A 55,795-nucleotide genomic window follows, 5' to 3' on the forward strand; every position below is an offset into this window, starting at 1 on the left:
TGTCCACACCCGTGCCGTCCGACTTCACCCGGACCTTCACGTTGTAGTCCACCACGCGTTTGACGGGGACCAAGACTTTCATACCTGCGGCTCCTGAAAGGTTGTAAAAAAAACGTGCCAACGAATTTACGTTTACGTCAACGTCAACTTCGTCTTCGATTGTAGAACGAGATCAGCAGAAAAAACGAACGACCGTGCTTTTTTATGGATTATACGGGTGGAGCGCCTTTGGCAACGTGCATGACACGTTGCGGAAACGGTATTTCAATGCCATGGCTCCGGAAAGACTTGAGGATGGCGCGGTTGATCTCCGACTTGAGGTTGTTCTGGCCATTTTCGGGGTCGGCCAACCAGTAGCCAACCGTGAACTCCAGCCCATCGGCGCCAAACGCGGTCATGGCCACCGAGGGGCCTGGGTCTTGGAGCACACGGGGCGACGCCCCTGCCGCCTCCAGCAGCAGGCGAGTCACCAGCTCCACGTCGCTGTCGTAGGCCACCGACACCACGGTGGACTGCCACACCTTGGGATCGGCCAGCGACAGATTCTCCACCCGGCTGGTGATGAGGGTTTCATTGGGCACGATGGCTTCACGCCCGGCCAGCGAGCGGATCACGGTGTAACGGGCATTGATGTCCGTGATGCGGCCCTCGAACGTGTCCACCCGCACAATGTCGCCAATGCGCATGCTGCGCTCGGCCAGGATCACAAATCCGCTGACGTAGTTGGCCGCCAGCCGCTGCAGGCCCAGACCAATACCCACACCGACCGCGCCACCCAGCACCGACAGAGCAGTCAGGTCGATGCCAACAGCAGACAGCGCCACCAACAGGCCGACAAACATCAACAGCGCACGCGTGGCGTTGCTGATGGCCTTGCGCAGCGAGAGCTGGCCGCCCACTGCCGAACGCAGCAAACGCGCCTCGATGGCCGATGACACCCACAGGCTGAGAATCAGCACACCACCTGCGGTGATGGCACCTTCGATCACGTTGCGCAAACTGATCTGGCTGCTGCCCACCTTCCAGGAAATCTGGTCCATTTCGGCCAGCACCACGGGCAACAGGCCACTGACCCACAACACCATGGCCAGCCAGGCCACCCACGAAATGGTGCGCTCCACCGCGCGCACCCAGGCGGTTTCCTCAAAGGCAGCGCGCATCACCTTGACGCCCACGCGGATGACCACCAAGGACACCAGCACCGGGATCACCACCTTGAACGCCGCCAGCGGCGCCCACTTGAGCAGCAGCGCGCGCGCGATGTAGCTCAGGCCCAGCAACAGCGTGGGGAACAACACGCCGTCAAACAGGCTGCGACCAAACAGAATGGAGCGAGGGTCGATGCCGCCACCGAGGGAGCGTCGCAGCAGCGCCACCAGGCCCAAGGCCAACAACACACACAGCGCCAGCGCGGCGAGTTCGACCAGCACGCCGGGCTGGGAAAAGCCCTGCAGCCAGGCAGAAAAGTCGTCGATGGGGCGGGCGGACGTGGTACTGCTCATGCCTGACCCTCCTGGCCGGGCGCGACGGGACGCCATGCGGGGGCCCGCTTCTCGATGAAGGCGGCAACGCCCTCTTGCGCCACACCGTGCACCATGTTGCACGCCATGGTCTGACCGGCAAGCTGGTAGGCGGCTTCTATGCCGGTCTCGCGTTGCTGGTAGAACAGCGCCTTGCCCATGGCCACCGCCTCGCGGGGTTTGGACAGGATGGCGGCGACCAGGCGTTCGACCTCGGCATCCAGGCTGCCCATCGGCACCACCCGGTTCACCAGCCCGCGCGTTTTCGCTTCCGCCGCGCCGATGAAATCACCCGTCAGCAACATTTCCATGGCCTGTTTAGCGGGCATGTTGCGCACCAGCGGCACGCTGGGCGTGGCACAGAACAGGCCCACGTCGATGCCGTTCACACCGAAACTGGCCGTGTCGGCCGCGACCGCCAGGTCACACTGAGCCACCAGTTGGCAACCCGCCGCCGTGGCCAGGCCCTGCACCCGCGCAATCACAGGGACCGCGAGCTTCTGGATGGACAACATCACCCGGCTGCACTGGGCAAACAGGCGCTGGTAGTAGGCCAGTTCGGGCCGCGCACGCATTTCCTTGAGGTTGTGACCGGCGCAAAACGCTTTGCCGGCCGCCGCCAGCACCGCGACGCGGGCGCCCTCATCGCGAGCCACTTCGTCCAAGGCTTGTTGCAAAGCGCCCAGCATGGCCTCACTGAGCACGTTGTAGGCCTGCGGGGTGTGGAGCGTCAGGGTGTGCACGCCGCGTGGGTCACGGGCGTGCAGCAAGGGTGTGTCTGAAACAGGGACTTGGTTCATCCCCGAATTGTGAACCAAGGCCCATGACCTCCGGGTGACGCCGGGCGTCTCAGACGTCGGCCAGCACCCTCAGGTGCGCCTCCACGCTGCGCGCCAGGGCGCTGAGGTTGTAGCCCCCTTCGAGGCAGCTCACGATGCGGCCCTGGGCGTGCCGTTTGGCCACCTGCACCATGCGCTCGGTGATCCAGGTGTAGTCGTTCTCCACCAGTCCCATCTGCCCCATGTCGTCCTCCCGGTGGGCGTCAAAGCCGGCGCTGATGAAAATCATCTGCGGCCGGAAGGCCTCCAGCCGGGGCAGCCACATCATGTCGATCAGTTCGCGCACGTCCATACCACGCGTGTAGGCCGGCACAGGCAAATTGACCAGATTGGCCGCGTTCGAGTGTGTGCACTCCGGGTAGAACGGATGCTGGTAGAAGCTGCACATCAGGATGCGTTCATCGCCCGCCACGATGTCTTCGGTGCCGTTGCCGTGGTGCACGTCAAAATCGATGATAGCCACGCGCTTGAGCCCATGCCGCGCCAGTGCGTATTTGGCGGCAATCGCCACGTTGTTGAAAAAACAAAAGCCCATGGCCTTGTCATGGGTCGCGTGATGGCCGGGCGGGCGCACCGCACAGAACGCGTTCTCCAGCTCGCCAGCCATCACCGCGTCGGTGGCGTCAATGGCCGCACCCGCCGCCATCAACGCGGCCTCCCACGTGTGGCGGTTGATGGAGGTGTCCGGGTCGATGTTGGCGTGGGTGGGACCACCGGCCTGCATGTCCTCGATGAGGCGATCACTCAGCCCACGCAAGGCGGCCACGTGCATGCGGTCGTGCGCCAGTTCAACGTCCGACAGCGCCGCCGGGGTGGGCTCTCGGCGCTCCAGGGCGTGGTCCAAGCCCGTGATCAGCAGCCGATCTTCGATGGCGTCCAGGCGCTGGGGGCATTCGGGATGGCCCTCGCCCATCTCATGACGCCTGAACAGGGTGTGGGTGAAATATCCGGTCGGCTTCATGGCAACAAATTTCCGCTATGGTGCCGGCATGGACGACACACGCCGACAAATTCACGATCTGCTGGATCAGCTTAACACGGTCATCTTGGGCAAACCTGACCAGGTGCACGATGGCGTGGCCTGCCTGCTGGCGGGAGGCCACCTGCTGATCGAAGACGTGCCTGGGGTGGGCAAGACCACCCTGGCGCATGCCCTGGCCCGCTGCTTCGGCCTGCAGTTTTCGCGCGTGCAATTCACCGCCGACCTCATGCCCAGCGACCTCACCGGCGTGTCGATCTACGAACGCGAAAAACAGGGCTTTGTCTTCCACCCCGGCCCGGTGTTCGCCCAGGTGCTGCTGGCCGACGAAATCAACCGCGCCAGCCCCAAAACCCAAAGCGCCCTGCTCGAAGCCATGGAGGAAAAGCAGGTGACGGTGGAAGGCGAAACCCGGCCCTTGCCTGAACCTTTTTTTGTGATCGCCACCCAAAACCCACACGACCAACTGGGCACCTATGCCCTGCCTGAGTCCCAGCTCGACCGGTTTCACATGCGCCTGTCGCTGGGTTACCCAGACCGGGCCGCAGAACGCGCGCTGTTGCGGGGCGAAGACCGGCGCGACATGCTGAGCACCCTGAAACCGTTGATGGATCTGGCTGGCCTGCGTGCGGCACAAAAGTCGGTGCTGGCGGTGCACACCGCCGATGCGGTGCTGAATTACCTGCAAGACCTGGTGGCCGCCACGCGCTCGGGGCGGTGGTTTGTGCAGGGCTTGAGCCCACGAGCCGCGCTGGCCGTGCTGAAAGCGGCCAAGGCCCAGGCCTGGCTGGACCAACGCGACTATGTGGCACCGGACGACATCACGGCCGTGTTGCCACAAACCATCGCCCACAGGCTGGTGGTGACCGGCGATGCCGGGCGGGGCCCGCAGGAGCAGGTGCGCGCCATGATCGCCGCAGTGGCATTGCCGTGACCAAGACCCCGGAGCGCCCCAGGCTGCGTGGCCGCCTCACGCGCTGGTTCATCAACCGGCTGCCACGCGCCGACCAACTGCGGTTGACCCACCGCAACGTCTACATTTTGCCCACGCGCGCCGGCCTGATGCTGGGGCTGACCCTCATGCTGCTGCTCGTGGGCAGCATCAATTACCAGCTCAACCTGGGCTACCTGCTCACCTTCTTGCTGCTGGGCTGCAGCGTGGTCGGCATGCACGTGTGCCACGGCAACCTGCGCGGCCTGCAGCTGCGGCTGGAGCCACCCGAGCCGTGTTTTGCCCGCCAGAATGCGGTCATCAACATCACCCTGGACAACCCGGGCCGCGCCCGCCATGGCATTGCGATGGGGGAGGCCGGCACCGATCACTGGAGTTGGACCGACGTGCCCGCCGAGGGCAGCGCCCGTGTGCAGGTAGGCTGGTCGCCGCCGAGTCGGGGGCGCCACCCGCTGCCGCGGCTCACGGCCCAGACCGGTTTTCCCCTAGGCACCTTCCGGGTTTGGACCTACTGGCGGCCGGCGGCGGAGCTGCTGGTCTACCCCGCGCCCGAGTCGCCCGCGCCGCCGCTGCCCCGCGGTGAACCTCGACCAGGTGGCGTGAACGCACGCCATGCGCACCGCAGCGGCGAATTCGACGGTGTGCGCAGCTACCGCCGGGGCGATCCGATGAAGACCGTGGCCTGGAAAAAAGCCGCGCAGGTGTGGGCCGCTGGCCGCGATGAACTGGTCAGCCGCGACCAGTCCGCCCACTTGCAAACGCATGAGCTGTGGCTGGACCCCGCACAGTGTGGCGGCGCGGACATCGAACACCGGCTGTCCCGCGTTTGCGCCTGGGTGCTGGCAGCCGAGCGGCTCGGGTTGGACTACGGTTTGCGGCTGCCCAGCCAAGAGATCCCACCCGACCAGGGCCCGGCCCACCAACGGCGTTGCCTGGAGGCACTCGCGCTGTGCTGAAGCCCCTCAACACCACATTGGCAGGCCTGCCACGCGAGGTGCGCGATACCCTGTTCCTGCTCGCCGTGATCGGTTGGGTGGTGCTCATGCAGGCCGCGCACATCCCACCGTGGTGCCTGGGCCTCACCGCCGCCCTGCTGGGCTGGCGCGCCTACCTCACCGTCCGACTGCGCCCCCTGCCCGGCCTGTGGACACGGGTGGCGCTGCTGGCGCTTGCGGTAGGCGCCACGTACGCCACCCACCGCACCATCCTGGGCCGCGACGCCGGGGTCACGCTCATCGTGGTGCTGCTGGCCCTCAAGACACTGGAGCTGCGCGCCCGCCGCGACGCTTTTGTGGTGTTTTTCTTGTCCTTTTTCACCCTGCTGACGCATTTTTTCTACTCGCAGTCCCTGCTGACTGCGGTGGGCATCCTGCTGGCGCTGTGGGGCCTGCTGACCGCGCTGGTCAACGCCCACATGCCGGTGGGTCACCCGCCGTTATGGTCGGCCGCGCGGCTGGCCGGTGGCATGGCCTTGCTGGGCGCGCCCATCATGCTGGTGCTGTTCATGTTGTTCCCACGCATGGCGCCACTGTGGGGCATTCCCAGCGATGGCATGACCGGGCGCAGCGGCCTGTCGCCCACCATGAGCGTGGGCAGCATCGCCTCGCTGGCGCTGGACGACAGCATCGTCATGCGCCTGCGCTTCGATGGCCGCCCCCCCCCACAACGCACCTTGTACTTCCGGGGGCCGGTGCTGAGCCGCTTTGATGGCCGCACCTGGCAACCCGCGGTCGATGGTCTGCTGCCCGGCCGAGGCATGCGTGCGCCCGTGACCACCCAGGGTTCGCCGGTGCGCTACCAAGTCACCCTGGAACCCAGCAACCGGCCCTGGCTGCTGGTATTGGACACCGCCACCGAGACCCCCACAGGGCCGAACCTGGGCCCACAAGACCTTGTCCGCACGCCCGACCTGCAATGGCTGCTGCGCCGGCCCGTGACCGACCTGCTGCGCTACGAGGCCCAGAGTTTTGTGGACTTTCAATACGGGCCGCAGCAGGCTGTGCTGGGCCTGCAAGAGCACGTGGACCTGCCACCGGGCTTCAACCCCCGCACCTTGGCGCTGGCACAAAGCCTGCGCCAGAACACACCCAGCGCCACGCCCCAGCAGTTGGTGGAGCAGGCCCTCGAACGCCTGCGCACCGGTGGCTACACCTACACGCTGGAGCCAGGCCTTTATGGCGAACACACGGCCGACGAATTCTGGTTCGATCGCAAGGCCGGCTTCTGCGAACACATCGCCTCCAGCTTTGTCGTCCTGATGCGCGCACTGGACATCCCGGCACGCATCGTGACCGGCTACCAAGGCGGCGAGGTCAACTCGGTGGACGGGTTCTGGACCGTGCGCCAGAGCGACGCCCATGCCTGGGCCGAGGTCTGGCTGGCCGGGCGTGGCTGGGTGCGCGTGGATCCCACTTCGTCGGTGGCGCCAGGGCGCACCGGCACGCTGCAGCGGCTGCGGCCCGAGCCCGGCCTGCTGGGCGCCGCCATGCTGACCGTGAGTCCTGACATGGCCGCCCGCCTGCGCGCGCTGTGGGAAGCCGCCAACAACAGTTGGAACCAATGGGTGCTCAACTACACCCAAAGCCGCCAGTTCGATCTGCTGCGCCGGCTGGGTCTTCAGGCCACCGACTGGACCGACCTCCTCCACGCTATGGTGGCCGTGGTGGTGGGCGCCGCCGCCCTGGGCGCACTCTGGACCTTGTGGGAACGCCACCACACGGACCCATGGCTGCGACAGCTGGAGCGCGCCCGCGCGCGCCTGCGGCGCGAGGGTGTCACCGTGCCCTTCAACAGCACGCCACGCCAACTGGCACAACTGCTGCCCACCCACCTCACACCCGAAGACCGCGCAGAACGCCACCGCTGGCTGATGGAAATGGAAGCACAGCGTTACCGCGCGGCGTCCGCGTCAGGTCAAAGGAAATCCGATTCCAAATTGTGATGCCCCCGCAAGCGAGGGTTTTGTTCAGCGTGGGAGGAGGTCAGCGAGGTCGCCGCGCTCCTTCAGCTTGGTGTACGCCCGATTCAGGCGCTGCAAGGCCTCGGTCTTGTTCAGCGATTTCGGGATCGCGAGGTGAAGCGGATCGACGGCAACGACCTTGGGCAGGACCACGAACTCATCGGCCCGGTCCTTGAATTCGGGCGTGGATTCGATCATCGTCTTCACGCCCACGCGTCCAGCGCCGACAAAAATGGCATCGACACGGCCGGAGAGCAGCTTGCGCATGCGGCTGAGCTGGTTCGGGTCGCGATCGACCAGGATGTCGCCGCGAGCGATCGCCGCGTCGACCTCGTCGCGGTAGCTGGAACCGAGTCCGGCACCGATCAACTTGCCCTTCAGATCGCTCAGCGACTCGAAGCGGAACTCACGCCCCTTCTTCACCACCAGCACCACCTCGGTCGGGTAGATCGGCACGGAGTAGTCCATCTGCATCGACCGCTCTGTGGTCCATGAAATATTGGCCACCGCGCCCTGCCCCCGCTGCGCCATCCAAAGTGCCCTCGCCCACGGTACAAGCTGAATCTCATACCGGTCACCAGTTTCCTTTTCCAGGCGCGACAGGATGGCCGGAAAGGCCCCGGCCACCACGCCAGCGTTCATGTAGGACACGGGAGGAAATTCGTCGCTGCCGTAGACCGTGATGACCTCGGCGTGGAGCGGGAGCACGATCACGAAGAGCAGGCCTGCCAGGCGGCGAGTGATCGAAGCGGATGACAAAACCATAGCTTTCAAGTGTGCCACGGCTTCGCGTCAAAGCGCCTGCAGCCCAGCGCCCCATTGAGGGTTCGCCCCGTTGGGCTTGAGGATGCCGCGCCGCGAATGCACGTGCGCAGGCTCAATGCCAGGACTTTGTCCAGACCCGCCGGCTGTGGCTACACTCAAACGCGAACCCAGTTGATCGCCATGGCCTTCCCTTCCTTCACCGCTGTCCCCAACACTCTTGCCTATGTCAACCGCCCAGCCTGGGGCTTTGTAGGTGCCGCGCTCGCGAGCCTGCTGATGATGGGCACCGCCCCGGTTGAGGCCAACACCATTCAAACCACCCAAAAGACGGGCCCAAAAGAGCGCACCACGCCCTCGTTCCGGTATGCGGGCCACCAAGCCGCGATGGCTTTCGCCGATCAGGTCGCTGCCCGCCACGGGCTGGCCCCCCAGTGGGTGCGGCAGCACATCGGCCAGGCCGAACGTGTGCCAGCGGTGCTCAAACTCATTGCCCCGCCACCCAGCCCGGCGGCCAAGAACTGGGCCGCCTACCGCGAGCGCTTCATCGAGCCGGTGCGGGTACAGGCCGGTTTGCGCTTCTGGCAAACCCACAGCGATGCCTTGGCGCGCGCGCAGGCCGAATACGGCGTGCCGGCCGAGCTGGTGGTCGGCATCATCGGGGTGGAGACGTTGTACGGCCGGCACACGGGCAACTTCCGCGTGCTGGACGCCCTGGCCACGCTGGCCTTTGACTTCCCTACCAGCCACCCGCGTGCCGCCGCACGCGCCGAGTACTTTCAAGGTGAACTGGCGCAGCTGTTGCTGATGTCAAAACGCCACAATGTGCCCCCCAGCCAATGGCGGGGCAGCTATGCAGGCGCCATGGGGTTGCCCCAGTTCATGCCCACGAGCTGGGAGCGCTTCGCGGTTGATTTCGATGGCGATGGCAAGATCGACCTGCAAGGCAGTCCGGCGGACGCCATCGGCTCGGTGGCCCACTACCTCAAAGCCTACGGCTGGCAAAGCGGCATGCCCACCCACTACCCCGCGCGCTTTGATGAAGCCACGCTGGATCTCGACACGTTGTTGGCACCTGACATCCTGCCCAGCTTCAGCGTGGCCACCCTGCAGTCCAAAGGGGTGCGGCTGGACGAGGATGCCCAGCGCCATGTGGGTTTGCTCGCGCTGGTGCAGTTGCACAACGGCGACCCGGCAGCGGGGGGTGCCCCACCCAGCTACGTCATTGGCACCGACAATTTCTACACCGTCACCCGCTACAACTGGAGCAGCTACTACGCCTTGGCGGTGATCGAATTGGGCCAAACCGTGGCACGCGAGCGGGCGGCCCAAATGTCAAAGCCCAAGCCCATCGATTAACAAAAATTGCCGACCAACGGCACTTGACTCACACTCCCGCTGTTGAAAAACAGCAATATTTTGGGGAGTGGACATGGAGTTTTTTGCGACAGCGCCGGCGCCTTCGGCAGCGCCCCGGTCCGCGACTGTCCCGTGGTGTGTCCTGCTGGTGGATGACGACGCGGAAGTGCACGATGTGACCCGCTTGGCCCTGCGCAAGTTTGAGTTCCAGCAGCGTGGGCTGGAGTTGCTGTCAGCCTACTCTGCCCGGGAAGCCCAGCAGGTGTTCCAGCGTCGCAACGACATCGCTCTGGCGGTGGTCGATGTTGTCATGGAAACCGAACACGCGGGCCTGGAGCTGGTGCGCTGGCTGCGCGAGACCGACCAAAGCCCGCTCACCCGCCTGGTGTTGCGCACCGGGCAGGCCGGCCTGGCGCCCGAGGAGCAAGTGATCCGCCAGTTCGACATAGACGCCTACAAGGAAAAAACCGAACTGACCACCCTGAAGTTGCGCAGCGTGTTGTACACGTCTCTGCGCAACTACCGCGCGCTGGCCGACAAGGACCTCCACATGGACAGCCTGCTGATGCTGATGCGCGAACTGCCGGCGTTGCGCGCCGCTGGCCCTTATGAGGCGGAGCTTCGTGCCAAGGCCTTGTTGCGCTCGGGTTTCCAGATCGACGCAGCCGAACTCAGCTTGGCTGAAGCCCCCCTGTCAGGCGGCACAAGCCCACGCATGCGCGTGCATGAAGGTGCGCTCCTGCGCCTGAGTCAACGACAACAAGCCCATCTGAACGCCTGGCTGGACGCGCTGAGCGCCGCCTGGCCACAGCCCTCCACCGCCGCCTGAGTTTCACTGCCACTGGTCGCCAGCGCGATGCCACCGTTGACCCAAGGCCCCGCACGGCGGTCCTTGTCCGGGTTGCTGGTCAAGTCGATCCTCATCGTCGCCTGGACGGTGGGGCTGCTCATCAGCTTGGTGCAGGTGGCCTACGACCTACACCAGGTGCGGCAACTGCCTGCAGACAACCTGGCCACAGTCCGCGGCATGACACAAGAGCCGCTGGACGCCAGCGTCTACGGGATGGACCAGGCCCGGGTGGCAGATATGCTGGCCGGCCTACTGACGCTCCCCTACATACGCGAAGCACGGGTGGTGTTGGACGACGGATCGGTTCTGGCCGAGGCCACTGGCCCAAAAAGAACTCATGGGCAACCCTGGCTCAACGACCTGCTGTTTGGGCCGGCACGCCAGTACATGTGGTCCATACATTCGCCGCCTGGACGCGAATTCCAGTGGCTGGGCGAGATCCACATCACCTACGACACCCACGCGGAAGCGAATGCATTTCTCGCGCGTGCTGGTGCCATCTTGGTCGGCACCATGTTTTACGCGCTGGTGCTGGCCGCGCTGCTGCTGCTGACCTACGACCGGGTGTTGCGCCGCCCCCTGGTCAACATCATCCAGTCCATCCAGTCGGCCGACGTGGACCGACCCGAATCGGCCCGCCTGGCCGTGCCCGCCGGCCACGAAATGACCGAAATTGGGCAACTGGCCGCCATCGCCAACCAGCACCTGGGTTCCATCGACCGCCTGCTCACCCAGCTGCGCGAAGCAGAACAGCGTCTCAACGACTACTCGGACCAACTCGAAGTGACGGTGGCCGAGCGCACACGCGAACTCAGCCTCAGCCTGGAACAATTGCAGAACGCCCGCGACCAGTTGATCAACAACGAACGCCTGGCCTCGCTGGGCACGCTGGTGGCGGGGGTGGCGCACGAGGTGAACACGCCGCTGGGCATTGCCGTGACCGCAGCGTCTGTGGTGAGCGAGGCCCTCGATTCGATCCGCGACCACTTTCAGGCCGACAGCCTCACGCGGGAAACCTTCTCGGCGCTGATGCGGGAGGCCCACGAAGGCCAGCTCATTGTGGTGGGCAACCTGTCCAGAGCGGCCAAGCTGGTGCGCGACTTCAAACAGGCTGCGGCCAACCAAGCGGACGAAACGCTGTGCGAATACGACATCGCCCAGACCACGCGAGCGCTGATCGCCAGCCTGCACCCGGAGACCAAAAAAATCCCCGTTGCGCCCCACTTCGAAGGCCCTGTGTCGCTCAAAGGCATGGGCTACCCCGGTGTCCTCATGCAGGTGCTGACCAACCTCATCATGAACAGCGTGCGCCACGCTTTTGAGGGTGTTGCCAAACCGTTGATCGCCATCGAGTTGCGTGAGGCCCACGGTCAGGTGGAACTGATCTACCGAGACAACGGCATGGGCGTGCCGGCGGCACTGCACAACCGCATTTTTGAACCCCTGTTCACCACCCGGCGTGGCCGGGGTGGCACCGGCCTGGGGTTGAACATCGTCTACAACCTGGTGACACAAAAAATGGCCGGGCAACTTGACTTCTGGTCAGCGCCCCAGCGTGGCGTCACCTTCCGCCTGCGTTTTGCACTCAAGCAAGCCTGGGACCAACACGACGCACCTGAAGGTTTGAAGCCGGACGTTGTTGTGTCGGTTTGAAGCGAACGCCACAAGCGCAGCGAGACACAAGCACAGCGAGGCCATCACGGCAGCTCACTGCGACAGCAGCGGCAGGTGTTTTCGCTGCAGTTCCCGCAAACCGTCGGTGGCTTGCAGCTTGAGCAACTCCTGGTCAAAACCTTTGCGCAAAACCTCACCGTGTGGATGTTGTTTGGAAAAGGCAACGCCAAAACCATCGTTCGACACCTGACCCACCATGCGAACCTGCACGTTGCGAAGTTCCGGGTTGGTCTGCAGTCGCCAAGCGGCCACCGTTGCGCCCGTCACCGCAAGCTCGATGCGCCCCCGCTCCAGCATGAGCAACAAGGCCGAATCGCTGGCCGCCGAGACGCGGACGATGGCTTTGTTGTTCATGAACCAGTTGGGGTACTGGTATCCCTGGACAAAGCCCACAGTGCGCCCCTCCAGACCATTGGCATCGATGGTTTGGCGCGGCGCTGCCGTGCGGGCCAGCACCGCCAGCGGCTCGTTGAACAAGGGGGTGGAGTGCAACGCATAGTCTTTGCGTATGTCGTCGCTGAAAACCGAATTGAAGCAGCCGGCGATCTTGCCTATCCGCGTTTCGTGCATGCAACGGCCAAAGGGCATGACCACGAGCTCAACGGGCACGCCCATGTTGCGAAACACCAGGCGCACCACCTCGACCGCGTAGCCACGTGGTGGTTGCCCAGGCCCGTCAACCCAGGCAAACGGCGGCCAGTCGTCTTCGACACCGATGACGGACACGGTGGTGTTGGCGGGCGGCTCCGCCTCCGGGTCGGCCGCAACCGACCGCACCACCACCACACCGGCCACCACACCGGCCACTGCCGTGGCCAGCGACGCCCATACCCACGCCCCAAGTCTCATACCGCCCTCCCAAACCTTGCGCGCGCAGGCGCACGTTTTTCACCACGGAGTCCAACATCCGAACCCAAACAATCAAAAACCTCGCGCCTGCTCAAACTCGATGCCCGGTGGCGCCGCGACCAAGGCTGCCCTCAAGGCTCCAGAGCAGGCAGGTGTTTGCTCCGCAAAGCGGTGAAAACGCCCCGGGCCTGCAGCTTCACCAGCGCCTGATCAAAGCCGTGGCGCAGTGCCTCACCCTGGGGGTGGCGACGCGAAAACGCGACCCCAAACCCGTCGTTGGACACCTCCCCCACCAAGCGCAGTTTCACACCGCGCAGTTCCGGGGCCGTTTGCAGGTACCACGCGGCCATGGTCGGACCGTAGAGGGCAAAATCCACACGCCCCCGGGCCAGCATGAGCAACAAGGCCTTGTCATTGCGGGCCGGCACCCGGGTGATGGTGGTGCTTTTGATGAACCAATCCGGGTACTGATAAGACTGCACATAACCCACCGTGCGGCCTTGCATGGCCTGTTGGTCCATCACCTCACGCGGGGCAGACGCCAGGGCCAACACACCCAGCGGTTCATGGAACAGCGGTGCCTGGTGCAGGTGGAACTCCTTGGCAGTGTCTTCGTTGAACATGGAGTTGAAGCAGGCCGCCACTTTGCCCAAACGCGCTTCACGCATGCAGCGCTCAAAGGGAAGGACCACAAGCTTCAAGGGCACCTTCATTTCACTGAAGGCCAGGCGCACCACATCCACCGAGTACCCCTGGGGCTGACCGTCTTGCCCCACCCAGGCAAAAGGCGCGCAATCGTCTTCCACACCCACCACCACCGGCTTCGGCGCGGAGGGTGTCGGCGTGGCCTCGGCATGAGACAACACACCGCCCAACACCAACACCGCCGCCAGCAGCGGGCGGCAGACGCTCTTTTTCATCGACACACTCCCTGTCCACGTCCATCTGCGTGGTTGCCCGGTATTGTGCCGAACGCCAGGGCCGTGGCAAGCCCGGCGACGCCTGCGCGCCGGGTCAGTCGAGGCTGGGCACCAAAAAGTCCTGGCTGATGCGCCCACCCAGTTCGTTCACCCGGTCGAGGAACTGCGTGAGGAAGGCGTGCAACCCGGTGGCCAGGATTTCGTCGATGCGCCCGTACTGCAGATCGGCACGCAATTTGCCCGCACGCCGTTCGGTTTCAGACGAGTGGTCATTGGCCACCACCGCCAGGTTGCTGACCAGCTCGTTCATGCTGGCGTGCAGGCTGCGCGGCATGTCGGCACGCAGGATCAGCAATTCGGCCACACGCTCCGGTTTGATCACGTCGCGATAGACCTTGCGGTAGACCTCAAAGCCGCTGACCGAACGCAGGATGGCACTCCAGTGGTAGAAGTCGTACTCCTGATCGAGCTCGCTGGCGGTGCCAAAAAAATCGCTCTGCACCGCGTGAAACTTCACGTCCAGCAGGCGCGCCGTGTTGTCGGCACGCTCCAGAAAGGTGCCCATGCGGTAGAAGTGGAAGGCTTCGTCTTGCAACATGGTGCCAATGGCCACGCCGCGCGACAGGTGAGAACGGAATTTGACCCATTCGAAGAACTGACCCGGATCGCGCTCGAACTCCTTGCCCTTGAGCATGCGCGTGAGTTCCAGCCAAGTTTGGTTCTGGGTTTCCCACAGTTCGGTGGTGAGTGCGCCGCGCACGGCGCGGGCGTTTTCACGCGCCGCACGCAGGCAGGACACGATGCTCGAGGGGTTGTCCTCGTCGCGCACCATGAAGTCCAGCACATCGCGGGGTTTGACCTCGCCCTGTCCGTAACGGCTGCGGTAGCTGGGCATCAGCTCGCTGATGGTGAGCAGGCCTTCCCAGCCCACTTCGGCCACGGCGGCCGATTGGGGCAACAAGGAGGTCTGGTAGTTGACATCCAGCATGCGAGCGGTGTTTTCGGCGCGCTCGGTGTAGCGGGACATCCAGAACAGGTGATCGGCGGTTCGTGACAGCATCTTGTTTCGCCTTCTTTCAGTCTTCCAGAATCCAAGTGTCTTTTGTACCGCCACCCTGTGACGAATTCACGACCAGCGAGCCTTCCTTGAGTGCCACACGGGTCAGGCCACCAGGCACCATCTGCACCTCCTTGCCGGAGAGCACAAAAGGACGCAGGTCGATGTGGCGCGGGGCCACGCCACTTTGCACATAGGTGGGGCAGGTGGACAGGCTCAGCGTGGGCTGGGCGATGTAACCATCGGGTTTGGCCTTGACCGCCTGACGGAACGCCTCCACCTCGGCCTTGGTGGCCGCCGGCCCCACCAGCATGCCGTAGCCACCAGCGCCGTGCACCTCCTTGACCACCAGTTCCTGCATGTGGTCCAGCATGTACTTGAGGTCGTCGGGCTTGCGGCCCATGTAGGTGGGCACGTTGTTCAATATCGGCTTCTCGCCGAGGTAGAAGTCGATCATCTGCGGCACGTAAGGGTAGATGGACTTGTCATCGGCCACACCGGTGCCAACAGCGTTGCAGATGGTCACATTGCCCTTTCGGTAGGCATCCAGCAGGCCGGCACAACCCAGGGTGCTGGTGGGGCGGAACACCAGGGGATCGAGAAAATCGTCATCGACCCGGCGGTAGATCACATCCACCCGCACCGGCCCGCGTGTGGTGCGCATGTAGACGAAGTGGTCCTTGACGAAGAGGTCTTGTCCCTCGACCAGCTCCACACCCATCTGCTGCGCCAGGAAGGCGTGTTCGAAGTAGGCGCTGTTGTACATACCAGGTGTGAGCACCACCACCGTGGGTTCGGCGGTGTGGGCGGGGCTGGAGGCGCGCAGGGTCTCCAGCAGCAGGTCGGGGTAATGGGCCACCGGGGCCACCCGGTTCTGCGCGAACAGCTCGGGAAACAGCCGCATCATCATCTTGCGGTCTTCGAGCATGTAGCTCACGCCGCTGGGCACGCGCAGGTTGTCTTCGAGCACGTAGTACTCGCCCTCGCCCGCCGCGTTCGGTGCCCGCACGATGTCGATGCCAGCGATGTGGGAGTAGGTGTGGTTGGGCACATCCACGCCCACCATCTCAGGCCGGAACTGGGCGTTCTGGGTGATCTGATCGGCGGGAATGACACCCGCCTTGATGATCTCCTGGCCGTGGTAAACATCGTGGATGAAGGCGTTGAGCGCGGTCACACGCTGGACCAAACCCTTTTCCATCGAAGCCCACTCGTGGGCAGGAATGATCCGGGGAATGAGATCGAAGGGAATCAGACGCTCGGTGCCGGAGCCGTCTTCGTCCTTGGCGCCGTAAACGGCAAAGGTGATGCCGACACGGCGAAAAATCATCTCGGCTTCTTCGCGCCGGGCCGCCATCACCTCGGGTGGCTGTTCGCCCAGCCAGGTGGCATAGGCCTTGTAATGTGGCCGCAGGCTCTCGGGCCCGGTGTACATCTCGTCGAACTGCTGAAGTTGCATGTGATCTCACTCCTGTCTGATTCAAGCATAGCAAGTACCGCGCCAACCGGCTGCCCATAACGCTCCGGCACATCACCTCGCCCACCGTATCAAGGTGTGGCCTCCTCGGCCTGAAGCGGCACATCGTCGCCACTTTCGGGCATGGTATGCGGGTCTTGGCGGTGCGCTGGCGCCCGCCAGTGCCAGTATCGGCGTGAGGTGTCGCGGTGGCAGCGCAGCCCGTCGGGCTGGGCACTGCTCCAGCGCATTTCGCCGCACGATGGCGACGCCCGCCATTGCGCACCTCGGGCCTCGTACCGCGCCACGACTTCGGGCGCCGGGTGGCCAAACCGGTTCAGATGCCCGGCCTGTATGAGTGCCCAGGTCGGCATCAATTCGTTGAGCCAGACCGGGCTGGACGATGAGCGGCTGCCGTGGTGCGGCACCACCAGCACGTCGGCCCGCTCGCCCGGGTGGCGGGCCGCCAACCTCACCTCCTGGTCGTGTCCGACGTCGCCGGTCAACCATGCCACCTGCCGGCCGTTGCTGATCCGCAGCACGCAGGACAACGCATTCGACGGCGCGCCCGCGCGCAGGTGGTCGGCCGGGTCGGGGTGCTTCACCTCAAAGGTCACGCCGTCCCAGATCCAGCGCTGGCCCGTTTCGCACAAGGCGGGGCCCGTGGGCGCGAAACCACGTGTGGAATGCGTGGGCACATAGGACGCCAGCCAACCCGCTTGCGGCTGGGCCCGCAAGACCGATTCGGCGCCGCCTGCGTGGTCGCTGTCGCGGTGGCTGATCACCAGCACATCGAGCCGTTCGCCCACGCGCCGCAGCCAGGGCACCAGCACCCGTTCGCCCACATCCCCACCGCTGCGGTAGCGCGCGCCGGCGTCAAACAGCAGGCTGTGGTGGGCGGTGCGAACCAGTATTGCGCTGCCCTGCCCCACGTCGGGCGCCCACACATCGAACGCGCCAGCGGCAGGGCGCGCCGGCACAAAAGCCAGGGCGGGCCATGCCAACAGGGCGCCGAGGCAACGCCAGGGCAACGGCGCCCTCATCACGGCCAGCACCGCACCACACACACCCAGCACCGCCACCGGCCACGGCGGCGCTGGCGCATGCCAAACCGCCAGCGGCCACTGGGCCATCGGTTGGAGCACCGCCGACATCACCGTCAACGCCCAGGCGGCCACGTCCCACAAAGGGGCGGCCAACACGCCCAACAATACCAGTGGCGTGACCAGCAGCGTCACCCAGGGAATGGCCAGCAGGTTGGCCAACAGCCCGACCACCGACACCTGACCAAACAACAACAGGGTGAGGGGCGCCAGCGCCAGCGTCATCACCGACTGCTCGCGCAGCAGCGAGCGCAAGGCCTGCCCCGCAGAGGCCGTCTGTTGGCCCTGAGGGTTTGACACAAACAGCAGCATCACCGCCACAAAGCTGAGCCAGAAACCGGGCTGCAGGCCGGCCCACGGGTCTGCGGCCAGCACCAGCGCCAAGCACCACAACCAGACCAGGGGCCAGGGCCAGTCCAGCCCATGCCAGCGCAGCACCACCACCGTGGCCAGCATGAACACCGTGCGCTGAGCCGGCACACCCCAGCCCGCCAGCAGCGCATACGCTGTGGCCAACAACAGCCCACCCAACGCGGCCGCCACAGGTGCCGGCCAACGCAGCAGCAGCCCGGGCCACACCGGTGCCAGCCGCCGCCAAACCAGCCCCACGAGGCGGGTGGCCAGCCAGGCGAACAGCGTGATGTGCAGGCCAGAGATGGCCATCAGGTGCGCCACGCCGGTGTCGCGGTAGACCTGCCAGTCGTCGCGGGCGATGGCCGACTGGTTGCCCACCAGCAATGCCGCGATCACACCAGCGGCGCGTGCATCCGGCACCCGCTGCACCACCGCCGATGTCAGCGCGCCACGCCAGCGGTCGATCGGGTGGCGAGCGCTGTCGCCAACCCACTCGGGAGCGGGCACCTGGCGCCCGCTGCGCACCACACCCGCGGCACCGATGCCCTGCTCCCACAGCCACAACTCGCGGTCAAACCCGTGCGGATTGGCCAAACCATGCGGTGCACGCAACCGCACAGGCCAGCGCCACACCTGGCCGGCCTTCAACGTGTCGGGCGCGGCGGGCCAGAACAGCCGCACCCGCTTGGGCAGCTCGACGGGACGTCCGTCCCGATCGGCCGAATCGACACGGACCACCAGCATCTGCCCATCGGGATGGCTCTGGGGCAAATCGGCCACGACCCCACGCAACCACAGCGGGCGCTCCTCCCACTGCGGCGCCAGCACATCGGACTGCAGCGGCAGCGCACGCCACCCCGTCGTGGCAAACCCCAGCAACGCGGCACACAGAAGCGCGAGGCCGGGTTGCCACACACGCCCGCCCACGGCCGCCGCCGGCGCCACCCGCCAGGCCCAAGCGGCAACCACAGCCACGCACAGAACCACCCCATAGGCAGCAACAGGCCACAGCTGCGGCTGCTGCCATTGCAGCGCCACCCCGATCGCCCATCCCGCCAGCCACGGCCACATGAAACGGCACTCATTCCATCAACACAGGCTGCCCCATTTGAGTGGATGGTGTCGGATGTCATGAAATGTTGGCGCGGTCCTTGCTAGTATGGCCGTGCGGCATTCTGTTCTGTGCATGCTGCTGTTCTCCCTGACGAAAGCTTATCGCATGGCCATCCACGTTGCCCTGAACCACGTCACCCACTACACCTACGACCGCCCCATCAAACTGGGGCCCCAGGTGGTGCGCTTGCGGCCGGCGCCACACAGCCGCACCAAGGTGCTGTCCTACTCGCAGCGGGTGGAGCCAGCCCAGCATTTCATCAACTGGCAACAAGACCCGTTCGCCAACTACCAGGCACGCCTGGTGTTCCCGGAGTCCACGCGCGAATTCAAAGTCACGGTGGACCTGGTGGTCGAGATGGCGGTCTACAACCCTTTCGATTTTTTCCTTGAACCGCATGCTGAGGAATTCCCTTTCGCCTACTCGGCCGACCAGCTCAAGGAGCTGCAGCCCTACCTGGCCAAAGGCGAGCTCACCCCCGCGTTCAAGGCCTACCTGGCCAGTGTGGACAACAAGAAGCAGCGCACCATCGACTTCCTGGTCGGCATCAACCAGAAGCTGCAGGGCGACATCGGCTACCTGATTCGCATGGAACCTGGCGTGCAGACGCCGGAAGAAACCCTGACCAAGGCCAGTGGCTCCTGCCGCGACTCGGGCTGGCTGCTGGTGCAACTGCTGCGCCACATGGGCCTGGCCGCGCGTTTTGTGTCGGGCTACCTGATCCAGCTCGCGCCCGACGTGAAAGCGGTGGACGGTCCCAGCGGCCCTGAGGCCGACTTCACCGACCTGCACGCCTGGTGCGAGGTCTTCCTGCCCGGTGCTGGCTGGATTGGCCTGGACCCGACCTCGGGCCTGCTGGCCGGTGAAGGCCACATCCCGCTGGCCTGCACACCGCAGCCCAGCAGCGCCGCTCCGATCGAAGGCGCGCTGGACGAATGCGAAGTGACCTTCAGCCACCACATGGGCGTGACCCGGGTGTACGAATCGCCGCGCGTGACCCGGCCCTACACCGACGAACAATGGACCGCCATCGACGCCCTTGGCCAGCAGGTGGACAAGGAGCTGGTGGCCGGCGACGTGCGCCTGACCATGGGCGGCGAGCCCACCTTTGTGGCCACGCGCGACCGCGACGCCGCCGAGTGGAACACCGACGCCCTGGGCCCCACCAAACGCAATTACGCCACCGAGCTGTTACACCGCCTGCGCCTGCAGTACGGCGACGGCGGCTTTCTGCACCTGGGCCAGGGCAAGTGGTACCCGGGCGAGCAGCTGCCGCGCTGGGCCTTGTCGCTGTTCTGGCGTGCCGATGGCGAGCCGATTTGGCACAACCCCGCCCTGTTTGCCGACGAACGCGAACCGGCCAAATACACCGCCGACGATGCCCGCCGTTTCAGCCAGGCGCTGGCGCGCAAGCTGGGTTTGTCCACCCAGCACATCACGCCCGGTTACGAGGACACGTTTTACTACCTGTGGCGCGAACGGCGCCTGCCGGTCAACGTGGACCCCTTTGACGCCAAGCTGGACGACGAGATGGAGCGCCAGCGCCTGCGCCGCGTGTTTGGCCAAGGGCTGGAGGCGGTGGTGGGCTACGTGTTGCCGCTGCAGGCCCACGCCGTGCCCGGCCCCAACGCCGCCAAGGGCGTGCGCACCCTGGGACTGGGCGGCACCCGCTGGACCACCGGCCCCTGGTTTTTCCGCGACGAGCGCATGTACCTCATGCCGGGCGACTCGCCCATGGGCTACCGCCTGCCGCTGGATTCGCTGCCCTGGGTCAGCAAGGCCGACTACCCCTACCTGATCGAACAAGACCCACTGGGCCAGCGCGACGCCTTGCCCGAAGGCAGTGCCTTCAAGCGGCAGTACGCACCGCATCAGGTGGGCGGCGGTTTTGCAGAGGGCGGTGTGGTGTCCATGCAGAACGCCGAATTCGGCGTGCCGGGCGACGACACGCCCGCCTGGCAGGGTGACCCCAGCGGTCAGGGCGTGCCCGGCGCCGCCCCCGCCCAGCCCATGAGCGCGCGCTACCCGGCGCGTGGTGAGTCGGCCGCCTGGTTGACCCGCACCGCGTTGTGCATCGAAGCCCGCGACCCACAACGGGCCAATGGCCCCAAGGCCGAACAAAACGCCGGTGGCAAAAGCAGCCACCTCTACATCTTCATGCCGCCGCTGGCGCGCCTGGAGGACTACCTGGACCTGCTCGCCGCCATCGAGGCCACGGCCGAAAAGCTGGGTGTGCAGGTGGTGCTGGAAGGCTACCCGCCACCGCGCGACCCGCGCCTGAAAATGCTGCAGGTCACGCCCGACCCCGGCGTGGTCGAAGTCAACATCCACCCGGCCCACAACTGGGGCGAGCTGGTGGAGCACACCGAGTTCCTGTACGAGGCCGCGCACCAAACCCACATGTGCGCCGAGAAGTTCATGACCGACGGGCGACACACCGGCACCGGTGGCGGCAACCACTTCGTCATGGGCGGCGCCACACCGGCCGATTCGCCCTTTCTGCGCAAGCCCGAGCTGCTGGGCAGCCTGGTGGCCTACTGGCACAACCACCCATCGCTGAGCTACCTGTTCAGCGGCCTCTTCATCGGCCCCACCAGCCAGGCGCCGCGCGTGGACGAGGCGCGCAACGACCAGCTCTACGAGCTGGAAATCGCCCTCAACCAGATCGAAAAGAACCGGGGCATACACGGCCAGGACATGCCGCCCTGGCTGGTGGACCGCACGCTGCGCAACATCCTGGTGGACGTGACCGGGAACACCCACCGCAGCGAGTTCTGCATCGACAAGCTCTACTCGCCCGACAGCAGCACCGGCCGCTTAGGGCTGCTGGAGCTGCGCGCCTTCGAGATGCCACCTCACGCCCGCATGAGCGTGGCCCAACAGCTGCTGCTGCGCGCCCTAGTGTCGCGCTTCTGGAAACAGCCCTGGACAGGCCGCCTCACGCGCTGGGGCACCGAGTTGCACGACCGCTTCCTGCTGCCCACCTTCGTGCGCATGGACTTCGAGGACGTGCTGGCCGACCTGCGCCAGGCCGGTTACCCCTTCGAGATGGGCTGGTTCGAACCCCACTTCGAGTTCCGCTTCCCGCTGGTGGGCAAGGTGCGTGCGCGCGGCATGGAACTGACCCTGCGCAACGCGCTGGAGCCCTGGCACGTGATGGGCGAGGAAGGCTCGGCCGGTGGCACCGTGCGCTACGTCGATTCGTCGCTGGAGCGCCTAGAGGTGCACATCAGCGGCTGGAACGACAGCCGCTACGTCGTCACCGTCAACGGCCGCGCCCTGCCGGTGCAGCCCACCGGCACCACCAGCCACTATGTGGCCGGTGTGCGCTACAAGGCCTGGAACCCGCCCTCCGCCCTGCATCCCAGCATCGGCGTGCACGCCCCGCTGACCTTCGACATCGTGGACACCTGGATGAAACGGTCGCTGGGCGGCTGTCAGTACCACGTCACCCACCCGGGCGGACGCAACTACGACAGCTTCCCCGTCAACGCCTACGAAGCCGAAAGCCGGCGCCTGTCGCGCTTCTTCCAGATGGGACACACCCCGGGCGAGATGGTGGTGCAGCCGGCCCAGTCGAGCCGCGAGTTCCCTTTCACGCTGGACCTGCGGCAGTGAAATGCCAATTCAATCAACCGTCTGAAGCCGGGCATACTCGGGGGCCGTGAAAGCCCCCGACCCCACCCTTTTTGGCGACGACGCCCACGAGAGCCCGGCCCAGATGGCGGCGGCCATGGGTGGCCGCGCCGACGCCGGCCACCTCGACGAATTGCGTGACGAGGCTGGTGCCATCCGTCCGCACTGGGCCGAGTTTTTCGAACACGTGGGCTTTGAGGGCCTGGGCGACCTGAACCGGCGCCAGCACAACCTGGCCCGCCAGATACGCGACAACGGCGTCACCTACAACGTCTACGCCGACGACCAGGGCGGCCAGCGTCCGTGGGCACTGGATTTGTTGCCGATGATCGTGACGCCCGACGACTGGGCCAGCATCGAAGCCGGCGTGCTGCAGCGTGCCGACCTGCTCAACCGCATCTGCGCCGACATCTACGGCCCCCGTGAACTGCTCAAGCGTGCCTTGCTGCCGGCGGCGCTGGTGCAAGGCCACCCCGGTTACGTGCGCGCCATGCACGGTGTGAGCCCGCCTGGCGACACCTGGCTGCACATCGCGGCGTTCGATCTGGCGCGGGGCCCCGACGGCCGCTGGTGGGTGGTGTCGCAGCGCACCCAGGCACCCTCCGGTCTGGGCTACCTGCTCGAAAACCGCATCGCCATCAGCCGTCAGTTTCCCAAAGCTTTTGGTGGCATGAAGGTGCAGCGCCTGGCGGCCAGCTACCGCGCGCTGATGGAGGGTATACAGCGCATGGTGCCCGAAGGGGCCAACGCCCGCATCGCGCTGCTGACGCCCGGCCCGTACAACGAAACCTATTTCGAGCACGCCTACCTGGCACGTTACCTGGGCCTGAGTCTGGTCGAGGGAAGCGACCTCACGGTGCGCGACCAACGCGTGTACCTCAAGACCCTGCAAGGCCTGGAGCCGGTGCACGCGCTCATCAAACGGCTGGACGACGAGTGGCTGGACCCGCTGGAGCTGCGCAGCGACTCTGCCTTGGGTGTGCCCGGCCTGCTGCAAGCCCTGCGCGCGGGCAACCTGCTGCTGGCCAACGCACCCGGCACGGCACCGCTGGAGTCGAGCGCGCTGCTGGGCTTTTTGCCCGCACTGAGCCGGCATCTGCTGGGGCAGGAACTCGCCCTGCCCTCGCTGGACACCTGGTGGTGTGGCGAGGCCGCCGCCTTGCAACGGGTGCTGCCCCTGCTCAAGCAGAGCGTGATCAAGCCGACCCGGCCCGACCTCGGCAAAAGCACACAGATGGGCCAGCGCCTCAGCGCCGACGCGCTGGACCAGCTCACCGGTCGCATGGTGCGCCAGCCCGAGAACTACACGGTGCAGACCTACCTGCCGTTGTCGCAGACCCCCACCTGGAAGGGCGACCACCTGGCGCCCCGCTCGGCCATGCTGCGCGTGTTTGCGCTGGCCGACGGACCGCGGTCGTGGCGGGTGTTGCCCGGCGGCATGGTGCGCCTGGCGCCGCGTGGCCAGCTCATGGCCTCCATGCAGCGTGGGGGCAGCAGCGCCGACTGCTGGGTGCTCACGCGGGGCGAGGTCGATCACACCACGCTGCTGAATCAGGCGCCCATTCCCATCGATCAGCTCGAACACAAGCGCCCGGTGACCAGCCGGGCGGCTGAAAACCTGTTCTGGCTGGGCCGCTACACCGAACGCGCTGAAAACAGCGTGCGCTTGGCGCAAATCGCTCTGCGCAGCCTGCACGGCGAAGACCAGAGTTCGCCCGCCCTGCTCAACTGGCTGGGTGCCAGCGCGATGGGCAACGGCCTGGTGTTGCCCGATGTGCCCAGCGCAGCCCAGTCGCCGCGTGTGTTCGAACGCTCGCTGATCGCGATGCTCGCACCCGACAGTGGCGCCCACAGCGTGGGGTTCAATCTGCGCGCGCTGTCGCAGGCGGCGGCCAGCGTGCGTGAACGCCTGTCGCAAGAGCAACGCAACCTCATCGAACGGGTGCTGGTGGCCTTCTCTGACGCTTGCGAGCAGCTCAGCGCCGACGCCGAGTACGCGCCACAGGAAGCCCTCAACGCGCTGGAGTTGACCAGCGAAGGCCTGGCCGCCATCACCGGCGCACAAACCGACCGCATGGTGCGCGACGACGGCTGGCGCCTGCTCAGCATTGGCCGCCACATCGAGCGCCTGGGCACGCTGTCGCAAGCGCTGGCCGACGGCCTGACCCACGCCAGCCTGTCCGAGGACGGCGGCTTCGAGGCCCTGGTGGCCTTGTTCGACAGCACCATCACCTTCCACGCCCGCTACCAGCAGCGGCGCGACCTGCCTGCGCTGGTGGACATGCTGGTGCTCGACCGCGACAACCCGCGCTCTCTGGCCTGGGTGTTGGGCACCCTGCGCTCGCGGCTGTCCAAGCTCGCCAACACGGTGCACGGCGAGGTCTCGGAACTGGCCCAGCCCCTGCCCGATCCCGCTGGCTGGACGCTGACCGCGTTTTGCGACACCAACGCCCAGGGCCAACCGACGGCCCTGCTGGCGGTGCTGAGCCAATGTCGGCAAGCGGCCATGGACCTGTCGGACGACATCAACCGCCGCCACTTCAGCCACGCCGACCGCGACAACCAGGCCTTGATGACCTGACCCCAGCCGGAGCCCCCGATGGAACTGCGCATCGTCCACGAAACCTGCTACGACTACGCGGCGCCCGTGATGCTGGCGCAGCACATGGCCCACCTGCGGCCCAGCGCCGCGCTGGCGGGCCAGACACTGCTCTCACACCAACTCAGTGTCACGCCCGAACCCGCCCAGGCCATGGAGGGCGAAGACGCCTTCGGCAACCCGCGCCACTTCTTTGCCCTGCAGGTGCCCCACGACCGCTTGTGTGTGCACGCCGACATGGCCGTGCGCACCGAGGCGCCGCAGCCCTTGCCCGAATCCCCCGCATGGGAGGCGGTGCGCGACCATTTCCGCTACCACGCTGGCGCAGCCTTTGACGCCGCCAACGAATTCGTGTTCGCCTCGCCTTTTGTGCCGCGGCATGAGGCCTTTATCGATTTCGCCCGCGCCGCCTTCACGCCCGACCGTGCGCTGTTCGACGCTTGCGAGGCGCTGATGACGCGGATACATGCCGAGTTCGAATACCGCAGTGGCAGCACCGAGATCAACACCCCGGCCCTCACCGCGCTGGCGCAGCGCCAAGGCGTCTGCCAGGACTTTGCCCACATCATGCTGGGCTGCCTGCGCAGCCTGGGGCTGGCGGCGCGCTACGTCAGCGGTTACCTGCTGACCCAGGTGCCCGAGGGCCAGGTGCGGCTGATCGGCGCCGATGCCTCACACGCCTGGGTGGCGGTCTATTGCCCCGGCGCAGACGGCGAGGACGGTGTGTGGTGCGACTTCGACCCCACCAACAACCGCTGCGGTCTGGGCCGCCCTGGCGAAGACTACGTGACCCTGGCCCTGGGCCGCGATTTTGGCGACGTGTCGCCGCTGCGCGGCGTCATCCAGGGCGGTGGCAGCCACAGCTTGCACGTGGGCGTGACGGTGGCGCCGGTGGACCAGTTTCCAGTCGCTGACCCAGCCACGGCTCAAGAGGGTGGCCGATAGAATGGCCCGCTTCACATCACACACACCCTGGAGCCCCACGTGTCCGTCTACGACCAACTCAAAGCCCTCGACATCACGCTGCCCCCCGTGGCCGTGCCTGCCGCAGCCTATGTGCCTTTTGTGCAAACGGGCAAGCTGGTGTTCCTGAGCGGTCACATCGCCAAAAAAGACGGCAAGGCCTGGGTCGGCCAGCTGGGCACCAACATGGCCACCGATGAAGCCAAAGCCGCCGCACGCGCCGTCGCCATCGACCTCATGGGCACGTTGGACGCTGCCTGTAAAGCCGCCGGCACCGACCTCAACGGTGTCAAACGCATCGTCAAGCTCATGAGCCTGGTCAACTCCAGCCCCAATTACACCGAGCACCACCTGGTCACCAATGGCTGCTCTGAACTGATTGGTCAGGTGTTTGGCGACAAAGGTCTGCACGCCCGCAGTGCTTTTGGTGTGGCGCAATTGCCCATGGGCACCTGTGTTGAAATTGAAATGATCGCCGAGCTGGCCTGATCCAATAAAACCGCCAGTTTGGTGCGTCGCGCATCAAACTGGCGCGATTTCTGTTTTTTTTGGTGCATGTGTTTGACCACCCTTGGGAACGCACCACAACGGTACGTCAACCACTGGCCGGGGCCTGCTTATGAACCTTGCGCTGGCGGCCCCTGCCCGGCGTCGATTGCATGGTCCCAGCCGGGCACATTGACGAAGTAACGCGTCGCCTTGCCCTGCCCCCGCACCGACAGCAAACCGTGCTCGACCAAGTGGGCCATGTCGCGTGTGGCCGTGGCCTTGGAGGCGCCGGTCAGCTTCATGTACTTTTCTGCGTTGAGTCCGCCCAGAAAGCCACCATCGCCCGCATCAAGCAGGCGTTGCACCACCTTGTACTGACGGGCGTTGAGCGCCACCGCACCGTGTACCACCCAGAACCGTGAGCGCTGCTGGGCCGCGTCCAGCAAACCGCAGGCATGCTGGCAAGCCGCCGCCAGCTGCCGCACAAACCACATCACCCACGGCGACACGTCGGTGCTGCCACCGTGCTGGGCCTGCTGCAGGGCGGCGTAATAGGCCTTTCGCTCAGCCAGCAACTGCCTGGACAGGCTGATGAAACGCACGGGGCTACCCGCGTCCCGCGCCAGAACCAGATCCACGACAGCGCGACCGATGCGCCCGTTGCCATCTTCAAACGGGTGTATGGACTCGAACCACAGGTGGGCGATGGCGGCACGCACCAAGCCATCCTGATGCGGCGCGTCCGCTGTCTCCGCCCCGGTGTGTGCCAACCAAGCCAGCAGACGCTGCATTTCGTTGGCCACCTGGGCCGAGGGCGGTGCCGTGTAGTGCACCACTTCGCGCCCAGGCAAACCACTGACGATCTGCATGGCATCGCTGTGATTTCGGTACTGGCCTACCCGGATGCGGGTCATGCCGCTGTACCCCGAGGGAAACAGGGCCGCATGCCAGCGGCACAGCCGCGCCTCGTCCAGGGCTTGGTCATGCAGCCGGGTGGCCTCGTCGAGCATCGCCACCAAGCCGTCCACACGCTCGTCTCGAGGCGCCTCCTGGTCCTCCCCCAAACCCAAACGACGCATGACGGAAGAACGGACCGATGCCGGGTTGAGCGACTCACCTTCGATGGCGGATGTGGCCAACGCCTCCTGCTGCCACACGTCTTGTGTGGCGGGGGCCGCAGGGTCCAGGCCGGCAGCGCTGTAAGCACCCCGCACCCGGCCCAGCCATTCACGCGCGTCCAGCAGCAAGGGCAACAAGGCCGGATCGTTGGCCTGCAGGTTGGGCCAATCGGGCAGTTGCCAAATCAGGGTCGCACGAGGAGCGTTCATGAGCCGCATTTTATTGAATACAGCTCATTTATTGAGCTGTATTTACAAAAATACGGCTCAACTGACCATCAAACGCCCAGAAACGCCCGAAATCGCACCAGCTCCTCTTCGATCGCTTGGCCAAAGGCGGCGCCGCAGGGGCGGCCATTGACGAAGCCCAGTTCGTGCCGCAATGTGCCGCGCTCCAGCCGCAGGTTGGCCCAACCCACCACCTGCTCGCCCCACAGCAGGGGCAAGGCGTAGTGCCCCATGGTGCGTTGGGGGGCGGGCACGTAGGCCTCGAAGCGGTAGGCCCAACCCCACAGCAGCTCAAAGCGTCGGCGGTCCCACACCACCGGGTCGAAGGGCGCCAGCAGGCGCACCGTGGGTTCGGGCCGGTGACGGCGCGAGGCAGGGTTTTCGTCGGCCGGCCAGAACCAGTCCACACCGTCCACCCGCGCATGGCCGCAGCGGCTGGCAGCAGCCTTGGCCACGGCACGGGCCTCGGTCATCAGTTGGGGCGCGCCGTAGCGCAGCAGGGTCACAAGGTAGCCCAGGCTGGCGGCCGGCAGCGGCGCGTAGAGGTTCACGATGTGGTCCACCAGGGCCTCGGCGCGGGTGCGGCGTGTGACCGGGTCGTCGTCCTGCGGCGGGTGCGCCACCGTTTCATAAACACGGGTGCCCGAGTCGCGGCGGCGCACGCGCAACCAGCCGTGGCGGTGCATCTCCTCCAGCAAGCGGGTGCTGGCGTTCAGGTCGCCGCCCCAGTAGCCAGCCACGCGGCCGTGGTGCGCAAAGGCTTCGCTGACCTCGCGCGGGTGCACGGCCCCACGTTCGCGCACAAAGGCCAGCAACTCGTGGGCGCGGCGGGTAGCGGCGGCGTCCCAGGCGCCGCGTGGGGAGCGCGGGTGCAGCAGGGCGGTCCAGTCGCGTGGCACAAACCCATAGTTGACGAAGGCCTCTTCCTCAATGGCCAGCCGCTCGTAGCCCCGCTCCAGGTCACCGGCGCGGTAGCCCTTGACCCGCTGGAACAGGATGAGGTCTTGCGCGCGGGCCGGCGCCCGCATGGGGTCGGCCTGCACAAAGCCGAGCCGTTTGATGGCGGCCGACAGCGTGGTGGGCTTGAACAGGCTGCGCGCAATGGCGTGGCGGCGCAAGTGGTCCAGCGTCACGCCCATCGCAGCCCCGCCTCAGACCTTGCCGCGGCGGGCCTGGGCGCGGCGCACCTGGCGGCTTTGCCGGCTCGCCGCCAGGGCCTTGTCCCGGGCCTGGTGTTTTTGGCGTATGCGGGTCGATACCCACTTGGCCACCCCAAAAGCGACGACAAAACCGCCAATCGCGAGCAGCGCCCCCACGGCGTTGTTGTCCATCATTCCACCCGCGTCACACGGTTGGGCTTGAAACCCAGGTCGGCGGCCTTGCCCTTGCGCCCACGCGCGGCGCGGGCGTTGTTGAGGCTGCGGATTTCCAGTGTTTCGTCGCGCTCCTTGCCGCCGCGGCCAATGCCGGCTATGCGGATGCTGCGGGTGTAGGCCACCGCGCCGGCAAGCGTGTCTTTGGCCTCCAGGTCGATCAACATCAGGCCGCGTCCGCCCTTCTCCATCTGCTTGAGCTCGCTGATGTCAAAGGTGAGGATGCGCCCGCCGGTGGACGCGCAGGCCACGTGCGTGGCGGGCGCCAGCGCCTGGCTGCCGCTGGTGAACGCGGCGTGCGAAGGCGCACAAATCGTCTCGCCCTCGCCCAGGTTGAGGAAAGCCTTGCCGCCCTTCTGGCGCGAGACCATGTTCTCCACCGTGGCGATGAAACCGTAGCCGCCCGAGCCACTCAGCAGCAGCACGGCGTTGGCCGGGCCGGCAAAGTAATGCAGCGGCTGGGTGCCGGATTCGAGGTCGATCAGGGTGGTGATGGGCTGGCCGTCGCCCCGGGCACCGGGCAGCGCAGACACGGGCACCGAATACACGCGCCCGTTGCTGCCAAACACGATGAGCGTGTCCACCGTGCGGCACTCGAAGGTACCGTACAGGCCGTCGCCCGCCTTGAAGGCGAAGCCGCCCGCCTCGTGGCCGTGACCGGTGCGCGCACGCACCCACCCCTTTTGTGACACCACCACCGTCACCGGCTCGTCCACCACCTTGACCTCGGCCACGGCTTTCTTCTCGGCCTGGATGAGGGTGCGGCGGGCGTCGGCAAAGGTCTTGGCGTCTGCCTCGATCTCCTTGACCATGAGCCGGCGCAGCGTCGCTTCGCTGCCCAGAATGTCTTCGAGTTTGCCCTGCTCTTCGCGCAGTTCTTTCAGCTCCTGCTCGATCTTGATGGCTTCCAGTCGCGCCAGTTGGCGCAGCCGGATTTCCAGGATGTCCTCGGCCTGCCGGTCGCTCAGATTGAAGCGCGCGATCAGCGCCGCCTTGGGCTCATCGCTCTGGCGGATGATGGCGATCACCTCGTCGATGTTGAGCAGCACCAGCTGCCGGCCTTCGAGGATGTGGATGCGGTCCAGCACCTTTTGCAGGCGGTGCTGGCTGCGCCGGGTGATGGTGGTCTGGCGGAAGCTGATCCACTCCAGCAGCATCTGGCGCAGCGACTTCTGGATGGGTTTGCCGTCCAGGCCCACCATGGTCATGTTGATGGAGGACGAGGTCTCCAGACTGGTGTGGGCCAGCAGGGTGGTGATGAGCTCCTGCTGCAGGGTGCGGCTGGTCTTGGGTTCGAACACCAGGCGCACGGCGGCATCCTTGCTCGACTCGTCGCGCACGCCGTCCAGCACCGCCAGCACGGTTTGTTTGAGCTGGTTCTGGTCTTGTGTCAGCGCCTTTTTGCCGGCCTTGAGCTTGGGGTTGGTCAGCTCCTCGATTTCTTCCAGCACCTTTTGCGAGCTGACACCCGGCGGCAATTCGTTGACCACCAGCTGCCACTGACCCCGCGCCAGTTCCTCGATCTTCCAGCGTGCGCGCACCTTGAGGCTGCCGCGGCCGCTGCGGTAGGCGTCGGCAATGTCGGAAGCCGTGCTGATGATTTGGCCACCACCGGGGTAGTCGGGGCCGGGCACGAGCGTGAACAGGTCCTCATCGCTCAGTTTGGGGTTTTTCACCAGCGCCACACAGGCGTCGGCCACCTCGCGCAGGTTGTGGCTGGGGATTTCGGTGGCCAGGCCCACGGCGATGCCGCTGGCGCCGTTGAGCAGCACAAAAGGCAGGCGCGCCGGCAACTGGCGCGGTTCTTCAAACGAGCCGTCGTAGTTGGGGATGAAATCCACCGTGCCCTGGTCGATTTCGTCGAGCAGCAGCCCGGTGATCTTGGCCAGCCGGGCCTCGGTGTAGCGCATGGCGGCGGCACCGTCGCCATCGCGGCTACCGAAGTTGCCCTGGCCGTCGATCAGCGGGTAGCGCTGGGAAAAATCCTGCGCCATGCGCACCAGCGCGTCGTAAGCAGCGCTGTCGCCGTGCGGGTGGTACTTGCCCAGCACGTCGCCTACCACCCGGGCACTCTTCACCGGCTTGGCCGCCGTGTTGCCCGAGTAACCCAGGTCCATGCGCTCCATGCTGTAAAGGATGCGCCGCTGCACCGGCTTCTGGCCGTCGCACACATCGGGCAGCGCCCGGCCTTTGACCACGCTCAGCGCGTATTCGAGGTAGGCGCGCTGGGCGTAGGCGGCCAGGCTGTCGTCGTCGGGCTCCACGGGCGGGGGCGGCGCAGGGGGTTCGGCGGGCGGTGGGGTCTGCGGCTCGTCGGGCAGGATCAGTTCTTCGGTCATGTGTTTCTTCGAATCAGCTCAAGCGATCCCCGTCAAATGTCGATGTCCACCTCGTCGCCGCGCAGCTCCATCAGTTCGCGGCGCGCCGCCGCCTCGCCCTTGCCCATGAGCTTGGTGATCTCGGCCTCGGTGCGGGCGAAGTCGATGTTGCCCAGTTGCACTGGCAGCAGCCGGCGCGTGTCGGGGTTGAGGGTGGTGTCCCACAGTTGTTCGGCGCTCATCTCACCCAGGCCCTTGAAGCGGCTGATGGGGCATTTTTCGCGTGGCACGCCATCTTTGGCGCATTTGTCGAGGATGGCGGTCAGCTCGCCGTCGTCCAGCGCGTAGTGTTTGGCCGCCGGCTTTTTGCCGCGCGCGGGCACGTCCACCCGGAACAGCGGCGGGCGCGCCACAAACACGTGGCCGGCCTCGATGAGCTTGGGAAAGTGGCGGAAAAACAGCGTGAGCAGCAGCACCTGGATGTGCGAACCGTCCACATCGGCGTCCGAGAGGATGCAGATCTTGCCGTACCGCAGGCCACTGAGGTCGGGGCTGTCGGTAGGGCCGTGCGGGTCCACACCGATGGCCACCGAGATGTCGTGAATTTCGTTGTTGGCAAACAGGCGGTCGCGCTCCACCTCCCAGGTGTTGAGCACCTTGCCACGCAGCGGCAGCACGGCCTGGCATTCTTTGTCGCGGCCCATTTTGGCGCTGCCACCGGCCGAGTCGCCCTCCACCAGAAACAACTCGTTGTGGGCGATGTCGCGGCTTTCGCAGTCGGTCAGCTTGCCGGGCAGCACGGCCACGCCGCTGCCCTTGCGCTTTTCCACCTTCTGGCCGGCGCGCTGGCGCGTCTGCGCGGCCTTGATGGCCAGCTCGGCCAGCTTCTTGCCGTGGTCCACGTGCTGGTTGAGCCAGAGTTCGAGCGTCGGGCGCACAAAGCTGGACACCAGCCGCACCGCGTCGCGCGAGTTGAGCCGCTCCTTGACCTGACCCTGGAACTGGGGGTCCAACACCTTGGCGCTTAGAACGTAGCTGGCGCGGGCAAACACGTCCTCGGGCAGCAGCTTGACGCCCTTGGGCAGCAGGCTGTGCAAGTCGATGAAGCTCTTGACGGCGTTGAACAGGCCATCACGCAAACCGCTGTCGTGGGTGCCACCGGCGCTGGTGGGGATGAGGTTGACGTAGCTCTCGCGCACCGGCTGGCCGTCTTCGGTGAAAGCCACGCACCAGTTGGCGCCCTCGCCTTCGGCAAAACTCTCGCTGCTGGCGTCGGCAAAACCTTCACCGTCAAACAGGGGGATCACCGGCTCGCCATTCAGGGTCTGCTGCAGGTAGTCGCGCAGGCCGCCTTTGTATTGCCAGGTCTGGGTTTCCTTGGTTTTTTCGTTCACCAGGGACACCGCCACGCCAGGCATCAGCACCGCCTTGCTGCGCAGCAGGTGGGTCAGCTCGCCCAGGGGCAGGGTGGCCGAATCGAAGTACTTGGCGTCGGGCCAGGCGCGCACCGTGGTGCCTTGTTTGCGCTCGCCGTCCTGCAGCGGGCGGATGGCGATGGGTTCCACCACGTCGCCGGCAGCAAACACCAGGCGGGCGAATTGCCCTTCGCGGTGGCTGCTCACCTCCAGCCGGGTGGACAGCGCGTTGGTCACGCTCACGCCCACGCCGTGCAGGCCACCCGAAAAGCTGTAGGCGCCGCCCTTGCCCTTGTCGAACTTGCCACCCGCATGCAGCCGGGTGAACACCAGCTCGATGACGGGCGCGTTTTCCTCAGGGTGCAGGCCGTGCGGGATGCCCCGGCCATCGTCCTCCACGCTCACCGAGCCGTCGGTGTGCAGGATGACCTTGATTTTCTTGCCGTAACCGGCCAACGCCTCGTCGGCGGCGTTGTCCAGCACCTCTTGGATGATGTGCAGCGGGTTGTCGGTGCGGGTGTACATGCCCGGCCGCTGCTTGACCGGCTCCAGCCCCTTGAGGACGCGGATGGAGCCTTCGGAATACTCGGGAACGGGTTTGACTGCCATGGGCGCGGATTGTAGGCGGGGCGCTCCCGCCCTCCTTCGAACGGGCGCAGCCCCAGGGCACCAGGCACCCGATCGCCCGGCTCAGGCACTCAGCGCGCCAGCGCGAGCTGTTCGCCACCGGGGGCACCCAGGCGCCTCCCAGCGGAGTGTTGTCCCACTGGTGCCGGCGTCACGGCGTGCAGAGCGGCTTGCGAGGTGCCATAAGAGGTGCCCGTCCCGCCTTCCAGCTTGAACACGTTCACCACCTCAGTCAGGCGCGCGGCCTGCGCGCGCAGGCTGTCGGCGGCAGCGGCGCTCTCTTCCACCAGCGCCGCGTTTTGCTGCGTCACCTGGTCCATTTGCATGACCGCCGTGCCCACCTGTTCGATGCCGGTGGTCTGCTCGGCGGTGGCGGCTGAAATCTCGCGGATCAACTGGCTCACGTTGCGCACGCGGTCCACAATGTCCTGCATCGCGGCGCCTGCCTCGCTGGCAATCACCGTGCCCTGCTCCACCTGGCCCACGCTCTGGCCAATCAGGTCCTTGATCTCCTTGGCGGCGCTGGCGCTGCGCTGCGCCAGGTTGCGCACCTCGCTGGCCACCACGGCAAAACCGCGCCCCTGCTCGCCGGCCCGGGCGGCTTCCACGGCGGCGTTCAGCGCCAGGATGTTGGTCTGGAAGGCAATCCCATCGATCACGCCGATGATGTCGGCGATCCGGCGCGACGAATCCGCAATGCCTTGCATGGTCGAGACCACCCGGCCCACCTTCTCGCCACCGTTGTTGGCGGCATCGGAGGTTTGCTGGGCCAGCTTGTTCGCCTGCTCGGCGGTGTCGGCGTTGCTGCGCACGGTGCCGGTCAGCTCTTCCATGGAGGCCGCTGTTTCTTCCAGGTTGCTGGCCTGTTCTTCGGTGCGCTGGCTCAGGTCCTGCGTGCCCGATGCGATCTGCTGTGAACCGGTGGCAATGCTGTCGCTGGCCTGGCGCACCTGGCCCACCACATTGGCGAGTTGCTGGCGCATGGCTGCCATGGCCGCCACGATACTGGACGAGTCGCCGGGGCGCACGTCGATGGAGCGGGCCAGGTCACCCTGAGCGATGCTGGTGGCCACATCCACGGCGTACGCAGGCTCGCCACCGAGCTGGCGTGTGATGTTGCGCGAAATCAGCATGCCCAGCGCCATGCCAACCAGCAATGCACCCGCCACCAGCACCACCATGGTCCAGAAGGTGGTGTTGTAGCTCTCCACACTTTCTTTGAACAGACGCTCGGCGTTGTTCTCCTTGACGACCGTGAGCTCGGTCATGAGCTTGTCCACCACGTCCACCTGGCGTTTGAAGTCGGTGAACAACAAATCGGTGGACTTGCGGGCCTGGGACAGTTCTTCACCCGCAATGGAGCGCGAGATGTTGTCCACCTCTTTCTGGTAGGTCTGCCACTGCGTGTCGAGTTCGGCAAACATGGCTCGTCCTCGTTCGCTGTAAAAAAGCGGTTTGGCCCTGTCCATCAGGCTGCGGGCCTGGGCCATGTTCTTCTGTATGCCGGCCAGCGCAGCTTCACGCTGTTCCTTGGTGGACGCCAGAATGGCATTGCGCACGTCTCGGCCGATGTACAACAGATTGATGTTGGCCTCTTTGGTCAACGACAGTCCTACGAGGTCGCTTTCGTAGGATGTTTTGGCCGCCTCGTTCATGCGCTGCATGTTGAACAAGGCCACCCCGCCCACCACCAGACTGAGAGCTGCGACCAAAATGAAACTGGTGGTGAGCAGCGCGCCCACCCGGAAACGTGACAAGAACGACATGAAGACTCCCTGGGAGGCGCGTTTGCGCAGTTATGTGAATCGAAACAATCAGGCGGCAACGGTTTCTTGAACAGCGTCCAGCAACCCAATGTCTTCGCTGGACATGAGCCGCTCGATGTCCACCAGGATCAGCATGCGCGCTTGGTCGCCCTGGGCTTCGGTGGCGATGCCGGTGACGTAGGCCGCGTCCATGCCGCTGGACAACTGGGGCGGCGGTTTGATCTGCTCTCGGGTCAAGGCCACCACATCCGACACCGAATCGACCACGATGCCGATCACCCGTTTGCCGATGTTGAGCACGATGGTGGCGGTGATGTCGTTGTATTCGGGTGTCTGGCCGAACTTGATGCGCAGGTCCACGATGGGCACGATCACACCACGCAGGTTGACCACACCTCTCATGAACTCAGGTGCGTTGGCGATGCGGGTGGGCTCGGTGTAGCCCCGGATTTCTTGCACCGTCAGGATGGGGATGCCGTATTCCTCTTGGCCGAGTCGGAAGCTGAGGTATTCGCCCGCGTGGGCGTCGGGGACGTTCTTGTCGTTTGGCATGGCGTGCATGGCCTCCCTGATTCTTCGTTGTAAAAAACGCCCCCATCACTGGGGGCAAAGCACGGGCGGGTCATCTGTGCGCCCGTGACACTCTCAAATGAACAATGCGGTTGAACGCTCGAACGACTGGTTAAAAGGACGTCCAGTCGCCATCGCCCCCACCCGCCGCGCCTGCGGTGGCCAAAGCCATGGCGGGCAGCTTGGGTTCGGCCGAGCGGGCGGCCACTTTGCGCTGCGCAACGGGTTTGGACACCGGCGCCCGCACCACGGGTGCAACCGGTGCCGCACGGGGTGCTGCTTGCGCCACAGGCGCCACACGCGCCACGCCCCCGGCGGGCAGTTGGAACACCGACACCACCTGCAACAACTGGGCAGCCTGCTGGCGCAAGCCATCGGCCGCCGCCGCGCTTTCTTCCACCAAGGCCGCGTTTTGTTGGGTGGCCTGGTCCATCTGGGTGACGGCTTCACCGATCTGCGACACACCGGCGCTTTGTTCGGCGCTGGCGGCGGTGATTTCGCCCATGATGTCGGTCACACGGCGGATGGCATCGACCACTTCCTGGATGGTGTGACCGGCCTGGTCCACCAGGGTGGTGCCCTGGTCCACCCGCTGGGTGCTGGCGCTGATCAGTTCCTTGATTTCCTTGGCGGCGTTGGCGCTGCGCTGCGCCAGGTTGCGCACCTCGCTGGCCACCACCGCAAAACCCCGGCCCTGTTCACCAGCGCGTGCGGCTTCCACCGCCGCATTGAGCGCCAGGATGTTGGTCTGGAAGGCGATGCCATCGATGACGCCAATGATGTCGGCGATGCGGCGCGACGCCTCGTTGATGCTGCGCATGGTGGCCACCACCTCCTGCACCTCGGCACCACCCTTGACGGCCACACTGCTGGCGCTCACCGCCAGTTGGTTGGCTTGGGATGCGTTGTCGGCGTTCTGCTTGACGGTGGTGCTCAGTTCTTCCATGGACGCGGCTGTTTCTTCCAGCGCGCTGGCCTGCTCTTCGGTGCGGCCCGACAAGTCCTGGTTGCCGGTGGCGATCTGGGCCGAAGCCGAGGCCACCGATTCGGCGTTTTGGCGCACCTGCCCCACCACGCCCGCCAGTTGCTCCCGCATGCGGGCCATGGCCGCCAGAATGCTCTGGTTGTCGCCCGCACGGGTCAGCACGTCCATGGCCAGTTTGCCGTCGGCGATCTGGCTGGCCACGGCCACGGCGTAGTGCGGCTCGCCGCCGAGTTGGCGCGACAACCAGCGGCTGAACAAAGCCGCCGCCACCACCGCCAGCACCACCGCAATGGCCGACGCCACGATCAAGGCGATGCGTGACGAGGCATACACCTGATCGGCGTAGGCGCTGGCGTCCTGCCCGCCTTTGGTGTTGAGGTCCACCAGTTCCAGCAGGCGGTTCGAACCTTCGTCGAACATTTTTTGCGACTCGCCACGCAACAGCGTCCGTGCCTGGTCGTTTCTGTTGGTTCGGGACAGCTCAATCAGACGGCGGTTGACCGCGAGGTAGTTGCTCCAAGCCGTCTCGAAGCGCTGCCAGATGGCACGCTCTGCGTCAGACGAAATCAGCTGGTCGTATTCCTTCGACTTGCGCTCGATGGTGACCAGCAGTGCCTTCATGTCCGCTTCGGCGGCCTGCATGTCGCTGTCATCGGTGGACAACACATGCTGGAATTCGGCGATCCTGAAATCGGAGGTGTGGGTGTTGAGCGCCGAGGTCACGATGGAACTGGGCAACCAGTTGGTGGTGACTTCGGTGGACGCGTGGTTGATCTGCGCCATGCGCAAGATGGCCAACACGGCGGAGCCACACAGCAGCGCGATCACCAAGCCAAAGGCGATGGTCAAACGGGCGGCAACGGAGAGGGGGGTTTTGGTTTGCATATCGGCCTCACTGCTGTTGTTTGTTGGACGGCGTTGGTGCCGATGCGGCCCGATGCTGGCCCTGGTGGTGTGTGCACGCGGCACGCGCCGAAACCCTTGATGACTGATGCAACTTCATTGTTTTCTCCCTTGAATGTTCAACCGACCGCACGAACACATACACCCGGGGCTGCGGCGAGCCCCCGGCGCTGACAAAACGGCATCACCTGGCAGCAGCAGGCCGCGCAGCCCGTGGTGGGCGCGTGCTGGCAACTGAGGCAGGAATAAAGGGGGTGAGGTGCGGCGCGACAAGCGCCACACGGGCTTGTGCGGAAACCGCTGGCGCAGCAGATGCGCCTAAACCGTGAACAGACATGACCTACTCCCTGACATCGCCTTGGTGACGAACTAACTTTTTTTGACACTTTACGCGAGCCACCGCGTGAAAGCAAAAACAATTTCACACATTCCACGAACAACCTGACGCAATGGTCGCCTTCGCAACAATTGTCAAATCCATCCGCGCGGCGTTTGCTACATTTGCCCGATGCAATCCCCTGCCCGCCTTTCCATCGCACAGGTGCTGATCTGTGGCGGTGCCATCGTCACCTTGTCCATGGGCATACGCCACGGTTTTGGCCTGTGGCTGCAGCCCATCACCCAGGCCCACGACTGGACACGCGAAAGTTTTGCGCTGGCCATTGCGGTGCAGAACCTGGCCTGGGGCGTGTTCGGCATCTTTGCCGGCATGTTGGCCGACCGTTTTGGCGGCGCGCGCGTGCTCATGGGCGGTGCGCTGCTGTACGCCGCCGGTCTGGCCGGCATGGCCCTGACCACCACCTCCCTGGGTTTTGCGCTGACCGCCGGTGTGCTGATTGGCATGGCGCAGGCCGGCACCACCTACGCGGTGGTGTATGGCGTGATCGGCCGCCAGATTCCGGCCGACAAACGCTCGTGGGCCATGGGCATGGCAGCGGCCGCGGGCTCGTTCGGACAGTTTCTGATGGTGCCGGTGGAGGGGCTGCTGATCGACAGGCTGGGCTGGCAAGACGCGTTGCTGGCGCTGGGCGTGGCGGTGTTGCTGATCGCGCCGTTGGCCCTGGGCCTGAGAGAACCGGGCTTTGCGGGTGGCGCACCGGCCAAACGGGAACAGAGCATTGCCCACGCACTGCGCGAGGCCTTCCGCTACCGCAGCTTCCAGTTGCTGATGGCGGGCTACTTTGTGTGCGGTTTCCAGGTGGTGTTCATTGGCGTGCACATGCCCAGCTACTTGAAGGACCACGGCCTGTCGCCCCAGGTGGCGAGTTATGCGCTGGCCATCATCGGGCTGTTCAACGTGGTGGGCACCTACGCGGTGGGCGTGCTCGGCCAGCGCCTGTCGCGCCCCAAGATCCTGTCCTTCATCTATTTCGCGCGTTCGGTGGCCATCACCGTGTTCCTGCTGGCGCCGCTGACACCGGCCAGCGTTTACGTGTTCTCGGCGGTCATTGGTCTGCTGTGGTTGTCCACCGTGCCACCCACCAACGCGGTGCTGGCGCAAATCTTCGGTGTGGCCCACCTGTCCATGCTCAGCGGTTTTGTGTTCTTCAGCCACCAGATCGGCAGCTTCATGGGCGTGTGGCTGGGCGGCCTGCTGTACGACCGCACGGGCAGCTACGACATCGTGTGGCTGATCGCCATCGCGCTGGGCGTGTTTGCTGGCCTGGTCAACCTGCCGGTGCGTGAAACACCCATCCAGCGCGCCCCCAGCGGAGCCGCCGCATGAGCACACCACGCCGTCTGACGCTGGCCGCACTGGCCGCCGCCGCGCTGCTGGCGGTGTTCGCGCTCTACACCCGGCCCGACTTTCTGTTGAAACTGGCCGATCAGGTCTGGGCCTGTTTCTGATGATGGCCACGCTGCCCCATGGCGCAGAAGCGCCCTCTGAATGGATCACCCGCTGGGCCCACCTGCTGCCGCCCAGCGCACGCGTGCTGGACGTGGCGTGTGGCGCCGGCCGCCACACGCGCTGGCTGGCGAACCAGGGCCACCGACTCACCGCCGTGGACCGCAACCCCGAAGCGCTCGCCGGTCTGGCGCGTGTGGCGCGCGTGCTGTGCGCGGACATCGAAAACGGCCCCTGGCCGCTGAACGCCGAGCGTTTTGACGCCGTGGTGGTGACCAACTACCTGTGGCGCCCGCTGTGGCCCACCTTGCTGGACAGCCTGGCCCCCGGTGGCGTGCTGCTGGTTGAGACCTTTGCCCATGGCAATGCCAGCGTGGGCAAGCCCTCACGGCCCGACTTTCTGCTGCAACCCGGCGAGCTGCTGCAACACTGCCACGGCCTGCGTGTGGTGGGTTTTGAAGACGGCTTCTGTGAGGCGCCAGCACGCTACGTGCAGCGCATCTGCGCGGTCCGCGAGGCCATGCCGGCAGCCGACCCGCCCGCCCGCTACCGCCTGCCCAGCAAGGGACAGATGCCGCCCCAGTGAGCCCCCGGGCTCTGGGTAGAATGTGGCGATTGCGCCACCGGCGCGGCTCACTGACACGGATTCGAGCTATGACCCCCATCACTGGCAGCATCGTTGCCCTCGTTACCCCCTTTCACCCGGACGGCAGCGTCGACTACCCCGCCCTGCGCAAGCTGATCGACTGGCACATCGCCGAAGGCACCGATTGCATCGGCGTCGTGGGCACCACCGGCGAATCGCCCACGGTCAATGTGGACGAGCACTGCGAAATCATCCGCGTGTCGGTGGAGCAGGCCAAAGGCCGCGTGCCCATCATGGCCGGCTGCGGTGCCAACTCCACCGCCGAGGCCATCGAACTGGCCCGCTTCGCCAAAAAGGTCGGTGCCGACTGCCAACTGCAAGTGGTGCCGTACTACAACCGGCCCACACAGGAAGGCCAGTACCAGCACTTCCGATCAATAGCCGAAGCCGTGGGCGACCTGCCCATGGTGCTCTACAACGTGCCCGGCCGCAGCGTGGCCGACATGTTCCACGACACCGTGTTGCGCCTGGCCCAGGTGCCCGGCATCGTCGGCATCAAGGAAGCCACCGGCAACATCGAGCGGGCGCAGTGGCTGATCAAGGAAACGCCGGCGGACTTCGCCGTCTACTCCGGCGACGACGCCACCGCCGTGGCGCTGATGTTGTGTGGTGGCCAGGGCAACGTGAGCGTGACCGCCAACGTGGCGCCGCGTCTGATGCACGAGCTGTGTGTGGCCGCCATCGCGGGCGACCGCGCCCGCGCCATGCAGATCCAGCTGCAGCTGCTGCCGGTGCACAAGCACCTCTTCGTCGAAGCCAACCCCATCCCGGTCAAGTGGGCCGTGGAGCGTATGGGGCTGTGTGGCGGCACCATGCGCCTGCCCATGACGCCACTGTCTGCCAGCGCGCAACCGGTGGTCGAGCAGGCCCTGCGCGACGCCGGCCTGCTGGCCTGAGCGTTGCCCGGCGCCCCCTTTTTGTTTCCAGTCTTTTTTGGGTACACCATGCCTGCACGACGCACCGCCTCATCCTTCCGTCCTCACCACAGCACCCGCCTGGGTGTGCTGGCACTGGCCGCATCGCTGGCCACCGGCTGCAGCGTGCTGGAGACCGACAAGATCGACTACAAAAGCGCCAAACGTGCCAGCACCCTGGAAGTGCCGCCCGACCTGACCCAGATCAACCGCGAGTCGCGTTATGTGGTGCCTGGCACCAGCGTCACCGCCAGCGGCTTCCAGACCACGCAGACCACGGCGGCAGCTGCGGCCGGCACTGCGGTGGCAGCCGCCTCGTTGGGTGACGTTCGCATCGAGCGTTCGGGCTCTCAGCGTTGGCTGGTCATCAAACGGCCTGCCGACCAGCTGTGGCAACCGGTGGTGGACTTCTGGCAGGAGAACGGCTTTTTGCTGACCCAAGACCAGCAGGCCCTGGGCATCATGGAAACCGACTGGGCAGAGAACCGCGCCAAACTGCCACAAGACGTGATCCGCAGCACCTTGGGCAAGGTGTTTGACTCGCTCTACTCCACCGGCGAGCGCGACCGTTTCCGCACCCGGCTCGAGCGCACCGCCGATGGTGGCACCGAGATCTACATCAGCCACCGCGGCATGATCGAGGTGTACGCGAACGACCGCAAAGACCAGACCGTGTGGCAGCCGCGCCCGGCCGACCCGGAACTGGAAACCGAATTCCTGCGCCGGCTGATGGTCAAGCTGGGCGTGCCACAAGAACAGGCCAAGGCTCAGGCCGCCAGCACGACCGTGCCGAGCGCCGCCCGTGCCACCTCGCTCAACGGCGCGCCGGCGCTGGAGTTCGACGACAACTTCGACCGCGCCTGGCGGCGCGTGGGCCTGTCGCTCGACCGCACGGGCTTCACCGTGGAAGACCGCGACCGCGCCCAAGGCCTGTACTTTGTGCGCTATGTGGCACCCGACCCCAACACGTCGAAAGAACCCAGCTTCCTGGGCCGCCTGTTCGGCGCAGGCAAGCCCGCCGACGCCACCCCGGTGCGCTACCGCATCCTGGTGCGCAGCGTCGGCGACAAAACCACCGTGTCCGTGCTGGACGCGCAAGGCCAGCCCGACAAATCGGCCAACGCCCAGCGCATCACCCAGGTGCTGGTGGACGACCTGAAGTGACACCCCACTGAGCCTGTGTGATCGATACAAGGGCCACCTTCGGGTGGCCCTTGGCACGTCTGGGGCGCCCGTGCCGCAGCAGAGGCATTCGCGTGCCGTGCAACCCCCTGCAAGACGCCGGGTTGTCACGAAATTGAAACGCCGCTGCCGCATTCTCTGCAGCGTCGCATCAACACGTTTCCCCCATGCATTGGTTGCTCTCGCTGCGCATAGGCACGCGCCTCGCGCTCGCTTTTGGCGCCCTCCTCCTCTTGCTGGCCGCCCTGGCGGGCAGCGCCCTGATAGGCACCCAGCGCCTGGCCACCAGCGGTGAGGTGTTGTACACCCAACGCACCTTGCCACTGGTCGAGCTGGCCCGGGTCGATGCCCTGCTCGGACAGAGCCGCAGCTCCGTGATGGAGATGCTGATCGACCCCGGCACCGCCAACATCGAACGCCGCAGTGCCGAACTGCGCCGCCAGGTGGTGCAGGCGCGCAGCGCATGGGCCGCCTACCGCAAAGCCAACCAGGCACCCCCCCAGGCCATCCTGGACTTGGCCGTGGACTTCGAGCCCCTGCTCACCGCCTACCTGGATCAGGGCCTGGCGCCCGCAGCACAGGCCGCTTCCGAAGGCCGCTACGACGACACCGTGGCGCAGTACAGCGACCACATCGCCCCCCTGGCCCCCCGGGTGGCACAGGCCATGGCCGCGCTCACCGACGCCGAGGTGGCGCTGGCCCAGGCCGAGTTCGCCCGGGTGCAGCAGGTGGCCCACTACACGCGCTGGCTGATGTGGGGCGGCACATTGCTGGCCTTGCTGCTCGGCGCCTGGCTGGCCTGGGCCATCACGCGCTCTGTCACCGGGCCGCTGCGGCAGGCGGTGGCTGCGGCGGCGGCCATTGCCCAAGGTGACCTGCGACCTCCGCTGGCCCCCCAGGGACGCGACGAGTGTGCCGAGCTGCTGCACGGCCTGCGCGGCATGTGCCAACAGCTCAGCCATGTGGTCGAACAGGTGCGCCTGGGCAGCCAGGGGGTGGCCCACGGTGCCGACGACGTGACTTCGGGCACGGGCGACCTGTCTGGTCGCACCGAACAACAGGCCGCCAGCTTGGAAGAAACCAGCGCGGCCATGGAAGAACTCACCCGCATGGCCGACCACGGCCGGCACACCGCCCAACAGGCCAGCACGCTGGCGCGCTCGGCCAGCCAGACCGCCAGCGCGGGTGGCGCCGCCGTGGCCCAGGTGGTGGCCACCATGGCGGGCATACACGACAGCTCGCGCCGCATCGGCGACATCATCGGCGTCATCGACGGCATCGCCTTCCAGACCAACATCCTGGCGCTCAATGCCGCCGTAGAAGCCGCGCGGGCCGGCGAGCAGGGTCGGGGTTTTGCGGTGGTGGCCGGCGAGGTGCGCAGCCTGGCACAGCGCAGCGCCCAAGCCGCGCGCGAAATCAAGGCCCTGATCGGCGACAGCCTGAGCCAGGTGAGCGCCGGTGCCTCGCAAGTGCGCGAGGCCGGCGAGCGTGTGGGCGGCCTGGTGGCCGAGGTCGATGAAGTGCGCAGCCTCATCGACGTGCTGCACAACGCCAGCCAGCAGCAGAACAGCACCGTGCAACAGATTGCCCAGACCGTGGGCCTGATCGACCAGAACACCCAATCCAACGCGGCCCTGGCCGAACAAAGTGCCGCCGCCGCCGACAGCCTGCGCCAACAGGCGCAGCGCCTGATGGGACTGGTGGCCACTTTCCGCACCCACAACCCGCCCCTGGCCCTGGGCCGGGACTGACCGCCCGATCACACGAGCCCCTGAACCATGACCGACCACGAAGACCTGGTGCGCCGCATCGAACGCGACCTGATGGACAGCTACGACGAAGAACTGGAACTCGAAATCGAGGACCGCCACCCGGACATGGCCACCCACGCGCTGGGCGCGGGCGACACCGAGGCCGACAAATCGCAACGCATCGCGTATTTCCGCGAACTGTTCCGCCTGCAGGCCGAGCTGGTGAAACTGCAAGACTGGGTGGCGGCCAGCAAACAAAAGGTGGTCATCCTGTTCGAGGGCCGCGACGCGGCCGGCAAGGGTGGCGTCATCAAACGCATCACCCAGCGCCTGAACCCGCGTGTGTGCCGCGTGGTGGCCCTGCCCGCCCCCAACGACCGCGAGCGCACCCAGTGGTACTTCCAGCGCTACGCCACCCACCTGCCTGCGGCGGGCGAGATGGTGCTGTTCGACCGCAGCTGGTACAACCGCGCCGGCGTCGAACGGGTGATGGGTTTTTGCAGCGACGACGAGTACGAGGAGTTTTTCCGCTCGGTGCCCGAGTTCGAGCGCATGCTGGTGCGCTCGGGCATCAAGGTGCTGAAGTACTGGTTCTCCATCACCGACGAAGAGCAGCACCTGCGCTTTCTGGGCCGCATCCACGACCCGCTCAAGCAGTGGAAACTCAGCCCCATGGACTTGGAAAGCCGCCGCCGCTGGGAGGACTACACGCGCGCCAAGGAAACCATGCTGGAGCGCACCCACATCCCCGAAGCGCCGTGGTGGGTGGTGCCGGCCGACGACAAGAAGAAGGCCCGGCTGAACTGCATCCACCACCTGCTGTCGCAGTTCGAGTACGCGGAGATCCAGCGCCCCGAGGTGCAACTGCCGGCCCGCGTGCGCAACCCCGACTACCTGCGTCACCCGGTGCCTGCCGACATCATCGTGCCTGCGGTGTACTGAGTCCGGTGTCCGCATTGGTTCAAGGCGTTGGCCCCACGCCCACCCGCCTGCCCACCCCCATCCAGCCCACCACATCGCTGCCGGCGCTGGCCCGCCGGATCTCGCTGACCTGGGTCAGCCTGACCCTGGCCAGCGCCGCCTTGATCGTCATCTGGGCCGCCACCTGGCAGCGCACCGCGTCCGAACAGCGCCTGATCGAGTCGAACGCGCTGGCACAACAGCGCAGTGTGGCCATCATCCTGTCGGAAAACCTCACGCAGGTGGTGGACCGGGGCCGCCTGCTCGCGCTGTCCGCCGACGACTGGTTCGAAGGCCGACGCAGTACCACCGTTGCGCGTGTGAACCTGCAGTTGGCCACCGACCAGGTGTTTCTGCGCGCTGCGCTGTACAACCCCGCGCTGGCGTTGCAGTTCCAGTCCGCACCCACGCCAGTGGACGCGCGGCTGGAAGCCGCGGTGCGTGAAGCCGCCTTGCGACTGAAGGCGGCCGCCGAACCGTCGCTGGAAATCGTCGCTGCGCCGCCCGGCGCAACCGAGAGCTGGTCGTTGCCGCTGCTGTATGCCGTGATGGACCGCCACGCCCAAGTGCGGGGCTACCTGTTGTTGCACATGGACCTGGGCTACCTGCTGCAGTTGTACCGTGACGTGGAGCTCGGCCACACCGGCTCCATCAAATTGCTGGCGCCCGATCACACGCTGCTTGCCGAGGTGCGCGCCGAAGGCCTGTCGCTCCCCGTCCAGCCCCAACGTATCCAAGGGCTGGACGGCACCCTTGCCACCGAGGGCCACCGCACCATCGACATCGACGGCCGTGGCGATGTGCAACTGCTGGCGTTCCGGCGCGCGGAACGCACGCCCTTCTGGGTGGCAGTCGGTCGCAGCGCCGACGAAATCCTGGCGGGGCATGAACGCTTCAACCTGCGGGTGTGGGCCACCCTGGGGCTGCTCTCGGCGGTGTTGCTTGCCGCCGCATCGCTGCTGCTGCGCAGCCTGCGCCGCCAGCAGGCGCTGATCGATGCGCTGCGCCGCTCTGACCAGGAGAAACAAAGCCTCATCCTGCAACTGGAGGACGAAAAATCGCGTGCGCTGGCGCTGGCCTCGCTCGACCACCTCACCGGGCTGAACAACCGCCGCATGTTCAACCAACTGGCCGGCAGCCACCTGGCGGCCGCACGGCGCAGCCCCAAACACTACGCCCTGCTCTACCTCGACCTGGACCGCTTCAAACTCATCAACGACAGCCTGGGTCACCACGTGGGCGACCTGCTGTTGCAAGCGGTGGGCCAGCGGCTGCGCACCCACGTGCGCAGCGGCGACATCCTGGGCCGCATGGGTGGCGACGAGTTCGCCCTGCTGGTCACCGGTGTCGATCAGGCGGCCGATGTGGGCCTGATCGCGGCCAAACTGGTGACCGAACTCAGCCAGCCCTACATCGATCTGGCGGGCCACGACCTGCACGTCACGCCCAGCGTGGGCATCGCCTTCTTTCCGCGCGATGGCCACGACATCACCGTGTTGTGCCGCAGTGCAGACACCGCCATGTACCAGTCCAAACGGGCCGGGCGGGGCCGCTACACCTTCTACGACGCGGCACTCAACCCGGCGGGCCCCAAACGCTATGCGCTGGAGCGCCAATTGCCACGCGCCATCCAGGACGGCGAGCTGGTGCTGCACTTCCAGCCCAAAGTCCAGCTCAGCGACATGCGCATCGTCGGCATGGAGGCCTTGGTCCGCTGGCAACACCCCGAATTCGGTCTGGTGTTTCCAGGCGACTTCATCCCCATCGCCGAACAGGCCAGCCTGATCGGCGCGCTGGGCGACTGGGTCATGCAAGCCTGTTGTGCGCAGCAGGCCGCCTGGCGGGCCGCCGGCTTGGCCCCGGTGCCGCTGGCCTTCAACGTGTCGCCCCAACAACTGCGCGACCCTTCGTTGCCCAGCCGCCTGGGCGCGCTGCTGCGACAACACGGGCTGTCTGCCACCGACATCGAAATCGAGATCACCGAAAGCTGCCTGGTGGAGCCGGTGGAGGTGGCGGTGAAGGCGCTGAGCGAACTCGAACGCATGGGTGTTCACATCGCGCTGGACGACTTCGGCAGCGGCTTTTCCAGCCTGGGCCAGATCCGCCAATTGCCCATCCACAAACTCAAGATCGACCGCTCCTTCGTCAACGACCTGCGCAGCAACAGCGACGTGGGGGTCATCGTCACCTCCATCATCACCCTGGCGCACAACCTGAGCATGCGTGTGGTGGCCGAAGGGGTGGAACTGATGGACCAACTGGTCTACCTCAAAACCGCCGCCTGCGACGAAGTGCAGGGCTACTTCCTGAGCCGGCCGGTCGCCGCCGAGGACGCGGCGAAGTTGACGCAACACACCCACCTCAGACCACCATGAACCGACACCGATTCCACCTGCCCGTGGCCTGGACCCTGGCTCTGGCAGCCTGGCTCTGGCCCCTGTTCGGACATGCACAGCCAGCCTGCGATGACCCCCACCCGCTGCGCATGGCACTCATCCCCAAGTCCCAGGCGCAACAACAGCGCTCGCAGCTCGCGCCGCTGTTGCGGGTACTGGAGCGCAGCACCCAGCGGCGCGTCGAGCTGAGCCTGCCCAGTTCCTACGCCGCGGTCATCGAAGGTTTGTTGGCCGGCACCGTCGATGTGGCCGAGCTGGGTCCCGCCTCCTACGCCATGCTGATGGCACGGGCCGAAGACGTGCAGGTGTTTGCCGCGCTGGCGGCCCGCGATGGCACCCCACCCGACCAACCCGGCCGCTACCACGCGTTGCTCCTGACCAACCGGGACGCCGGCCTGGACAGCGTGGCTCAATTGCAGGGCAAGCGGGTGAGCCTCACCGACCCCGCCAGCACGTCGGGCGCCCTGCTCCCCCGCGCCGGCATGCGCCAGCTCACCGGACGCACGCTGGAACAACACTTCGCCCGGGTGAGCTACGCCGGCTCACACGACCGCGCGCTGCAGGCCTTGCGCCGTGGCCTGGTGGACGCGGCGTTTGTGTCCAGCACACGGCTCAACGAAGCGCTGCAGCAAGGCCGCCTGAAAGCCGGCGACGTGGTCGAACTCTGGCGCTCGCCACCCGTGCCCACCGATCCGTTTGTGGTGCGCAAACGCCTGTGTGCCCCGCTGCAGGCCCAGATCCGTGAGGCGTTTCTTGGCCACCAGGCCGAACTGGCCCCGATGTTCCAGCAACTCGGCAGCGGCGCGTTTGTGGCGGCAAACGATGCGGACTACCGCGACGTGCGCGACCTGCTGCAACAGGCCCGGCCCTGATGCGCTGATCCCACCTGGGCGCGCGTGGACACACAGGGCGTGTTTTCACGCCACTGTCACCGCATCGCCACAGCCGCTTCACCACCGCCTCGCAGCATGGGCCTGAACAAGCGGAGAACAAGCCATGAAAATTGCGGTGGTGGGTGCGGGGTATGTGGGACTGGTGACGGCAGCCTGTCTGGCCGAACTGGGCAACGACGTCATGTGCATCGACAAGGACCACGGCCGTGTGGCCCTGCTGCAGGCCGGCGGCGTGCCCATCTACGAACCCGGTCTGGACGACTGGGTGCAGCGCAACCAGCACGCGGGCCGGCTGCGTTTTGGCACCGCCATGGCCCCTGCGGTGACACACGCGGAGCTGGTTTTTATTGCCGTGGGCACGCCGCCACAGGAAGACGGCTCGGCCGACCTGCAACACGTGCTGGCCGTGGCCCAGCAAATTGGCCAACACCTCAATGGCTTCAAGGTGGTGGTGAACAAATCGACCGTGCCGGTGGGAACGGCCCGGCAGGTGGAGCGGGTGCTGCATGAGGCCCAGCAAACACGCGGCACGTGCGTGCACGAAGTGGCCGTGGTCTCCAACCCCGAGTTCCTGAAGGAAGGCGCGGCCATCCGCGACTTCATGCACCCGGACCGCATTGTCATTGGCCTGCCCGATGGGGCCACAGGCGACCGCGCTCGCACGCTGCTGGCCCGTCTGTACGCGCCGTTCAACCGCCACCACGAACGCACCGTGTGGATGGATGTGGCCAGCGCCGAGCTGACCAAGTACGCATCCAACGCCATGCTGGCCATGCGCATCTCCTTCATGAACGAGGTCGCCCTGTTGGCCGACGCCGTGGGCGCCGACATCGACGCGGTACGCCGTGGTGTGGGGGCCGACAGCCGCATTGGCCCCAGTTTTTTGTACGCGGGCACGGGCTACGGCGGCAGCTGTTTCCCCAAGGACACACGCGCACTGGCGCACAGCGCGGCCGGCCATGGGTTGCGCATGCGGCTGGTGGAGGCCACCGAGGCCGTCAACGCCGCGCAGAAACAGGTGCTGGTGCAGCAGGTGTGCAGGCGATTTGGCGGTGATCTGCGGGGTCTGCGCTTCGGTATCTGGGGCCTGGCCTTCAAGCCCAACACCAACGACATGCGCGAAGCCCCCAGCCGCACCGTCATCGCTGAGTTGCTGGCGCGCGGCGCCGAACTGCAGGTGCACGACCCGGTGGCCACCAGTGAAGCCCGGCGTGCGCTGTCGCAGGACCTCGGCCGACCGGTGGCCGAGATCGATCCACTGCGGTTTGTCGATGAACCGCTGGACGCCTTGCTGGCGGTGGACGCGCTGCTGGTGCTGACCGAGTGGAAGTGTTTCCACCACCCCGACTTCGCGGCGATGGCACAGCGCATGCGCGCGCCCATCATCTTTGACGGCCGCAACCTGTACGACCCGGCACAGCTGCAGGCGCTGGGTTTTGTGTACCAGGGCATCGGCAGGCGCAACCAGGCCGCCAGCCGGGCGCTTGTCAGGCCCCAGGCTGAGGCCCACCGCCGCGCTGCCCACCCGGGTTGAACTGCGCGGGCTCACCGCCGCGCTGCCTCAACAGCTGCTCCCAGACGGCCTCAACCTGGCCGACGATCTGGGACCAGTCCTGCGCCAGCGTGGTGCTGCGGGCGCGCTCGCGCAGGTGCTGCGCCAACATCGGGTTGGCCGCGAGATCGGCGGCACGGCGCACAAAAGCAGCGGCATCGCCAAAAGGCGCCAGCAAGCCGTTGTCGCCGTGGCGCACCAGCTCGGCGGCGGCCGCGTAGTCAAAAGCCAGCAGCGCCAGACCGCTGGCCAGCGCCTCCGGTGTCACATTGCCGTAGGTTTCCGTAAGGCTGGTGAACACAAACAGGTCGGCGCTGGCGTAGTGCTGGGCCAAGCTGTCGCCGTGCAGCGCCCCCACCAACAGTGCGTCGGGGCAGGCCTGCTGCAAGGCCGCCCGTTCGGGGCCATCGCCCACCACCACGAGCTTGAGCACGGGACACACCTGGCGCATGGCCCGCCAGCTGCTGACCAGCAGATCGAGGTTTTTTTCAGGCGCGAGCCGCCCCACCGACAGCACCACCGGCTGATCGGGTGCAACCCCCCACTGCGCGCGCAAAGCGGCGCTGCGCCGGGCCGGGCTGAAGCGCTCGGTGTCCACCCCACGCGCCACCACCAGCAGGCGCTCAAATCCCATGGCGCCCAGCTCCCGCTGCAACTCGGGCGTGGGCACCATGGTGCAGTGGGCCAGGTTGTGAAATTTGCGCAGGTAGGCGGCGATGGGCTGGCGCAACCAGCCCACGCCGTAGTGCCGGCTGTAGGCGTGGAAGTTGGTGCGGAAATCGGTGCTCACCGGCAGGCGCAGTTTGCGCGCGGCCTGCAGCGCCGACCAGCCCAGCGGGCCTTCGGTGGCGACATGCACGAGGTCGGGCCGGCGCTGGCTCCAGTGCGACAGCAGCACGCGCTTCATGGGCAGGCCCAGGCGCAACTGGGGATAACGTGGGATGGGCAAGCCCCGCCCCAGCAACTCGTCCGAGGCCCCGTTGCCAGTGGCACCGTCACCGGCCGGCTGGCGGGGGCGCACCAGCTGGATGGCGTGGTTGCGGGCCTGCAGGCGCAAGACCAGCTGCTGCACCGTCAGGGCCACACCGTTGACTTCGGGTGGGTAGGTTTCGGTCACCACCGCCACCCGAAGCGAAGGGCGCGGCAAGGGCAGTTGTTCGAGCAGGAGGGCGTGGGTGCTGGGGTCCATGCCCAGCATGCTGGCCGGGCCGCATGACAGCCTGATGGCAGGTGACGCATCGGTGGCAGCACCATGAAAGCCTGCGCCCTGTCACCGCGTTTTCACGCGGCGCAGCCAACATGCGCCGCAGGGCAACCTTGGCCCACATCTCTGCACAGGAAACGCATGAACACCTTCATCCAGACCCTTGAGGCACAGCGTTGGGACGACCACCGCTACTACCACCACAGCCGCATCAACCAAAGCCTGCACCTGCTCAGCGCCACGGGCTTCCTGGTGGCCTACGCGCTCCTCTTCAAAGACCCGGCGCTGGCCGCGCTGGTGGCTTGGTTGGTGTCCATGGTCAGCCGCCAGGCCGGGCATTTCTTTTTCGAACCCAAGGGCTACGACCACATCAACCAGGCCACCCACGAACACAAGGAGGCCATCAAGGTGGGCTACAACCTGCAGCGCAAGAGGGTGCTGATGGCCATCTGGGCGGCATCGCCGCTGCTGCTGGTGTGGCAACCCGGCCTGTTGGGGCTGCTGGAGCCGCACCAGACGTGGCAAGCGCTGGCGCGCAACGTGGGCTGGATGTGGCTGTGGGTGGGCGTGGGCGGGTTGTTGTTCCGCGTGGTGCAGCTGTGGGCACAGCAAGACCTCATGACCGGCCTGGTGTGGGCCACCAAAATCCTCACCGATCCGTTTCACGACATCAAGCTCTACCACCGCGCGCCGATACACCTGCTGCGCGGGGAGCTGATGGACCCGGGCCCCCACCAAAGCTGATCAGCGTGCCCGCCACATCTCCCTCAGGATCTGGCGGCCAATGTCCCTGCCCGTCTTGCCCTCGGGCACGCTCCACCAGCCATCCGCTCTCATTTGCTGGCAGGCCAGCACAAACCGGCGCTGGATGTCGGCCATGTCGCCGTCGGTGTGCGCCAGGGTGAACACCAGGCGCCCGGTGCCCACCCAGCTCAGTGCCAGGCCTTGTTCGCGCAGGTAGAACTGCAGCATCCAGTGGTAGCGCGAAGGCGCGGTGAAGTTCACCGTCCAGATGCTGGACAAACCGGCCACGCGCACGGGCACATCGGCCAGCTGCAGGCCATGGTTGAACTGGTCGAGGCGGCGCTGCCAACGTTCATCCAGGCCGTCGTACAAGGCACGCACTTCGTCGCTGTCGAGCCGGCGCAGAAACGCGTTCATGGCGCCCATCACGTAGGGGTGGGCGTTGAAGGTGCCACGTGCGAAGCAGATGTCGGCCGGACGCTCGGGGCGGAAACGCTGCATCCACGCCGCCCGCCCACACACCACGCCCACAGGCAGGCCGCCGCCCAGCGTCTTGCCGTAGGTGACGAAATCGGCTTGCACGCCGTAATAAGCCTGGGCACCGCCTCGGGCCAACCGAAAACCCACGAACACCTCGTCGAAGATGAGCGCAATGCCACGTTCGGTGCAGACGGCGCGCAGGCGCTGCAACCACTGCGCGTAGGCCTCGCGTGTGGCCGGCAAGCTGGTGCGTCCGCCCACCAGCGAGGCGTCGCCGGGCGCGTTGTGGTTGGGGTGCAAGGCTTGCAGCGGGTTGACCAGCACACAGGCGATGTCGCGCCGGCTGCGCAGCACCTGCAGGCTGCGTTCGTCCATGTCCTTCAAGGTGAAGGTGTGGCCGGGGGGCATGGGGTTGCCGGGGCCGGGCTGAACGTCGTCCCACCAGCCGTGGTACGCGCCACAAAACCGCACCAGGCGCTTGCGGCCTGTGTGGTAGCGGGCCAGGCGCACGGCCTGCATCACCGCTTCGGTGCCCGACATGTGAAAGCTCACCGCGTCCATGCCAGAAAGCGCCTTGAGCCGCGCCACGTTGTCGGCCACACAGGGGTGGTAGCCACCCAGCACCGGCCCCAGTGCGGCGCCCAAAGCCGCGCCTTCGGCCATGGTGGCCTTGTAAAAATCCACGCCCAACAGGTTCACGCCGTAGGCGCCGGTGAGGTCGTGGAAACGGTTGCCGTCGAGGTCGCTCAAGCCCACACCGGACGCCTGAGCCCAGAAGGCGGGCAAGGGGAGGTGCTGCCGCACCAGATCGCTGAACTGAAAAGGCACGCGGTAGCGGCCGGTGAACTGCAGGTCGGGCAAGCCTTCGCGTGCTTGGGCGGTGAGCGCCAGGCCAAGCGGCGCCATCGCCTGCAAGGTGGCGCTGAGCCGGAAAAACCCCGCGCGGCGCTGCGCCGCCACGCGGGCCGGCGCACCGTCGGCGTCGAAAAAACGCGCCTCGGCAAAGCTGTAGCCGGGCACCCAGCGCGCGAGCCGCTTGGCCAGGCGCGCATGCCCGGCCAGCGAGCGGTGTTTGGCGCGCGAAAGTTGCACCCGCTGGTGCACAAAAGGCAGCGCGGCGGCCAGGGCGGCGGCGGACAAAACCCATTCGGTGGTCATCTGACACATGCCTGCAAAGTGAAGGTGTGACAGTTGTAGGCAACGGCTTTGACAGAACCATGAACAAACCCACCTGGCGCGAAAAAATCCTGCTGCAGGAAGACCTCAACTTCCTGCTCACCAACCGGGTGCCGCGCATCGCGCTGACACGTTTCATGGGCTGGTTCAGCCGCATTCAAAGCCCCAGGCTCACGCGCCTGTCCATCGCCGTCTGGCGTCTGTTCACCCCGCTGGACCTGAGCGACGCGCGCCAGCAGCGGTTTGACAGCCTGCACGCGTGCTTCACGCGCGAGCTCAAGCCAGGCGCCCGCGCCTTTGATCAGCGGCGCGACGTGATCTGCTCGCCCAGCGATGCCATCGTGGGCGCCTGTGGCGTGGTGGACGGCACCGACATCTTGCAGGCCAAGGGCTTCCCCTACCCGGTGCGCGAGCTGCTGCAAAGCGAGGCGCTGGCACACACCATGCAAGGTGGCCGCTACGTGACGTTGCGCCTTACCTCGGCCATGTACCACCGCTTCCACGCGCCCCACGACCTGGTGGTGGACCGCGTGACCTACCTCAGCGGCGACACCTGGAACGTCAACCCCATTGCCCTCAAGCGGGTGCAAAAACTGTTCTGCAAAAACGAGCGCGCCGTCATCGAAACACGCTTAAGTGCCTTCGGTGGCGCCCCTCTGGTGCTGGTGCCAGTTGCCGCCATCCTGGTGGCCAGCATCCGCCTGCATTGCCTGGACGTGTTGTTGCACCTGCGCTGGCCTGGCCCCAGCGTGATGACCTGCAGCGCGCCACACGCCAAAGGGCAGGAAATGGGCTGGTTCGAACACGGCTCGACCATCATCGTTTTTGTGCCCTCCGGCTTCGATCTGGTCACGGGACTGGCGCCTGGGGCACGGCTGCGGGCGGGCGAGGCACTGTTTGAACGTGACACGTCGCCGCCATGCAACCCAGCCAGGGAGCCTATCGCGCGTTCTGCCCATTTTTTGAGCACCGTCCGCCAAGCCAGAAACGGCGCGGCCCCGCCGACTTGTTCATGAGGTTTTCCACAAGCTTGAGCACGGTGGGTGGGGACAAACCCTGAACTGTTGTGCCGGGACACCAACCCAGTGGCCGGGTGGGTTTCAGCTTGACGCGTTTTGAAAACTTTTTTCAAATTTCAGTGGTCGGACACGCATCTTTGTGAAAACATGTGAGCTCCATCCGCATCCCACGACGACCATGAATTTGTCTCAGTTCCGCATTGCCACCAAACTGGTGGCGGGTTTCATCATCGTGGCGCTGATTGGCGCAGCGCTCGGCCTGTACGCCATCGGCAACATGAACGCGCTCAACGACGCCGACACACGGCTGTATGAGAAAGAAACGCTCGGCATATCACTGGTGAAAGAGGCCAACATCCAGCGCTATGCCGGCGTGGTGGGCTTGCGCGATGCGCTGATTGCCACCAACCCGGGTGACCGCGATGGGGCCGTGAAACGCATGGAGGCCGCCCGTGCCAAAAGCCTGGAGCTTTTGGCACAAGCCAAAACCACCTTAAACGAGCCAACCGAGTTGGCCGCGCTGGCCAAGGTGGAGGCGGCCTGGAAGGCAGACCAAGAGGCGCTCAGCGGCATGCTCAAGCTGCTGCCGCAGTCCGAGATGCAGCCCGACACACCGGTGCTCCAGTACCTGCGCAACAACGTGGTGCAACCCAGCATTGCGCTGGGTGGCGCCATGACCGAACTGGGCAAGATGCTGGAAGACGATGCCAAAGAGGTGTCGGACGCGAACACGGCCTTGTATGAAAACAGCCGCAACATCACCCTGCTCTTGATTGTGGTGGGCGTGGTGGTGGGTGTGGGTCTGGGTTTGGTGATCAGCCGCAGCGTGACCGGGCCGGTGCACCAGGCCGTGGAAAGTGCGACCCGCATGAGCCAGGGGGACATGTCGGTGCCCATGACGGCACACGGGCAGGACGAGGTGGCCCAGTTGCTGCGGGCGCTGGAGAACATGCGCGGCCAGTTCGGCCAAATCGTCAACCGCATCCGTCAGGGCTCGGAAAGTGTGTCCACCGCCAGCAGCGAAATCGCCGAAGGCAACCAGGATTTGTCGAGCCGCACCGAAAGCCAGGCCAGCGCGCTGGAGGAAACCGCCGCGTCGATGGAGGAACTCAGCTCCACCGTGCGCCAGAACGCCGACAACGCCCGCCAGGCCAACCAGCTGGCTCAAAGCGCCTCCACCGTAGCGGTGCAAGGTGGCCAGGTGGTCAGCCAAGTGGTGGACACCATGAAGGGCATCAACGACAGCTCGCGCAAGATCGCCGACATCATCAGCGTCATCGATGGCATCGCCTTCC

42 protein-coding genes and 1 pseudogene are annotated in these 55,795 nt (G+C 66.0%); 23 read left to right on the top strand and 20 right to left on the bottom strand.

All coding sequences use genetic code 11. The features are described 5' to 3' along the window. The 4 genes and pseudogenes from ACFQU0_RS16855 to ACFQU0_RS16870 all read right to left on the bottom strand — a co-directional run. Positions 1-82, bottom strand: a pseudogene (locus ACFQU0_RS16855) (electron transfer flavoprotein subunit beta/FixA family protein); the annotation flags it as partial. 127 nt (positions 83-209) lie between these two features. Further along, the gene (locus tag ACFQU0_RS16860) at positions 210-1,502 is read right to left on the bottom strand and encodes a mechanosensitive ion channel family protein (RefSeq protein ID WP_382202812.1); all 1,293 of its coding nucleotides are present in this window, start codon (positions 1,500-1,502) and stop codon (positions 210-212) included. Further along, entirely contained in the window at positions 1,499-2,320 is an 822-nt protein-coding gene (locus ACFQU0_RS16865) for an enoyl-CoA hydratase (protein WP_382202814.1), read from the bottom strand. The genes ACFQU0_RS16860 and ACFQU0_RS16865 overlap by 4 nt, the downstream gene beginning before the upstream one ends. A gap of 49 nt (positions 2,321-2,369) precedes the next feature. Beyond that, positions 2,370-3,320 carry a histone deacetylase family protein gene (locus tag ACFQU0_RS16870; RefSeq protein ID WP_382202816.1) on the bottom strand — a complete coding sequence of 317 codons (951 nt, stop codon included), beginning with the start codon at positions 3,318-3,320 and terminating at the stop codon, positions 2,370-2,372. Positions 3,321-3,348: 28 nt separating this feature from the next. On the opposite strand from ACFQU0_RS16870, the gene ACFQU0_RS16875 reads away from it, so the two are divergent. From ACFQU0_RS16875 to ACFQU0_RS16885, 3 genes are read left to right on the top strand one after another with little or no spacing between them, the layout of a single operon-like run. After that, a complete protein-coding gene (locus tag ACFQU0_RS16875) occupies positions 3,349-4,272 on the top strand; it encodes an AAA family ATPase (protein WP_382202818.1) in 924 nt (307 codons plus the stop codon). Further along, on the top strand, positions 4,269-5,246 hold the full coding sequence (locus ACFQU0_RS16880; protein WP_382202819.1) for a DUF58 domain-containing protein: 978 nt from the start codon (positions 4,269-4,271) through the stop codon (positions 5,244-5,246). The genes ACFQU0_RS16875 and ACFQU0_RS16880 overlap by 4 nt, the downstream gene beginning before the upstream one ends. Further along, positions 5,243-7,231 carry a transglutaminase TgpA family protein gene (locus ACFQU0_RS16885; RefSeq protein ID WP_382202945.1) on the top strand — a complete coding sequence of 663 codons (1,989 nt, stop codon included), beginning with the start codon at positions 5,243-5,245 and terminating at the stop codon, positions 7,229-7,231. The genes ACFQU0_RS16880 and ACFQU0_RS16885 overlap by 4 nt, the downstream gene beginning before the upstream one ends. Positions 7,232-7,255: 24 nt before the next feature. Here ACFQU0_RS16885 and ACFQU0_RS16890 read toward each other — a convergent pair whose 3' ends face one another. Beyond that, the gene (locus ACFQU0_RS16890; protein WP_382202821.1) at positions 7,256-8,014 is read right to left on the bottom strand and encodes a substrate-binding periplasmic protein; all 759 of its coding nucleotides are present in this window, start codon (positions 8,012-8,014) and stop codon (positions 7,256-7,258) included. 276 nt (positions 8,015-8,290) lie between these two features. Between ACFQU0_RS16890 and mltB the strand changes: the two genes are divergently transcribed. The 3 genes from mltB (at position 8,291) to ACFQU0_RS16905 (ending at position 11,873) form a co-directional block, all read left to right on the top strand. Next, on the top strand, positions 8,291-9,370 hold the full coding sequence (mltB, locus tag ACFQU0_RS16895) for a lytic murein transglycosylase B (RefSeq protein WP_382202947.1): 1,080 nt from the start codon (positions 8,291-8,293) through the stop codon (positions 9,368-9,370). Positions 9,371-9,518: 148 nt separating this feature from the next. Next, complete coding sequence (locus ACFQU0_RS16900) at positions 9,519-10,199, top strand: response regulator (RefSeq protein WP_382202822.1); 681 nt, start codon at positions 9,519-9,521, stop codon at positions 10,197-10,199. 27 nt (positions 10,200-10,226) lie between these two features. After that, the gene (locus tag ACFQU0_RS16905; protein ID WP_382202823.1) at positions 10,227-11,873 is read left to right on the top strand and encodes a sensor histidine kinase; all 1,647 of its coding nucleotides are present in this window, start codon (positions 10,227-10,229) and stop codon (positions 11,871-11,873) included. 54 nt (positions 11,874-11,927) lie between these two features. Here the strand turns inward: ACFQU0_RS16905 and ACFQU0_RS16910 are convergent, their stop codons facing one another. The 5 genes from ACFQU0_RS16910 to ACFQU0_RS16930 form a co-directional block, all read right to left on the bottom strand. Beyond that, complete coding sequence (locus ACFQU0_RS16910; protein ID WP_382202825.1) at positions 11,928-12,743, bottom strand: substrate-binding periplasmic protein; 816 nt, start codon at positions 12,741-12,743, stop codon at positions 11,928-11,930. A 131-nt stretch (positions 12,744-12,874) separates the two neighbouring features. Continuing rightward, positions 12,875-13,663, bottom strand: coding sequence for a substrate-binding periplasmic protein (locus ACFQU0_RS16915; RefSeq protein WP_382202827.1), 789 nt, complete (start codon positions 13,661-13,663; stop codon positions 12,875-12,877). Positions 13,664-13,757: 94 nt separating this feature from the next. Next, a complete protein-coding gene (locus ACFQU0_RS16920) occupies positions 13,758-14,723 on the bottom strand; it encodes an alpha-E domain-containing protein (protein WP_382202829.1) in 966 nt (321 codons plus the stop codon). A 16-nt stretch (positions 14,724-14,739) separates the two neighbouring features. After that, positions 14,740-16,179, bottom strand: coding sequence for a circularly permuted type 2 ATP-grasp protein (locus ACFQU0_RS16925; protein ID WP_382202831.1), 1,440 nt, complete (start codon positions 16,177-16,179; stop codon positions 14,740-14,742). Between the two features lie 89 nt (positions 16,180-16,268). Further along, positions 16,269-18,704, bottom strand: a complete 2,436-nt coding sequence (locus ACFQU0_RS16930) for a DNA internalization-related competence protein ComEC/Rec2 (protein WP_382202832.1) — start codon at positions 18,702-18,704, stop codon at positions 16,269-16,271. A gap of 148 nt (positions 18,705-18,852) precedes the next feature. On the opposite strand from ACFQU0_RS16930, the gene ACFQU0_RS16935 reads away from it, so the two are divergent. From ACFQU0_RS16935 to ACFQU0_RS16950, 4 genes are all read left to right on the top strand, one after another. After that, the gene (locus ACFQU0_RS16935) at positions 18,853-22,365 is read left to right on the top strand and encodes a transglutaminase family protein (protein ID WP_382202834.1); all 3,513 of its coding nucleotides are present in this window, start codon (positions 18,853-18,855) and stop codon (positions 22,363-22,365) included. A gap of 103 nt (positions 22,366-22,468) precedes the next feature. After that, a complete protein-coding gene (locus ACFQU0_RS16940; RefSeq protein WP_382202949.1) occupies positions 22,469-24,964 on the top strand; it encodes a circularly permuted type 2 ATP-grasp protein in 2,496 nt (831 codons plus the stop codon). A gap of 18 nt (positions 24,965-24,982) precedes the next feature. After that, complete coding sequence (locus ACFQU0_RS16945; protein WP_382202836.1) at positions 24,983-25,927, top strand: transglutaminase family protein; 945 nt, start codon at positions 24,983-24,985, stop codon at positions 25,925-25,927. Positions 25,928-25,966: 39 nt separating this feature from the next. Then, positions 25,967-26,434 (top strand): RidA family protein, encoded by a 468-nt coding sequence (locus tag ACFQU0_RS16950; protein ID WP_382202838.1) that lies wholly within the window; start codon positions 25,967-25,969, stop codon positions 26,432-26,434. A gap of 128 nt (positions 26,435-26,562) precedes the next feature. Here the strand turns inward: ACFQU0_RS16950 and ACFQU0_RS16955 are convergent, their stop codons facing one another. The 8 genes from ACFQU0_RS16955 to ACFQU0_RS16990 all read right to left on the bottom strand — a co-directional run bounded on the left by ACFQU0_RS16955 (position 26,563) and on the right by ACFQU0_RS16990 (position 37,719). Continuing rightward, positions 26,563-27,762, bottom strand: coding sequence for a DUF4172 domain-containing protein (locus tag ACFQU0_RS16955; protein ID WP_382202840.1), 1,200 nt, complete (start codon positions 27,760-27,762; stop codon positions 26,563-26,565). Between the two features lie 68 nt (positions 27,763-27,830). Then, on the bottom strand, positions 27,831-28,919 hold the full coding sequence (locus tag ACFQU0_RS16960) for a DNA glycosylase AlkZ-like family protein (RefSeq protein ID WP_382202841.1): 1,089 nt from the start codon (positions 28,917-28,919) through the stop codon (positions 27,831-27,833). 12 nt (positions 28,920-28,931) lie between these two features. Beyond that, positions 28,932-29,111 (bottom strand): hypothetical protein, encoded by a 180-nt coding sequence (locus ACFQU0_RS16965; protein ID WP_382202843.1) that lies wholly within the window; start codon positions 29,109-29,111, stop codon positions 28,932-28,934. Continuing rightward, positions 29,111-31,492, bottom strand: coding sequence for a DNA topoisomerase IV subunit A (gene parC / locus ACFQU0_RS16970; protein WP_382202845.1), 2,382 nt, complete (start codon positions 31,490-31,492; stop codon positions 29,111-29,113). The genes ACFQU0_RS16965 and parC overlap by 1 nt, the downstream gene beginning before the upstream one ends. A 32-nt stretch (positions 31,493-31,524) precedes the next feature. After that, positions 31,525-33,495 (bottom strand): DNA topoisomerase IV subunit B, encoded by a 1,971-nt coding sequence (locus ACFQU0_RS16975; protein WP_382202846.1) that lies wholly within the window; start codon positions 33,493-33,495, stop codon positions 31,525-31,527. A gap of 89 nt (positions 33,496-33,584) precedes the next feature. Continuing rightward, a complete protein-coding gene (locus ACFQU0_RS16980) occupies positions 33,585-35,279 on the bottom strand; it encodes a methyl-accepting chemotaxis protein (protein ID WP_382202848.1) in 1,695 nt (564 codons plus the stop codon). A 48-nt stretch (positions 35,280-35,327) separates the two neighbouring features. After that, positions 35,328-35,840 (bottom strand): chemotaxis protein CheW, encoded by a 513-nt coding sequence (locus ACFQU0_RS16985; RefSeq protein ID WP_382202850.1) that lies wholly within the window; start codon positions 35,838-35,840, stop codon positions 35,328-35,330. Positions 35,841-35,961: 121 nt separating this feature from the next. Next, positions 35,962-37,719, bottom strand: coding sequence for a methyl-accepting chemotaxis protein (locus ACFQU0_RS16990; RefSeq protein ID WP_382202852.1), 1,758 nt, complete (start codon positions 37,717-37,719; stop codon positions 35,962-35,964). A 526-nt stretch (positions 37,720-38,245) separates the two neighbouring features. Between ACFQU0_RS16990 and ACFQU0_RS16995 the strand changes: the two genes are divergently transcribed. The 10 genes from ACFQU0_RS16995 (at position 38,246) to ACFQU0_RS17040 (ending at position 49,859) form a co-directional block, all read left to right on the top strand. Continuing rightward, entirely contained in the window at positions 38,246-39,463 is a 1,218-nt protein-coding gene (locus ACFQU0_RS16995; RefSeq protein ID WP_382202854.1) for an MFS transporter, read from the top strand. Further along, positions 39,460-39,585 carry a hypothetical protein gene (locus ACFQU0_RS17000; protein WP_382202856.1) on the top strand — a complete coding sequence of 42 codons (126 nt, stop codon included), beginning with the start codon at positions 39,460-39,462 and terminating at the stop codon, positions 39,583-39,585. Before ACFQU0_RS16995 ends, ACFQU0_RS17000 begins: the two co-directional genes overlap by 4 nt. Continuing rightward, a complete protein-coding gene (locus ACFQU0_RS17005) occupies positions 39,585-40,169 on the top strand; it encodes a class I SAM-dependent methyltransferase (protein WP_382202858.1) in 585 nt (194 codons plus the stop codon). Before ACFQU0_RS17000 ends, ACFQU0_RS17005 begins: the two co-directional genes overlap by 1 nt. A 68-nt stretch (positions 40,170-40,237) precedes the next feature. Then, a complete protein-coding gene (gene dapA, locus ACFQU0_RS17010) occupies positions 40,238-41,125 on the top strand; it encodes a 4-hydroxy-tetrahydrodipicolinate synthase (RefSeq protein ID WP_382202860.1) in 888 nt (295 codons plus the stop codon). A 48-nt stretch (positions 41,126-41,173) separates the two neighbouring features. Continuing rightward, the gene (gene bamC, locus ACFQU0_RS17015; protein WP_382202861.1) at positions 41,174-42,307 is read left to right on the top strand and encodes an outer membrane protein assembly factor BamC; all 1,134 of its coding nucleotides are present in this window, start codon (positions 41,174-41,176) and stop codon (positions 42,305-42,307) included. A gap of 185 nt (positions 42,308-42,492) precedes the next feature. Further along, positions 42,493-44,076: a methyl-accepting chemotaxis protein gene (locus tag ACFQU0_RS17020; RefSeq protein ID WP_382202863.1), complete on the top strand. Its 1,584-nt coding sequence runs from the start codon at positions 42,493-42,495 to the stop codon at positions 44,074-44,076. A 27-nt stretch (positions 44,077-44,103) separates the two neighbouring features. Next, positions 44,104-45,018 (top strand): polyphosphate kinase 2, encoded by a 915-nt coding sequence (gene ppk2 / locus ACFQU0_RS17025; protein ID WP_382202865.1) that lies wholly within the window; start codon positions 44,104-44,106, stop codon positions 45,016-45,018. Positions 45,019-45,023: 5 nt separating this feature from the next. Further along, positions 45,024-47,411 carry a putative bifunctional diguanylate cyclase/phosphodiesterase gene (locus tag ACFQU0_RS17030; RefSeq protein WP_382202867.1) on the top strand — a complete coding sequence of 796 codons (2,388 nt, stop codon included), beginning with the start codon at positions 45,024-45,026 and terminating at the stop codon, positions 47,409-47,411. Then, positions 47,408-48,304, top strand: a complete 897-nt coding sequence (locus ACFQU0_RS17035; RefSeq protein WP_382202868.1) for a phosphate/phosphite/phosphonate ABC transporter substrate-binding protein — start codon at positions 47,408-47,410, stop codon at positions 48,302-48,304. Before ACFQU0_RS17030 ends, ACFQU0_RS17035 begins: the two co-directional genes overlap by 4 nt. A gap of 124 nt (positions 48,305-48,428) precedes the next feature. Next, positions 48,429-49,859 carry a UDP-glucose dehydrogenase family protein gene (locus ACFQU0_RS17040; RefSeq protein ID WP_382202870.1) on the top strand — a complete coding sequence of 477 codons (1,431 nt, stop codon included), beginning with the start codon at positions 48,429-48,431 and terminating at the stop codon, positions 49,857-49,859. Here ACFQU0_RS17040 and ACFQU0_RS17045 read toward each other — a convergent pair. Beyond that, the gene (locus ACFQU0_RS17045; RefSeq protein ID WP_382202872.1) at positions 49,813-51,066 is read right to left on the bottom strand and encodes a glycosyltransferase family 4 protein; all 1,254 of its coding nucleotides are present in this window, start codon (positions 51,064-51,066) and stop codon (positions 49,813-49,815) included. The two genes, ACFQU0_RS17040 and ACFQU0_RS17045, sit on opposite strands and share 47 nt — an antisense overlap. A 156-nt stretch (positions 51,067-51,222) precedes the next feature. On the opposite strand from ACFQU0_RS17045, the gene ACFQU0_RS17050 reads away from it, so the two are divergent. After that, a complete protein-coding gene (locus ACFQU0_RS17050; protein ID WP_382202874.1) occupies positions 51,223-51,825 on the top strand; it encodes a hypothetical protein in 603 nt (200 codons plus the stop codon). Here the strand turns inward: ACFQU0_RS17050 and ACFQU0_RS17055 are convergent, their stop codons facing one another. Continuing rightward, the gene (locus ACFQU0_RS17055; RefSeq protein ID WP_382202875.1) at positions 51,826-53,463 is read right to left on the bottom strand and encodes an aminotransferase class III-fold pyridoxal phosphate-dependent enzyme; all 1,638 of its coding nucleotides are present in this window, start codon (positions 53,461-53,463) and stop codon (positions 51,826-51,828) included. A gap of 59 nt (positions 53,464-53,522) precedes the next feature. Here ACFQU0_RS17055 and asd point away from each other — a divergent pair, with 59 nt between their 5' ends. Continuing rightward, positions 53,523-54,497, top strand: coding sequence for an archaetidylserine decarboxylase (gene asd / locus ACFQU0_RS17060; protein ID WP_382202877.1), 975 nt, complete (start codon positions 53,523-53,525; stop codon positions 54,495-54,497). A 181-nt stretch (positions 54,498-54,678) separates the two neighbouring features. After that, positions 54,679-55,795: methyl-accepting chemotaxis protein (locus ACFQU0_RS17065; RefSeq protein WP_382202878.1), on the top strand; the 1,117-nt coding region annotated here is incomplete at its 3' end.

Origin of the sequence: Hydrogenophaga defluvii, assembly GCF_042665235.1 — a bacterium.
Taxonomy (GTDB): Bacteria; Pseudomonadota; Gammaproteobacteria; order Burkholderiales; family Burkholderiaceae_C; genus Hydrogenophaga; species Hydrogenophaga defluvii_A.

Coding starts and splice junctions, on each gene's coding strand:
- ACFQU0_RS16860 (WP_382202812.1), bottom strand. CDS start 1,502: ATGAGCAGTACCACGTCCGCCCGCCCCATCGACGACTTTTCTGCCTGG.
- bamC (WP_382202861.1), top strand. CDS start 41,174: ATGCCTGCACGACGCACCGCCTCATCCTTCCGTCCTCACCACAGCACC.
- ACFQU0_RS16980 (WP_382202848.1), bottom strand. CDS start 35,279: ATGTCGTTCTTGTCACGTTTCCGGGTGGGCGCGCTGCTCACCACCAGT.
- ACFQU0_RS16995 (WP_382202854.1), top strand. CDS start 38,246: ATGCAATCCCCTGCCCGCCTTTCCATCGCACAGGTGCTGATCTGTGGC.
- ACFQU0_RS16985 (WP_382202850.1), bottom strand. CDS start 35,840: ATGCACGCCATGCCAAACGACAAGAACGTCCCCGACGCCCACGCGGGC.
- ACFQU0_RS17005 (WP_382202858.1), top strand. CDS start 39,585: ATGATGGCCACGCTGCCCCATGGCGCAGAAGCGCCCTCTGAATGGATC.
- ACFQU0_RS16865 (WP_382202814.1), bottom strand. CDS start 2,320: ATGAACCAAGTCCCTGTTTCAGACACACCCTTGCTGCACGCCCGTGAC.
- ACFQU0_RS16960 (WP_382202841.1), bottom strand. CDS start 28,919: ATGGGCGTGACGCTGGACCACTTGCGCCGCCACGCCATTGCGCGCAGC.
- ppk2 (WP_382202865.1), top strand. CDS start 44,104: ATGACCGACCACGAAGACCTGGTGCGCCGCATCGAACGCGACCTGATG.
- ACFQU0_RS16870 (WP_382202816.1), bottom strand. CDS start 3,320: ATGAAGCCGACCGGATATTTCACCCACACCCTGTTCAGGCGTCATGAG.
- ACFQU0_RS16875 (WP_382202818.1), top strand. CDS start 3,349: ATGGACGACACACGCCGACAAATTCACGATCTGCTGGATCAGCTTAAC.
- ACFQU0_RS17045 (WP_382202872.1), bottom strand. CDS start 51,066: ATGGACCCCAGCACCCACGCCCTCCTGCTCGAACAACTGCCCTTGCCG.
- ACFQU0_RS16955 (WP_382202840.1), bottom strand. CDS start 27,762: ATGAACGCTCCTCGTGCGACCCTGATTTGGCAACTGCCCGATTGGCCC.
- ACFQU0_RS16890 (WP_382202821.1), bottom strand. CDS start 8,014: ATGGTTTTGTCATCCGCTTCGATCACTCGCCGCCTGGCAGGCCTGCTC.
- ACFQU0_RS16990 (WP_382202852.1), bottom strand. CDS start 37,719: ATGCAAACCAAAACCCCCCTCTCCGTTGCCGCCCGTTTGACCATCGCC.
- ACFQU0_RS16925 (WP_382202831.1), bottom strand. CDS start 16,179: ATGCAACTTCAGCAGTTCGACGAGATGTACACCGGGCCCGAGAGCCTG.
- ACFQU0_RS16915 (WP_382202827.1), bottom strand. CDS start 13,663: ATGAAAAAGAGCGTCTGCCGCCCGCTGCTGGCGGCGGTGTTGGTGTTG.
- ACFQU0_RS17000 (WP_382202856.1), top strand. CDS start 39,460: ATGAGCACACCACGCCGTCTGACGCTGGCCGCACTGGCCGCCGCCGCG.
- ACFQU0_RS17055 (WP_382202875.1), bottom strand. CDS start 53,463: ATGACCACCGAATGGGTTTTGTCCGCCGCCGCCCTGGCCGCCGCGCTG.
- parC (WP_382202845.1), bottom strand. CDS start 31,492: ATGACCGAAGAACTGATCCTGCCCGACGAGCCGCAGACCCCACCGCCC.
- ACFQU0_RS17050 (WP_382202874.1), top strand. CDS start 51,223: ATGAACACCTTCATCCAGACCCTTGAGGCACAGCGTTGGGACGACCAC.
- ACFQU0_RS16935 (WP_382202834.1), top strand. CDS start 18,853: ATGGCCATCCACGTTGCCCTGAACCACGTCACCCACTACACCTACGAC.
- dapA (WP_382202860.1), top strand. CDS start 40,238: ATGACCCCCATCACTGGCAGCATCGTTGCCCTCGTTACCCCCTTTCAC.
- ACFQU0_RS16965 (WP_382202843.1), bottom strand. CDS start 29,111: ATGGACAACAACGCCGTGGGGGCGCTGCTCGCGATTGGCGGTTTTGTC.
- ACFQU0_RS16910 (WP_382202825.1), bottom strand. CDS start 12,743: ATGAGACTTGGGGCGTGGGTATGGGCGTCGCTGGCCACGGCAGTGGCC.
- ACFQU0_RS16940 (WP_382202949.1), top strand. CDS start 22,469: ATGGCGGCGGCCATGGGTGGCCGCGCCGACGCCGGCCACCTCGACGAA.
- ACFQU0_RS17020 (WP_382202863.1), top strand. CDS start 42,493: ATGCATTGGTTGCTCTCGCTGCGCATAGGCACGCGCCTCGCGCTCGCT.
- mltB (WP_382202947.1), top strand. CDS start 8,291: ATGATGGGCACCGCCCCGGTTGAGGCCAACACCATTCAAACCACCCAA.
- ACFQU0_RS16945 (WP_382202836.1), top strand. CDS start 24,983: ATGGAACTGCGCATCGTCCACGAAACCTGCTACGACTACGCGGCGCCC.
- ACFQU0_RS16920 (WP_382202829.1), bottom strand. CDS start 14,723: ATGCTGTCACGAACCGCCGATCACCTGTTCTGGATGTCCCGCTACACC.
- ACFQU0_RS17035 (WP_382202868.1), top strand. CDS start 47,408: ATGAACCGACACCGATTCCACCTGCCCGTGGCCTGGACCCTGGCTCTG.
- asd (WP_382202877.1), top strand. CDS start 53,523: ATGAACAAACCCACCTGGCGCGAAAAAATCCTGCTGCAGGAAGACCTC.
- ACFQU0_RS17040 (WP_382202870.1), top strand. CDS start 48,429: ATGAAAATTGCGGTGGTGGGTGCGGGGTATGTGGGACTGGTGACGGCA.
- ACFQU0_RS16905 (WP_382202823.1), top strand. CDS start 10,227: ATGCCACCGTTGACCCAAGGCCCCGCACGGCGGTCCTTGTCCGGGTTG.
- ACFQU0_RS16930 (WP_382202832.1), bottom strand. CDS start 18,704: ATGTGGCCGTGGCTGGCGGGATGGGCGATCGGGGTGGCGCTGCAATGG.
- ACFQU0_RS16975 (WP_382202846.1), bottom strand. CDS start 33,495: ATGGCAGTCAAACCCGTTCCCGAGTATTCCGAAGGCTCCATCCGCGTC.